General features: G+C 62.6%; 52 protein-coding genes (2 of these 52 running past the window's edge). 26 read left to right on the top strand and 26 right to left on the bottom strand.

Annotated elements, in window-relative coordinates; translation table 11 throughout:
- The 10 genes from NKJ11_RS22340 to NKJ11_RS22295 form a co-directional block, all read left to right on the top strand.
- Positions 1-233, top strand: partial view of an ABC transporter ATP-binding protein gene (locus tag NKJ11_RS22340; RefSeq protein WP_023811617.1) — the final stretch only. It extends 880 nt beyond the left edge of the window; 233 of the gene's 1,113 nt are visible here — the last part of the coding sequence; the start codon falls outside the window, past its left edge; the stop codon is at positions 231-233.
- Positions 226-1,239: an ABC transporter ATP-binding protein gene (locus NKJ11_RS22335; protein WP_023811616.1), complete on the top strand. Its 1,014-nt coding sequence runs from the start codon at positions 226-228 to the stop codon at positions 1,237-1,239. Before NKJ11_RS22340 ends, NKJ11_RS22335 begins: the two co-directional genes overlap by 8 nt.
- A gap of 55 nt (positions 1,240-1,294) precedes the next feature.
- Positions 1,295-2,938 carry a dihydroxyacetone kinase subunit DhaK gene (locus tag NKJ11_RS22330; RefSeq protein ID WP_023811615.1) on the top strand — a complete coding sequence of 548 codons (1,644 nt, stop codon included), beginning with the start codon at positions 1,295-1,297 and terminating at the stop codon, positions 2,936-2,938.
- A gap of 72 nt (positions 2,939-3,010) precedes the next feature.
- On the top strand, positions 3,011-3,613 hold the full coding sequence (dhaL, locus tag NKJ11_RS22325; RefSeq protein WP_023811614.1) for a dihydroxyacetone kinase subunit DhaL: 603 nt from the start codon (positions 3,011-3,013) through the stop codon (positions 3,611-3,613).
- Positions 3,610-3,999, top strand: coding sequence for a dihydroxyacetone kinase phosphoryl donor subunit DhaM (gene dhaM / locus NKJ11_RS22320; protein WP_013528085.1), 390 nt, complete (start codon positions 3,610-3,612; stop codon positions 3,997-3,999). Before dhaL ends, dhaM begins: the two co-directional genes overlap by 4 nt.
- A gap of 21 nt (positions 4,000-4,020) precedes the next feature.
- On the top strand, positions 4,021-4,323 hold the full coding sequence (locus NKJ11_RS22315; RefSeq protein WP_023811613.1) for an HPr family phosphocarrier protein: 303 nt from the start codon (positions 4,021-4,023) through the stop codon (positions 4,321-4,323).
- Positions 4,307-5,893 (top strand): phosphoenolpyruvate--protein phosphotransferase, encoded by a 1,587-nt coding sequence (gene ptsP / locus NKJ11_RS22310; RefSeq protein WP_023811612.1) that lies wholly within the window; start codon positions 4,307-4,309, stop codon positions 5,891-5,893. Before NKJ11_RS22315 ends, ptsP begins: the two co-directional genes overlap by 17 nt.
- An 11-nt stretch (positions 5,894-5,904) precedes the next feature.
- On the top strand, positions 5,905-6,327 hold the full coding sequence (locus NKJ11_RS22305; protein WP_128302874.1) for a hypothetical protein: 423 nt from the start codon (positions 5,905-5,907) through the stop codon (positions 6,325-6,327).
- Between the two features lie 89 nt (positions 6,328-6,416).
- Positions 6,417-7,403: a dihydroxyacetone kinase subunit DhaK gene (gene dhaK, locus NKJ11_RS22300; RefSeq protein WP_023811610.1), complete on the top strand. Its 987-nt coding sequence runs from the start codon at positions 6,417-6,419 to the stop codon at positions 7,401-7,403.
- A gap of 63 nt (positions 7,404-7,466) precedes the next feature.
- On the top strand, positions 7,467-8,486 hold the full coding sequence (locus NKJ11_RS22295; RefSeq protein ID WP_023811609.1) for a nucleotidyltransferase family protein: 1,020 nt from the start codon (positions 7,467-7,469) through the stop codon (positions 8,484-8,486).
- 7 nt (positions 8,487-8,493) lie between these two features.
- On the opposite strand, the gene NKJ11_RS22290 is transcribed toward NKJ11_RS22295, so the two are convergent.
- The 4 genes from NKJ11_RS22290 to NKJ11_RS22275 all read right to left on the bottom strand — a co-directional run bounded on the left by NKJ11_RS22290 (position 8,494) and on the right by NKJ11_RS22275 (position 11,414).
- Positions 8,494-9,471, bottom strand: coding sequence for a phosphoenolpyruvate carboxykinase (ATP) (locus NKJ11_RS22290; RefSeq protein ID WP_023811608.1), 978 nt, complete (start codon positions 9,469-9,471; stop codon positions 8,494-8,496).
- Positions 9,468-9,902, bottom strand: coding sequence for a lasso peptide biosynthesis B2 protein (locus tag NKJ11_RS22285; protein WP_023811607.1), 435 nt, complete (start codon positions 9,900-9,902; stop codon positions 9,468-9,470). The genes NKJ11_RS22290 and NKJ11_RS22285 overlap by 4 nt, the downstream gene beginning before the upstream one ends.
- Complete coding sequence (locus tag NKJ11_RS22280) at positions 9,902-10,387, bottom strand: PqqD family protein (protein WP_245273226.1); 486 nt, start codon at positions 10,385-10,387, stop codon at positions 9,902-9,904. The genes NKJ11_RS22285 and NKJ11_RS22280 overlap by 1 nt, the downstream gene beginning before the upstream one ends.
- A 244-nt stretch (positions 10,388-10,631) precedes the next feature.
- The gene (locus NKJ11_RS22275; protein WP_352794282.1) at positions 10,632-11,414 is read right to left on the bottom strand and encodes a DUF2259 domain-containing protein; all 783 of its coding nucleotides are present in this window, start codon (positions 11,412-11,414) and stop codon (positions 10,632-10,634) included.
- 210 nt (positions 11,415-11,624) lie between these two features.
- On the opposite strand from NKJ11_RS22275, the gene NKJ11_RS22270 reads away from it, so the two are divergent.
- The 3 genes from NKJ11_RS22270 (at position 11,625) to NKJ11_RS22260 (ending at position 15,725) form a co-directional block, all read left to right on the top strand.
- Complete coding sequence (locus NKJ11_RS22270; RefSeq protein WP_352794281.1) at positions 11,625-13,532, top strand: propionyl-CoA synthetase; 1,908 nt, start codon at positions 11,625-11,627, stop codon at positions 13,530-13,532.
- A gap of 115 nt (positions 13,533-13,647) precedes the next feature.
- On the top strand, positions 13,648-14,730 hold the full coding sequence (locus NKJ11_RS22265; RefSeq protein WP_352794280.1) for an acyltransferase family protein: 1,083 nt from the start codon (positions 13,648-13,650) through the stop codon (positions 14,728-14,730).
- Between the two features lie 236 nt (positions 14,731-14,966).
- Entirely contained in the window at positions 14,967-15,725 is a 759-nt protein-coding gene (locus NKJ11_RS22260) for a metallophosphoesterase family protein (RefSeq protein WP_023811603.1), read from the top strand.
- A gap of 74 nt (positions 15,726-15,799) precedes the next feature.
- Here NKJ11_RS22260 and NKJ11_RS22255 read toward each other — a convergent pair whose 3' ends face one another.
- The 6 genes from NKJ11_RS22255 to NKJ11_RS22230 form a co-directional block, all read right to left on the bottom strand.
- The gene (locus tag NKJ11_RS22255; protein ID WP_352794279.1) at positions 15,800-18,187 is read right to left on the bottom strand and encodes a polysaccharide biosynthesis tyrosine autokinase; all 2,388 of its coding nucleotides are present in this window, start codon (positions 18,185-18,187) and stop codon (positions 15,800-15,802) included.
- Positions 18,188-18,412: 225 nt separating this feature from the next.
- On the bottom strand, positions 18,413-19,309 hold the full coding sequence (locus NKJ11_RS22250) for a UTP--glucose-1-phosphate uridylyltransferase (RefSeq protein WP_013528099.1): 897 nt from the start codon (positions 19,307-19,309) through the stop codon (positions 18,413-18,415).
- Between the two features lie 74 nt (positions 19,310-19,383).
- Entirely contained in the window at positions 19,384-20,352 is a 969-nt protein-coding gene (locus NKJ11_RS22245) for a glycosyltransferase family 2 protein (RefSeq protein WP_352794278.1), read from the bottom strand.
- A complete protein-coding gene (locus NKJ11_RS22240) occupies positions 20,342-21,292 on the bottom strand; it encodes a glycosyltransferase family 2 protein (protein ID WP_128302868.1) in 951 nt (316 codons plus the stop codon). The genes NKJ11_RS22245 and NKJ11_RS22240 overlap by 11 nt, the downstream gene beginning before the upstream one ends.
- Positions 21,292-22,287, bottom strand: a complete 996-nt coding sequence (locus NKJ11_RS22235) for a glycosyltransferase family 2 protein (RefSeq protein WP_352794277.1) — start codon at positions 22,285-22,287, stop codon at positions 21,292-21,294. Before NKJ11_RS22235 ends, NKJ11_RS22240 begins: the two co-directional genes overlap by 1 nt.
- A gap of 40 nt (positions 22,288-22,327) precedes the next feature.
- Positions 22,328-23,500: a glycosyltransferase gene (locus NKJ11_RS22230; protein WP_352551141.1), complete on the bottom strand. Its 1,173-nt coding sequence runs from the start codon at positions 23,498-23,500 to the stop codon at positions 22,328-22,330.
- A 184-nt stretch (positions 23,501-23,684) separates the two neighbouring features.
- Between NKJ11_RS22230 and NKJ11_RS22225 the strand changes: the two genes are divergently transcribed.
- Positions 23,685-25,181 carry a lipopolysaccharide biosynthesis protein gene (locus NKJ11_RS22225; protein WP_023811597.1) on the top strand — a complete coding sequence of 499 codons (1,497 nt, stop codon included), beginning with the start codon at positions 23,685-23,687 and terminating at the stop codon, positions 25,179-25,181.
- 52 nt (positions 25,182-25,233) lie between these two features.
- Positions 25,234-26,256 carry a phosphoribosyltransferase family protein gene (locus tag NKJ11_RS22220; protein WP_023811596.1) on the top strand — a complete coding sequence of 341 codons (1,023 nt, stop codon included), beginning with the start codon at positions 25,234-25,236 and terminating at the stop codon, positions 26,254-26,256.
- A 143-nt stretch (positions 26,257-26,399) separates the two neighbouring features.
- Here NKJ11_RS22220 and NKJ11_RS22215 read toward each other — a convergent pair whose 3' ends face one another.
- The 8 genes from NKJ11_RS22215 to NKJ11_RS22180 form a co-directional block, all read right to left on the bottom strand.
- Positions 26,400-27,479: a glycosyltransferase gene (locus tag NKJ11_RS22215; protein ID WP_023811595.1), complete on the bottom strand. Its 1,080-nt coding sequence runs from the start codon at positions 27,477-27,479 to the stop codon at positions 26,400-26,402.
- A 75-nt stretch (positions 27,480-27,554) separates the two neighbouring features.
- Complete coding sequence (locus NKJ11_RS22210; RefSeq protein ID WP_023811594.1) at positions 27,555-28,004, bottom strand: hypothetical protein; 450 nt, start codon at positions 28,002-28,004, stop codon at positions 27,555-27,557.
- 13 nt (positions 28,005-28,017) lie between these two features.
- A complete protein-coding gene (locus tag NKJ11_RS22205; protein ID WP_352612494.1) occupies positions 28,018-29,460 on the bottom strand; it encodes a GMC oxidoreductase in 1,443 nt (480 codons plus the stop codon).
- Between the two features lie 92 nt (positions 29,461-29,552).
- Complete coding sequence (locus NKJ11_RS22200) at positions 29,553-30,884, bottom strand: UDP-glucose dehydrogenase family protein (protein WP_127267657.1); 1,332 nt, start codon at positions 30,882-30,884, stop codon at positions 29,553-29,555.
- A 67-nt stretch (positions 30,885-30,951) separates the two neighbouring features.
- Positions 30,952-31,809 (bottom strand): endo-1,3-1,4-beta-glycanase ExoK, encoded by an 858-nt coding sequence (gene exoK, locus NKJ11_RS22195; RefSeq protein WP_127289886.1) that lies wholly within the window; start codon positions 31,807-31,809, stop codon positions 30,952-30,954.
- Positions 31,810-31,957: 148 nt separating this feature from the next.
- Positions 31,958-32,353, bottom strand: a complete 396-nt coding sequence (locus NKJ11_RS22190) for a single stranded DNA-binding domain-containing protein (protein ID WP_023811590.1) — start codon at positions 32,351-32,353, stop codon at positions 31,958-31,960.
- Between the two features lie 282 nt (positions 32,354-32,635).
- Positions 32,636-33,658 (bottom strand): glycosyltransferase family 2 protein, encoded by a 1,023-nt coding sequence (locus tag NKJ11_RS22185; protein ID WP_023811589.1) that lies wholly within the window; start codon positions 33,656-33,658, stop codon positions 32,636-32,638.
- A 95-nt stretch (positions 33,659-33,753) separates the two neighbouring features.
- Positions 33,754-34,884, bottom strand: coding sequence for a nucleotidyltransferase family protein (locus tag NKJ11_RS22180; protein WP_352612492.1), 1,131 nt, complete (start codon positions 34,882-34,884; stop codon positions 33,754-33,756).
- Positions 34,885-35,396: 512 nt separating this feature from the next.
- On the opposite strand from NKJ11_RS22180, the gene NKJ11_RS22175 reads away from it, so the two are divergent.
- The 6 genes from NKJ11_RS22175 to NKJ11_RS22150 all read left to right on the top strand — a co-directional run bounded on the left by NKJ11_RS22175 (position 35,397) and on the right by NKJ11_RS22150 (position 41,329).
- Positions 35,397-35,549 (top strand): lasso peptide, encoded by a 153-nt coding sequence (locus NKJ11_RS22175; protein WP_013891488.1) that lies wholly within the window; start codon positions 35,397-35,399, stop codon positions 35,547-35,549.
- Positions 35,550-35,685: 136 nt separating this feature from the next.
- Positions 35,686-36,000 (top strand): PqqD family protein, encoded by a 315-nt coding sequence (locus NKJ11_RS22170; protein WP_023811587.1) that lies wholly within the window; start codon positions 35,686-35,688, stop codon positions 35,998-36,000.
- Entirely contained in the window at positions 35,984-36,577 is a 594-nt protein-coding gene (locus tag NKJ11_RS22165) for a lasso peptide biosynthesis B2 protein (protein WP_352612490.1), read from the top strand. The genes NKJ11_RS22170 and NKJ11_RS22165 overlap by 17 nt, the downstream gene beginning before the upstream one ends.
- A complete protein-coding gene (locus NKJ11_RS22160) occupies positions 36,574-38,496 on the top strand; it encodes a lasso peptide isopeptide bond-forming cyclase (protein ID WP_352612488.1) in 1,923 nt (640 codons plus the stop codon). Before NKJ11_RS22165 ends, NKJ11_RS22160 begins: the two co-directional genes overlap by 4 nt.
- Entirely contained in the window at positions 38,493-39,479 is a 987-nt protein-coding gene (locus NKJ11_RS22155; RefSeq protein WP_023811584.1) for a phosphoenolpyruvate carboxykinase (ATP), read from the top strand. Before NKJ11_RS22160 ends, NKJ11_RS22155 begins: the two co-directional genes overlap by 4 nt.
- 8 nt (positions 39,480-39,487) lie before the next feature.
- Entirely contained in the window at positions 39,488-41,329 is a 1,842-nt protein-coding gene (locus tag NKJ11_RS22150; protein ID WP_352612486.1) for an ABC transporter ATP-binding protein, read from the top strand.
- Between the two features lie 97 nt (positions 41,330-41,426).
- On the opposite strand, the gene NKJ11_RS22145 is transcribed toward NKJ11_RS22150, so the two are convergent.
- Positions 41,427-41,702 (bottom strand): exopolysaccharide production repressor protein, encoded by a 276-nt coding sequence (locus NKJ11_RS22145; RefSeq protein ID WP_023811582.1) that lies wholly within the window; start codon positions 41,700-41,702, stop codon positions 41,427-41,429.
- Positions 41,703-42,303: 601 nt separating this feature from the next.
- Between NKJ11_RS22145 and NKJ11_RS22140 the strand changes: the two genes are divergently transcribed.
- Positions 42,304-42,981 carry a sugar transferase gene (locus NKJ11_RS22140; protein WP_023811581.1) on the top strand — a complete coding sequence of 226 codons (678 nt, stop codon included), beginning with the start codon at positions 42,304-42,306 and terminating at the stop codon, positions 42,979-42,981.
- Positions 42,982-43,081: 100 nt separating this feature from the next.
- Positions 43,082-44,347: a polysaccharide biosynthesis/export family protein gene (locus NKJ11_RS22135; protein WP_164892842.1), complete on the top strand. Its 1,266-nt coding sequence runs from the start codon at positions 43,082-43,084 to the stop codon at positions 44,345-44,347.
- Between the two features lie 356 nt (positions 44,348-44,703).
- Here the strand turns inward: NKJ11_RS22135 and NKJ11_RS22130 are convergent, their stop codons facing one another.
- From NKJ11_RS22130 to NKJ11_RS22110, 5 genes are all read right to left on the bottom strand, one after another.
- The gene (locus NKJ11_RS22130; protein WP_023811579.1) at positions 44,704-46,017 is read right to left on the bottom strand and encodes an O-antigen ligase family protein; all 1,314 of its coding nucleotides are present in this window, start codon (positions 46,015-46,017) and stop codon (positions 44,704-44,706) included.
- 201 nt (positions 46,018-46,218) lie between these two features.
- Positions 46,219-47,046, bottom strand: coding sequence for an SDR family NAD(P)-dependent oxidoreductase (locus NKJ11_RS22125; RefSeq protein WP_352612483.1), 828 nt, complete (start codon positions 47,044-47,046; stop codon positions 46,219-46,221).
- A 57-nt stretch (positions 47,047-47,103) separates the two neighbouring features.
- Positions 47,104-47,598, bottom strand: coding sequence for an acetone carboxylase subunit gamma (locus tag NKJ11_RS22120; protein ID WP_352551160.1), 495 nt, complete (start codon positions 47,596-47,598; stop codon positions 47,104-47,106).
- A complete protein-coding gene (locus NKJ11_RS22115; protein WP_352612481.1) occupies positions 47,595-49,799 on the bottom strand; it encodes a hydantoinase B/oxoprolinase family protein in 2,205 nt (734 codons plus the stop codon). The genes NKJ11_RS22120 and NKJ11_RS22115 overlap by 4 nt, the downstream gene beginning before the upstream one ends.
- 13 nt (positions 49,800-49,812) lie before the next feature.
- Complete coding sequence (locus tag NKJ11_RS22110) at positions 49,813-51,972, bottom strand: hydantoinase/oxoprolinase family protein (protein WP_352612479.1); 2,160 nt, start codon at positions 51,970-51,972, stop codon at positions 49,813-49,815.
- A 112-nt stretch (positions 51,973-52,084) separates the two neighbouring features.
- On the opposite strand from NKJ11_RS22110, the gene NKJ11_RS22105 reads away from it, so the two are divergent.
- Positions 52,085-52,861, top strand: coding sequence for a helix-turn-helix transcriptional regulator (locus tag NKJ11_RS22105; protein ID WP_352612477.1), 777 nt, complete (start codon positions 52,085-52,087; stop codon positions 52,859-52,861).
- A 49-nt stretch (positions 52,862-52,910) separates the two neighbouring features.
- Here NKJ11_RS22105 and NKJ11_RS22100 read toward each other — a convergent pair whose 3' ends face one another.
- Together NKJ11_RS22100 and NKJ11_RS22095 are read right to left on the bottom strand one after the other, a co-directional pair.
- Positions 52,911-53,210 carry a type II toxin-antitoxin system RelE/ParE family toxin gene (locus NKJ11_RS22100; RefSeq protein WP_352794276.1) on the bottom strand — a complete coding sequence of 100 codons (300 nt, stop codon included), beginning with the start codon at positions 53,208-53,210 and terminating at the stop codon, positions 52,911-52,913.
- Positions 53,207-53,488 (bottom strand): type II toxin-antitoxin system ParD family antitoxin, encoded by a 282-nt coding sequence (locus NKJ11_RS22095; protein ID WP_023811572.1) that lies wholly within the window; start codon positions 53,486-53,488, stop codon positions 53,207-53,209. Before NKJ11_RS22095 ends, NKJ11_RS22100 begins: the two co-directional genes overlap by 4 nt.
- A gap of 279 nt (positions 53,489-53,767) precedes the next feature.
- Between NKJ11_RS22095 and NKJ11_RS22090 the strand changes: the two genes are divergently transcribed.
- Both NKJ11_RS22090 and NKJ11_RS22085 read left to right on the top strand, forming a co-directional pair.
- Entirely contained in the window at positions 53,768-55,942 is a 2,175-nt protein-coding gene (locus NKJ11_RS22090) for an alpha-ketoacid dehydrogenase subunit alpha/beta (protein ID WP_352612475.1), read from the top strand.
- A gap of 84 nt (positions 55,943-56,026) precedes the next feature.
- Positions 56,027-57,549, top strand: partial view of an ABC transporter substrate-binding protein gene (locus tag NKJ11_RS22085; RefSeq protein ID WP_164892841.1) — the 5' portion only. Its footprint extends 40 nt past the window's final position; 1,523 of the gene's 1,563 nt are visible here — the first part of the coding sequence; its start codon is at positions 56,027-56,029; the stop codon falls past the right edge of the window.

Below are 57,549 nucleotides of genomic sequence, written 5' to 3'. Positions count from 1 at the left end.
GTGGCGCCATCTATGGCACCGAATATCTCGGCACCACGCAGATCGTCGCGGTGGAGACGGCGGACGGCATCATCAAGGCGCGCGTGCCGGCTGAAATCCGGCTCTCGACCGGCGATCATGTCGGCCTGACGCTGAGCAGCGCGCGGCTGTCGCTGTTCGAGAAGGGGTCCGGCCGCGCGGTGAGAACCGCGATCCACGATGTCGCCTCGGAGCGGAGGGCCCAGCATGGCTGAGGTGCACATCAAGAACGTGACCAAGAGTTTCGGCGACCATGTCGCCGTCGACGGCCTCGACCTGCACATAGCAGATGGTGAATTCGTCGTGCTGCTCGGGCCGACCGGGGCCGGCAAGACAACGACGCTGCGGCTCATCGCCGGGTTGGAACGGCCGGATACCGGCACGATCGAGATCGGCGGACACAATGCCACGACACTGTCGCCGGCGGAGCGCGACACGGCTTTTGTGTTCCAACAATATTCGCTCTATCCGCATCTGTCGGTGTTCGACAATCTCGCCTTCCCGCTGCGCTCACCGGCCCGAAAGATGCCGGAAGAGCAGATCCGCCGCCGGGTCGAGGAGGTGGCCAGGATGGTGCGCATCCATCACAAGCTCGCCAATCGCTCGACCAAGCTTTCGGGCGGCGAAATGCAGCGCGTTGCCATCGGCCGGGCGCTGGTGCGCAAGCCCTCGATCTACCTGATGGACGAGCCGCTGTCGTCGCTCGATGCCAAGCTGCGCGGCGATCTCAGGCTCGAGCTGAAGCGCATCCAGACCGAACTCGGCGCCACCATGCTTTATGTCACGCATGATCAGATCGAGGCGATGACCATGGCCGACCGTATCGGCATCCTTGCCGATGGCGTGCTGGTGCAGATCGGTTCGCCGCGCACCATCTATTCCGAGCCGGCAAACCTGCATGTCGCGGCAAGGCTCGGCCAGCCGGCGATCAATCTTCTGCCAACCGGACTGCTGCCTGACGGCGGCGCACCGGCCGGGACCAAGACGATCGGCGCGCGCACCGAACATCTTTCGATCGCGAAGGCCGCGAATGGTCACGCCGACGGCGTTGTCGACTGGGTGGAGCATCTCGGTGATCAGAACCATTTGCATGTGACGGTAGGGACCAAGAAACTGGTGACGCTGACCGATCCCGACACGGATCTGGCGCAGGGCGACAGAGTGGTGATCCGCTACCGGGCGCCGCTGTATTTCGACGCCGATGGACAGCGATTGATGTGAGCGGTTTTCGGTGATTCAGCACCGGTTTTGACTTTGCCAGTACGGGACGAATTCGATGAAGCACTTTTTCAATCGCAGGGAAACGATCGTCACCGAGGCGCTCGACGGCCTGTTACGGACCATTGGCTCCGGCGATCTCGCGCGCCTCGACGGCTATCCCGAGATCAAGGTCATCCTGCGCACCGACTGGGACAGGACGAAAGTCAGCGTCGTCTCCGGCGGCGGGGCCGGGCACGAACCGTCCCATGCCGGCTTCGTCGGCAAGGGCATGCTGACGGCGGCGGTTTCGGGCGAGATCTTTGCCTCGCCAAGCGTCGAGGCGGTGCTGGCAGCGATTCGCGCGGTCACCGGTTCGGCCGGCTGCCTGCTGATCGTCAAGAACTACACCGGCGACCGTCTCAATTTCGGCCTCGCGGCAGAGAAGGCGCGCGCCGAGGGTTTTGCCGTCGAGATGGTGATCGTCGCCGACGACATCGCGCTGCCCGACATTGCCCAGCCGCGCGGCGTTGCCGGCACCTTGTTCGTCCACAAGATATCAGGCCACCTGTCGGAGACCGGGCACGATCTTGCCGATATAGCGGCTGTCGCGCGAGCGGCAGCGAAGGACGTTGTTTCGCTCGGCATGTCGCTGTCGTCCTGCTCGATTCCCGGCCAGCCGCACGAAGACAGGTTCGGCGAGAACGATGGCGAGCTCGGCCTCGGCATCCATGGCGAGCCGGGCGTCGAGCGGATTGCGGTGCAGAGCGCCGACAGGCTGGTGGCGATCATGGCGGCGCGCCTAGCGGCACGGCTTGATCCCAAGGCCGGCCACGCCTTGCTGATCAATAATCTCGGTTCGGTGCCGCCGCTCGAAATGTCCGTTATCGCCAACGCAGTGCTTGCCTCGCCGCTGGCCAAAACCATCAAGCTGGCGATCGGCCCGGGCCCGCTGATGACGGCGCTCAACATGAACGGCTTCTCGCTGTCGCTGATCCGGCTCGACCCCGCGCGCGAGACGGCCTTGCAGGCGCCGGTCGGTCCGCACGCCTGGATGCCGGCAAAGCCGGTTGTGCCGCCTGCCGTGGTGCCGATGGCGAAAGCGGCCGGACAGAGCGCGGCACGCAAGCCCAGCCAGGATGCACGGACCCGCTCTCTTCTCGTCACCATCTGCGAACGACTGATCGCGCTGGAAACCACGTTGAACGGGCTCGACGCCAAGGCGGGCGACGGCGACACGGGCTCGACGGTGGCGACCGGCGCGCGCAGCATCCTCGAGCGGCTTGATGCGCTGCCGCTTGCCGAGCCGGCGGCGACCCTTGGCGCGATGGGCGACATTCTGAGCGCCTCGATGGGCGGCTCCAGCGGCGTGCTGCTGTCGATCTTCTTCACGGCGGCGGCGCAGGCTCTGGATAGCGGCGCGAGCTTGGCCAAGGCGCTGCTTGCCGGCCTTGAGCGGATGACCTTTTATGGCGGCGCAAGGATGGGGGATCGTACAATGGTCGATGCCCTGGAGCCTGCCCTCAGAGCGCTCGATGCCAAGAGCCTGGACGAAGCGGCTATCGCGGCTCGCCATGGTGCCGAGGCCACCGCTGCCATGGACAGGGCAAAATCCGGGCGGTCCGCCTATGTCGGCAGCAAGCTGCAAGGCGTGGCCGACCCCGGCGCCTATGCAGTGGCCGAGGTTTTCGCGGCGGCGGCCGCGCTCCACGAAGCGGCCTGATTCATGCTCCAGTTGTCGAATGAGCGTTCTTTCGATACTGCGGGCGGCATGGAAACCGGGAATGCGGGTGACATGGCGGCATTGAACCTTGCCCGGCTGATCGCGGCCGCTGCGGATACCATTGCCGCTCACGCCGAGGAGTTGACGGCGCTCGACCAGGCGATCGGCGACGGCGACCACGGGCTGAACATGAAGCGCGGCTTCGAGGCCGTGCGCGCCGAAGCCGAAGCATTTTCGGCCAAACCGCTGCCCGATGCCCTGAAGGCGATCGGCACCAAGCTGGTGATGACGGTCGGCGGCGCCTCCGGCCCGCTATTCGGCACCCTGTTCCTGGCGCTCGGCAAGGAGATTTCAGCGGCGCCTAATCGCGCCAATCTGACGGCAGCGTTCGGCAAGGCGATCGAAGCGGTGGCCGCGCGGGGCAAATCGCAGATCGGACAAAAAACCCTGCTCGACGTGCTGCAGCCGGTGCATGACGCGCTGCTGCAGGGAAAGACAGCTCTTGAAATCGCCGATATCGCCGACGCGGCGGCCGAGGCGACCGTGCCTATGAAAGCCTTGCGTGGCCGCGCCTCGTTCCTTGGCGACCGCTCGATCGGCCACATGGATGCCGGTGCACGTTCGACCGCGCTTCTGGTGCGCACGATCGTCGAAACGTTGGAAGGTCAGCCATGAGCAATGTCGGCATCGTCATCGTTTCGCATTCGCCGCTGGTTGCCGAGGGCACGGCCGACATGGTGCGCCAGATGGTGGGCGACGAAGTGCCGCTTGCATGGTGCGGCGGAAACGGCCATGGCGGGCTCGGCACCAATGTCGAGGCGATCATGGGCGCCATCGACAAGGCCTGGTCGGAAGCCGGTGTCGCCATTCTGGTCGATCTCGGCGGTGCCGAGACCAACTCGGAAATGGCGGTGGAGATGATCGGCGAGCCACGCTCGCACAAGATCATCGTCTGCAACGCCCCGATCGTCGAAGGCGCGGTGATGGCGGCGACCGAGGCCTCAGGCGGCGCCTCGCTCAGGGAAGTGGTGGCGACGGCGCACGAATTGTCGCCGTCGTGAGTGAACGGGAAGCTTGAAGACATGTCCGCATCCGCCGAAGCGACCGTTGTCGTCACCCACGAGGTGGGCCTGCACGCGCGTCCTTCGGTGAAGTTCACCAAGCTGGCCAAGACTTTCGCCGCCGAGGTGGAAATAGCGCTGGCCGCCAACGGGCCATGGTTCGACGCCAAGAGCATCGTCAAGGTGATGGCGGCCAAGGCGCCGAAAGGCACGCTGCTGCATATCAGGGCCAGCGGCGACGGCGCCGATGATGCCGTCGATGCGCTGGTCGAGCTGGTGCGCCGCGATTTCGACGAAGGCACGGACCATGTCCGAACCGCTTAGGCTGCAAGGCATTTCGGCCTCGGCCGGCTATGCCGAAGGGCCGCTGTTCGATCTCGACCAGACTGTCGGCTCCTATGTCGGCAAAGAAACGGCCGACGACGAGAAGGCGGCGCTCGAAACCGCAATCGCCATCGCGGCGGGCCGCCTCACCGCATTGATAGACGCGGCTGAAGGCGACGCCGCCGACATCCTCGAGTTCCAGATCGCCATGCTGGAAGATGATGCGCTGAGCAGCCTGGCCTTTGCCGCTATCCACGCCGGCCAGCCGGCCGATCAGGCATGGCGGCAGGCGCTCGACGCCGAAATCGCCGGCTACGATGCTTCCGACCAGGATTACTTTCGCGCACGTGCCGCCGACATACGCGACATCAGGGATCAGGTGCTGCGGGCACTGACCGAGGCTGGTGACGTCCAGGTTCCAGCCGGCGCCATTCTCTACGGCGAGGACATCGCGCCGACGCGCTTTCTCGAAACCGACTGGAGCAGCGGCGGCGGCATCGCGCTGAAGGCGGGCAGCACAGCCAGCCACGTCGCCATGCTGGCGCGCTCGCGCGGCGTGCCCATGATAGTCGGGCTTGGTGCTTTGCCGGCTCACTTTGCCGGCATTGTACTGCTCGATGCCGAACATGGCGGCATCGTGCTGTTGCCGTCCAAGGCTGAAATCGACGCCTTCCGCCAATTGTCTTCGTCGTTCACGGTGCGCCGCGACCAAGCCGGGACTTTCCTGGCGCGGCCGGCGGCGACCAGGACCGGCACGCCGGTACGCGTGCAGGTCAACATCGCCGACCCGTCCGAAGTCGACGGCATCGACATCGCCACCTGCGACGGTGTCGGCCTGATGCGCACCGAATTCCTGTTCGGCAAGTCGCTGCCGGATGAGGAGACGCAGTATCGCGCCTACCGCAAGGTGCTGGAGTGGGCCGGCGACAAGCCGGTGACGATCCGCACCGTCGATGCCGGCGGCGACAAGCCGGTGCCAGGCTTCACGGTCGACGAGAGCAATCCGTTCCTCGGCCAACGCGGAATCAGGCTGTCGCTGGCAAGACCGGAGGTGTTTCGTGTACAGATCCGTGCGCTGCTGCGCGCCGCCGTGCATGGCAGTCTGAAAGTGATGTTCCCGATGATCGCCATTGTGGAGGAATACCGACAGGCTGCGGCGATGTTCGCCGAGGAACAGGCAGCACTTGCCGCGCGCGGTATCGCGAACAAGATGCCGCCGCTCGGCATCATGGTCGAGGTGCCTTCGGTGGCGATCGTGCCGGAAGCCTTTACAGAGGCCGCCTTCTTCTCGATCGGTTCCAACGACCTCACCCAATATGTCATGGCGGCCGCCCGCGACAACGCTGCCGTGGCCCATCTCAATTCGGTCCGTCATCCAGCCGTGCTGCGGCTGATCGCTGCCGTGACCGCGTTTGGCGAACGAGAAAAAATACCGGTCAGCCTGTGCGGCGATGCCGGCGGCGATCCCGCCTCGATACCGTCACTGCTCGAGGCCGGCCTGCGCGATCTTTCCGTCGCTCCGGCGCAACTCGCCATGGCCAAGGCAGCCATCGCGGACGTTTCTGTCTAGGCGCGGCTGGCATGGTCGACATCAAACCCGAACCTGGCTCCGAGGAGGCGATCCGCGCCTACAAGACGATCCTGTCGCACGTCATCGACCAGCGCCCATCCGGCATGCGCCAGCGCCTTGCCGATGCGCTTGGCAAGCACCGCAGCTTCGTCACGCAGATTTCCAGCCCGGCCTATTCGATCCCGATTCCGTCAAAACATTTGCCGGCTATCTTTTCGGTGTGCCATTTCAGCCCGGCCGAGCGTGACCAGTTTCTCGCCGCCTACCATCAGGCGCATCCGGGAAAAATGTCGATCGCATCAGGCATGCGCAAGACGCGGCATGTCTCGCTGATCGTGCCGGATTTCGGCGACGACAAGCAGAACGCCGCGCTCGACAAAGCGGTAAACGACTTCATCCAGAAGATCACCAGCATCACTGGCAAGGGTAGCTGATCGAACGCTTTGTTTTACGCAATTCCGGAAAAAACGCGACACACTTTTCCTGGAATTGTTTGGAAGGCCTATTTCCGGAGGAGACGATCGTGAAGAAGTTCATGAACTCGGTGGACACGGTGCTGACCGAGAGCCTCGACGGATTCGTGGCCGCCCATGCCGACATCCTGGTGCTTGGCGACGCGCACAAATTCATCCGGCGCAAGACCTTGCGGCCGGGCAAGGTGGCGCTGATCTCGGGCGGCGGCTCCGGCCACGAGCCGCTGCATGGCGGCTTTGTCGGTCACGGCATGCTGGACGCCGCCTGCCCCGGCCAGGTGTTCACCTCGCCGACACCGGACCAGATGCTGGCGGCGGCGCAAGCCGTCGACACCGGCGCCGGCTGCCTGTTCATCGTCAAGAACTATGAGGGCGACGTGATGAACTTCGACATGGCGGCCGAGATGTCGGACGGCGTCCAGCAGATCGTGACCAATGACGATGTCGCCGTCGAGAATTCTTCTTATACGACGGGCCGGCGTGGCGTCGCCGGCACGCTGGTGGTGGAAAAGATCGTCGGCGCGGCGGCCGAACATGGCCTGGCGCTGGCGCCGTTGAAGGCGCTGGGCGACCGCGTCAACACGGCAACCCGCTCGATGGGCGTGGCGCTGACCAGTTGCACGGTGCCGGCGGCGGGCAAGCCGACTTTCGGCATCGGCGACGGCGAGATGGAATTCGGCGTCGGCATCCATGGCGAGCCCGGCCGCCGGCGCGACACGTTGAAAAGCGCCGATGCGATCGCGCAGGAGATTTGTGCCGCGATCCTGGGCGATCTCGGCGACAAGGCGAAAGGCCCGGCGCTGCTGTTCGTCAACGGCTTCGGCGGCACGCCGCTGATGGAACTCTATCTGATGTACAACAGCGCACGGCTGATCTTCGAGAAGCGTGGCGTGACGGTGGCCCGTTCGCTGGTCGGCTGCTACGTCACTTCGCTCGACATGGCCGGCTGCTCGATCACGCTGACCATGCTCGACGACGAGACGACCGGATTTTGGGATGCGCCGGTACACACGGCAGCGCTGCGCTGGGGTATGTAAAGCTGGCTTCCACCCTGCTTTTCTGCAACATCTTTCCCTTCAATCGCAACATTGTCCGGGTTGATGCTGCCACCGCTTACCCCTGCCGAAGAAAAGCTGCTGCTGCGCTACGCAGATCCGGAAGCGCCGACTGTCGACGTCGATAATTTGTCGGCAAAGACGCTGATGTCGCTGCTCGACAACGCCGAATTCCATGGCGTCCTGCCGATCATGCTGCGCAAGCTCAGCGGCGACGCGCAACTGCCATCGGATCAGGAGTTGGGAGACAAACTGGAGGACCTGCGCCAGAAAGCGACGATCGCCACCGGCCAGTCGATGCTGTTGAAGTATCATGGCGACCGCATCATGAAGGGACTGGCGGCGGACAATATTCCGGCGCGGATCGTCAAGGGGCCGGCCTTCGCGCGAAAGCTCTACCGCAACGTCGCCGACAGGCCGTTCACCGATATCGACATCCTCGTCGAACCCGCCAATCTGGCCAGGGCAAACCGGGTGATCGCGGCATGCGGCTTCGAGCTTGGCAGCAACGAGGCCGAATCCTACGAATTGCAGGAATTCAAATGGCTCGAAAAGGAGAATTCCAGCCTGCTGGTCGAACTGCATGGCGACCTCGTGCATGACACCGGCATGCGGCGGCGCCTGTCGCTGGGTTTCCCAGAATTGCGCGCCATTGACGGCGACGCGACCGACACGCCGGCGGCTCTTCTGACGATCGCCATCGTTCACGCCGCCGGCGGCCACAAATTCCACCGGCTGCAGCTTTGCGTCGACGTGCTGCAAGGGGTGCGGGCGCTGCAGTCGCCGGAAGCGGAAACATGCCTGTTCGATGCTGCCCGCATGACCGGCATCGAACTCGAACTGGCTGTTGTGCTCGATGTGACGGGCCAATTGTTCAAGGAGAGCCGAGCGCTTGAACTCGCCGCCCGGATCAAGCCCGATCTCTCGATACGGCTGGCCAAGCGGTTGATCACCACGAATACGCTGCTCGGCGTCAATTCCAGGGACAGACTGGGCTCGCGCCTGCGCCGCGACGCCTTCCGGTGGATCCAGAGATTGGCCAAGGCCAGGCCGCAAGTAGCCTGACTTGACGTCAATCCAGGGTGGCGCTGATCAGCGCCGCAGCGTCAGCCGGGCGCGCGCCCACCTCCAGCCGGAAGGTCGGCACCGCATTGACCAGCCCGCCGATGGTCGCCAGCCGGCGCTTCTGCATGGGCAGCAGCCCGGTCATGCCCGTGCGGACATTGTCCACTGCCAGCGCCACCATTGCGTCGGTCCCGGCCATGGCGACGAGCCGGGTCTGGCTGTCGGCGGAACGCGCCAGGTGCAGGAGGGCCGCCACCGGCCGGGCGGTCGCGTTTTCGACCCGAACGATCCCACTCAGCCTTTCAAGCGGGACGGGCTGTTCGCTGTTGCGATCCCACGTCTGGCCAAGGCATCGCGCCACCTGCGGGATCATTTCGGCAGTCTTCTGGTGGATTTTTACGGCGCGCGGCAAGCCCCAGGCGACGACCTTGCCAGAAGCGACATTCAGGATCATGGCGTCGTCGGAGCAGAGGCCAAAGCCCTGTGTTGCCAGCGCGAGCGACGTCGTGGTCTTGCCGGTGCCGCTCGGAGCATGGATCAGCACCACCGCATCGCTGTCCGGCAACGTCAAGCCGGCAGTGTGCAGCATATGCTGGCCACCGGCGTCGAGCGCGGCGTCGAGCACCAGCATTGCCGGTGTCCACGCGGCTTTCGCGCCAGGGCGGATCCGGAGTTCGGCCCAGCCCGCCACGCCATTGATGGCAACGGTCTGACGCTCGGGAAAGACCAGATGGATGATACCACCATCCTCGATCATCCGGCAGTGACCATCCTCCGGCACCTCGCCATCGAAGACGAGGGATCCGTTGGGTGCCTCGTCCAAGGTGACTGTCTCGGCGATCTCGAGACGAAAGTCCGGCTCGACGGGTTCCGCGATACGCAGGCTGCCCAGCATCCGGTCGAAATCCTGCCACAGCTCGGGGCGCTCGGCCGATATGCCAAGGATCAGGCCGTTGAGGCCATAGCAGGCTGAAGGTCTGGTCAAGCGGGGCGCGCCTTTACGGCATCGGCATGATGACGATAGATTTCGACCATGCCGGGAAGCTTGTCGCTGACCACCGGCCTGCCATCGAGGCAGACCCAGCAATGCGCTGCCAGGCGCTGCGCTTGCATCGACTGCGGATCGACGCCGAAGCGCAGGTCCGGATCGAAACCGGCTAGGCGCAGGAAACGATGACCTAGCAGACCCTCCCTCAGGCACCTGCGGTCACGCATCAGCCAGGGATGGCGGACGGCGCGGTTGACACTCGCGACGATGTAGGCGGACGGCAGACCGCGATAGGGCGTCGACGAGGCGAGCGGCGCCCATTTGAGCACCTCCTCGAAGCTCCGGTTGGTGACAAGGACCGGCATCAGCCGCGCGCTTGCCCAGAGATGGCAGCGAAACAGAGCGCGCAGGAGCGGGCCGTCAGCCATCAAGCACCTGGCGCGGCGAGGATACCTTCAGAGATCAGATCCGTGGCCAGTGCCGCCATGTCCTGATCGAGCGTCCCCTTGTCAACCTCGAACTCCTCGCAAAGCAGGTCGACGATCTGGTCGAGGTTGCGCGCGCCGTCCACCTTGTCGAGAAAGGCTTCGGTCGTGCCGTTGCATGTATAAAGCTGGCCGCTGCGCGCCAAAAGCACGACTGCGCCATCGCCCACATGCTGCACGGAGGCATCCTCGGCTAGCCGCAGAACGGTTCCAGAGACTATTTCCACCACGCCCCTCCAAGCCACGCTCATCCCGGAAATCAGATAGCGCGGAGGTGGAGCGCTGTCTATCAGCCGATCATGGGAGCCCAGTGCACCGGACCAACGGCTTTGCTGACAGATTCTCCGCCCCAGTCGCGTTAGAACCTGCTCGGTTGCGTCTTCCCGGCCGCATTCGTCCCAGAAATAGTCATCGGTGAAATGTGACAAGCAGCGGGCCGGCCGGCAGCGGACGTTGCATTTCTTCCCCTAAGTAAGATAAAACCTGTCCGGGTATTGGGGAGATAGCGTATGCGTTACAATTGGGAGCGAGCTCCGACGAGCTTCGAACGTCACAGAAAAGCGCTGGCTACAGCCATTTTGATCGCTGGCGGCATTGGCTTCATGCTTGTGGCCCTGCCGATCTAGAAACAACCTTCAGACACAGCGGCTGCCGGCGCCTGGGCGCAACCTCTCAGCGTGGCTGCCCGGTCACCGCGAGGAAGCGACGATCGCGCCCCTCGAAACCCTGGCTGAAACGCTGGACCAGCACGACGATCACCGCCGGCTTGCCGGCCGGGGTGAATTGGTAGGATTCCGACAGGCTGTAGGAGGTCGGGCAGTTTCTTGAGCCCGGCACGGTCTTGTCCTCGTGCAGGATCTTGATCGGCTTGCCATCCTGGCCTTGGAGCGTCAGCCGGAAGCCGAGCGCCTTGCCTGCCTTCTCACCTTGAAGTGGCTTTTCCCCTTGAAGTGCCTGGTCGCCTTGCTGCGTCGCATCGAAACTCGCCGAACAATCGGTCGCGCTGGCCGCCAGGATTTCGTCGAGCTGGATGGTCGAAATGCCTGTTTCGCCATGGAGCGGCGCCAGCCATTTCCGCGACACCTGTTCGAGGCGGGAGATGTCGTTGTAGGCAACCATTTCGCCCGGGAAGGTAAACTTGTCGGAAGCGGCCTGCTCGGCCACAGATGTGATCGCATATTGGGCGAGAACGGGCGCTGCCTGAGCGGCGGCCTGCGCCCTCGCCTGCTCCAGGGTCAGTGTCGCTTCCTCCGTCTCGTCGACGACGAGGATCGGCCTGCCGCCAACCACCTGATCCGTACGGGTATCGATGATATCGATCTGCGACCAGCCGGAGTCCGAGACGCCGGCGTCGAGCGTTCCAAATTGCTCGAAGGCGAAATAAGCGCCATCCGGCGAAAAGCCGATGATGTGCCGTGCCGCGGCATCGCCGGCTTCAGCGGTTCCGGTGGACATAGCAAGTAGGGCGCCCGTGACCGATGATTGCGCAAAGCGCCCGATGAACCGCACAGCAGCAAACATCACCAACCCCAATCCTGTCTCGCAATTCATAGCTGCTTGCCCCCAAGCGCCAGGTCGATGCCGTCGCCACAATGGCGTGGATTTGCGGCCAAGGTTAGAGCGCGCTATCTGGAAGGAAGAAAAACATTTCCCGGGGAGGTACGGATGGCTTCACGCTATCACGAGGTCTATGAAGGCTGGAAGCGCGACCCGGAGCGCTTCTGGGCGGACGCGGCCAGCGGCATCGACTGGTATTCGCCCTGGGACAAGGTGTTCGACGCTGCGGCCGGCGTCTGTGGCCGCTGGTTCACCGGCGCCACCTGCAACACCTGCTACAACGCCATCGACCGCCATGTCGCAGGCGGGCGCGCCGATCAGATCGCGCTGATCCATGACAGCGCCATCACAGGAACGGTCAGGAAGTTCACCTATGCCGAGCTGAAGCGCGAGGTGGTTGCACTCACCTCTGTGCTGAAGAACCGCGGCATCGGCAAGGGCGACCGCGTCATCATCTACATGCCGATGGTGGCCGAGGCGGCCATCGCCATGCTCGCCTGCGCCCGCATCGGCGCGGTGCATTCGGTGGTCTTCGGCGGCTTTGCCTCGCATGAGCTTGCCACCCGCATCGACGATGCCAGACCGAAGCTGATCATTTCGGCATCCTGCGGCCTGGAGCCGGGCCGCGTCGTTGCCTACAAGCCGTTGCTCGACAAGGCGATAGAGATCTCCCGCCATAAGCCGGACGCCTGCCTGATCCTGCAGCGCGACCAGTTGCGCTGCGAGATGAAGGAGCATTTCGACATCGACTATGCCGATGCGGTCGCCCGCGAACGGGCAGCGGGCGCCAATGTCGATTGCGTGCCGGTGCTGGCCACCGATCCGCTCTACATCATCTACACATCGGGCACGACCGGCCAGCCCAAGGGCATCGTGCGCGACAATGGCGGCCACATGGTCGCGCTGAAATGGACGATGGAAAACGAGTTCGGCGTCAAGCCGGGCGAGGTGTTCTGGGCGGCGTCCGATGTCGGCTGGGTGGTCGGCCATTCCTACATCGTCTACGGACCGCTGCTGCATGGCTGCACCAGCATCCTGTTCGAGGGCAAGCCTGTCGGCACGCCCGATGCCGGCACCTACTGGCGGGTGATAGCGGAGCATGGCGTGGTCGCGCTGTTCACCGCGCCGACCGCATTCCGCGCCATCAAGGGGCAGGACCCGAAGGGCGAGTTCATTGCCAAACACGACCTATCGAAATTCCGCACGCTGTTTCTTGCCGGCGAGCGCGCCGACCCGGAAACCATCAAATGGGCGGAGCAGAAGCTAGGTGTGCCTGTGGTCGACCATTGGTGGCAAACCGAGACCGGCTCGCCGATGACGATCAATCCCGCCGGCCTTGGCCTGTTGCCGGTGAAATACGGCTCGCCCGGCGTGCCGATGCCCGGCTACGACATCCGCGTGCTCGACGATGGTGGCAATGAGGTGACGCGCGGCACGCTGGGCAATGTGGTGATCAAACTGCCGCTGCCGGCAGGCTGCCTGCCAACGCTGTGGAATGCCGATCAACGGTTCCGCCAAGCCTATCTCGACGAGTTCCCCGGCTTCTACAAGACGGCGGATGCCGGCATGGTCGACGAGGACGGCTATCTCTACGTCATGGCTCGCACCGATGACATCATCAATGTCGCCGGCCACCGGCTCTCCACCGGCGCCATGGAAGAGGTGCTTTCGGCCCATCCCGATGTCGCCGAATGCGCGGTCATCGGCATTGCCGACGCCATGAAGGGCCAGGTTCCGCTGGGCTTCGTGGTGTTGAATGCGGGTGTGACGCGGGACGTCGGCCTGATCGAGAATGAAGTGGTCGGCCTTGTGCGCGAACGCATCGGCCCGGTTGCCGCTTTCAAGACAGTGATGACGATCAAGCGCCTGCCCAAGACGCGTTCGGGCAAGATCCTGCGCGGCACCATGCAGAAGATCGCCGACAAGGAAGAATGGACCATGCCGGCGACGATCGACGATCCGATCATCCTCGAGGAGATCACCAAGGCCCTGAAGGACCGTGGGATCGGCCTTTGAGCGGCTGAAGGCTTTGGCTTGTCGAGGCCGCTTTTCGGATCGACGAGCAATCTTTTATTGTGCAACGCAGCAATGCGCCCTACAGTGCTTGCGGGGGGCCATCGACACAGGTCGCATGGCTCAAAAGAAGATTACATTTGGCGGCGTCGACATCCTGCGCTTTCTCGCCGCCCTCATGGTCATGGTTTACCACTATGGCTTCTGGGTGTGGGCGTATCCGGACGGTGTTTCGGCGCGCGCGACGGGCGGCGTTCCCCCGCAGCCGGCAATAGGCGCCTGGGTCGAATCCGGCTGGGTCGGCGTCCAGATCTTCTTCGTCATCAGCGGTTTCGTCATCGCCTTCAGCGCCGAAAGGTCGACACCCCTACAGTTTTTCGAAGCAAGGGTGAAACGGCTGGCGCCGGCGGTTTGGATCTGCGCACCGGTCACGGCGGTGGTGCTGCTGCTTGTCGGCCTCAGTTGGCCGACCGATGCCGTTATCAGGCTCCTACGCACCGGCCTGTTCGTTCCGTACGCGCCTTGGGTGGACAGCGTCTACTGGACGCTGGGCATCGAGATCGCCTTCTATGCTATCGTCTGGATCTTACTCAGCCTTGGCCGCTTCCATCTGATGGAGATTGTGGCCGTCGCCATCGGCTTGGTCAGCACGCTGTTCTGGTGCCTCTACTACCCGCTCGGCTGGGCCGATCTTGCCGAAACACGCACACTCGACCTGCTGCTGGTGCATCACGGCGTTTTCTTCGCCACCGGCGTCATGCTGTGGCTGATGCGCTTCAAGGCGGTGACAGGCGCCCGACTTGCCTTCTGCGCCCTGTTCCTGGCCGGTAGTGTGCTGCAGATCACCAGTTCGGTCGACGTTCATATCCTGAAGGTCGGGCGGGATATGCCGTTCGCGCCGCCGATCCTCATCTTCCTCATCGGCATCGCGCTGATGGCATGGTCGCTGCGGCTCGACCTTTCCTGGAGCGGCTGGCGCCGGATCGGGCTGATGACCTATCCGCTCTACCTGCTGCACGATGTCGTCGGCGCGGCCCTGCTCGGCATCCTGGTCCGCGCCGGTCTGCCACATCTGTTCTCGATGGCGGTCGTCGGCGCGACGATGATCGCGGCAAGCTGGCTGGTGGCGATCGAGGCCGAACCACGCATCCGGCTGCTGCTCGACCACACCGTTTTCCGTTATCGGCTCAAGGCAGCCTGACGACGATCCGGCATTACCGGCCCAACGGCCGACGTAAAGCATGTCGCGCCTGAGCGGATTCAGGCTTTGTTTCCACACAGGCCGTTCTTCCAAAACCGAGCTCATTTTTGGGCGACATGCATTGGCGGTCCCAACCCGGCGTGGTTGCATTTTCCACGATTGCGGAATTCTCCGTTTCGGGCAAGATATCAGGCGCTTATGCCTTCCGCATGAGAGTTCGCCTCGAGACGCCGCACGTGACCCTGTTCCAGCGAAAACCCCGCATCGCGGCGCGTCCGCGCCTGGATATCGACATGCAGGATGCGGTTGTCTACGCGATCGGCGACGTGCATGGCTGCTACAAGGAACTCCGCGCCCTGGAGCAGAACATCCTGCTCGATTCGCTGCGCTTCCAGAGCCGCAAGATCATCGTCATGCTTGGCGACTACATCGACCGGGGGCTCCAGTCGGCGCGGGTGCTCGATCACCTCCTGGCGCCGGCGCCGAAAGGGTTTCAGCGCATTTGTCTTGCGGGCAACCACGAAGTGGCCATGCTGAACTATCTCGACGGACATTTGTCGCGCGAGCCCTGGCTGGCGACGGGCGGCCTGCAAACCCTGTTTTCCTACGGCATCGATCCGGCGCGCCTCACCAGCCTCTACGGGAGCAGCGCGCAGATCGACAGGCGCATAAGGGAGATCATTCCAGAGGATCACGTCAGCTTCCTGCGCGGGCTGCCGATCATGGTCCGTTCGCGGAAGTTCGTGTTTGTCCACGCCGGCATCAGGCCCGGCGTCGACCTTGCGGCGCAAACCGACCACGACCTAATTACCATCCGTTCGGACTTCTTCGAGGCAACACACCTGCTCGACCGCTGGGTGGTGCACGGGCATACGCCGGTGGATGTCCCGAAGCTCGAAGGGCGCCGGCTCGGCATCGACACAGCCGCCTTCCAGAGCGGACGCCTGACCGCCGTCAGGATCGCCGACAAGCAAGGCAGGCTGATCTTCTCCTGACGCATCGATGTTCAGGTGTGCTGACCTGAAGATCGATACACCTCAAAGTGGCCCCACGCGCGCAATGACCGATGTCAGACCGGCGCCTTGCCGCGCACTTCCGACTTTTCCAGATAGTAGCTCGAATATTTATCGAAGAACTTTTCCGAGCCACCGAACGATCCGTATTTGGCCAGTTTCTTCAAATCGACCTTGTTCAGCACCGCGCCGACGATCTTGTTGGCGACATAGGGTTCGGATTCCAGCATCGACCTGACCATCGCGCGAGGCGTGCGCCCCCACTCGGTGACCAGGACAAACCCGTCGACCAAGGGGGCGAAGGCCTTGGCGTCGACCACCGGTCCGAGCGGCGGCAGATCGACGACGATGTATTCGAACGTCTCCTTGGCGTTCTCGATGAAGCGCCGCATGCCGGCCGAGGAGAGAAGTTCGCTGGTATGCGAGAAGTGACCGCGCAGCACCGCCGGGATGATCGCCAGCTTCGTCTGCCTGTCGATCTTGCCGACAGACTGCCAAGTCTGGCCACTGACAACCGCTTCCATCAAACCCTGCTCGGCTTCCATGCCAAGGCCCCGGCTGAGGCCGGGATTGCGCAAGTCGCCGTCGATCAGCAGCGTCTTGGCGCCATTGGCGGCAAGCAAGCCCGCGAGATTTGCCGCGACCGTCGACTTGCCCTCGCCGGGAAGCACCGAGATGATGCCGATGACGCGGCTGCCTTGCCCTTCCATCACGACGTCGAAGGCGATCTTGGCGCTGCGCAGCGTTTCGGAGAACATCGAGGCTGGAGAATCGATGCTGACCCGCATGCGCGCCCGCCTTTCGGCCGCCGACAGCGATTGAGTGGTCTTGGCGTCCACCTGGGTATCGCCCGGCTTTTCTTCCTTGCCGAGCTTGCCGCCGATCGTCGGCAGATAGCCGAGGAATTTCAGGTTGACGCGGTCGCGCACGTCCTCGCCGGTCCTGAAGAAGCGTTCGTTGAACTCGTTCAGCCCACCAAAGCCGGCGCCCATCAGCAGGCCAAGCACCAGCGAAAGTCCGAGCACGACGATGGTGCGCGGGCTTGACGCGGCAAACGGCATCGAGGCGTCCGAGATGATGCGGATTTTGCCGACCGGGAAGGATTGCTGCTGCGCGGCTTCCTCGTAACGACCCAGGAATGTCTGATAGAGCGTGGTGAGCGCCGTCGCCTGCTGATCGAGTTCACGCAGCTTGACTTGCGTCTGGTTGTCGACGGAACTCTTGCCTTGCGCGGCCGCGACGTTGGCCCTGAGCGCGGTCTCGCGTGCCTGCGCCACCTCATATTCGTTGCGATAGCTTTCGGTCAGCTGCTTCAGCTCGCCGAAAATCTGCGTCGATATGTCGGCCTTCTCCTTGGAGAGAGCCACCGCCTGCGGGTGCTCGGGGCCGAAATTCGCCTCAACGTCCTGCAGCCGCTTGGCCACTGTGAGGTAGCGGGTCTTGAGCGCCGATATGACCGAACTGCTTGGCTGGTCGCTCGATATGGCGGCATCCTTGAAGGCGTTTTCGGAGCCGCTGTCGACAATGGCCTTGTACTGCTGGTAGCGGGCGCTGGCGCGTGCGGTGTCGGCCTGCGCCACGATAAGCTGGGCGTTGAGGTCGGAAAGCTGCTTGTCGCTCATCAGCTGGCCATCGCTGTTGGCGGCCAGCCCATGTTCGGCCCTGAATTTCTCAACCGCGAGCGAAGCTGCCTGCGAACTCTGGCGCAGCTCCGTCAACCGGCCCTGCAGCCACACCGCAGCCCGCTCGGTGGCATCGAAGCTCGCATCGAGCTGATCGGCGAGATAGGCATCGGCATAGGCCTTGGTGATGGCGTTTGCCAAGGCCGGATCCGTCGCCTGATAGCCGAGCGCGATGACGTAGCTTCGGCCGACGCGTTCCGCCCGGATCTCGTTCTGCAGCTTGAGGATAGCGTAGTCGCGGCGCGACGCGGCGATCAGCGCATCGCGGGCGGCGGGGTCGAGCTTGCTGAAGTCGGCGCCACCCGGAAGGGAAGGGCTGGGGCGGACATACTGGATCACGCTGCGGATGAGGCCTATGCCTTGGGCAAGCGCCGACTGGGGCGGATTCATGAACGTGTCGTTCTGGTCGAGCTTCAGCTTGTCGACGACCACGGCGGCAAGCCGCGTCGAGGTCAGGATCTCGATCTGGCTCAGGATGGCGGAATCGGTCTGCATGGTTGTCGACGCCGCCGAGATATCGTCGACAATCTTGTTCAAGCCTTCGTCGATCAGCACGCTCGCGACCGACTGATATTTGGGCGGCGTTGTCTGCAAATAGAACAGGCCCAGGAAGAGACCGATGACGGCACACACGGCAACCACCTTGGCTTGCCGTGCGGCCATGCCAAGCAGCCGCTCGATATCGATGAAGTCTTCGCCGTCTCCTGCGTCCGAATTCGGCAATGGCATCCTCTTGTCGAGAGGAAAATTGGCATAATTCATCTTCGGTCCAATTCTAGAGCCGGTCCGTCGCAATGGGCTCTATCTCACTGTTTCAACATGATCTTTTCCGGAAACCGGGACCCACTTTCCGGGATCATGCCTTGGCTTGCAGGCACCTCGAAGATCGGGAGCATCGCCAGAAGCGAAGCAAGCGTCGTGCCAGAGGGCGAGAACCTGCCGGCCCCTCTTCGCCGGCCATCTGACCATGCTCCCGAAAGATGGGCATTATGCGGCTTCTTCCTGGCGTTCATGCGACCGGACGAACTCCTGAAGCATCTCGAAAACCGGACCCTTCATGTCGTCGCGCGCCAGCGCGAAGGCGATGTTGGCCTGGATGAACCCTTCCTTGGAGCCGCAGTCGAACATGCGGCCGAGGAAAGGCTGGGCGAAGAACGGCTGATCCTTCGACAGACGAACCATGGCGTCCGTCAATTGAATCTCGTTGCCGGCGCCGCGCTGCTGATTGCCCAGAAGCGCGAAAATCTCGGGCTGCAGGATGTAGCGGCCGTTGATGTAGAAGTTCGACGGCGCATTGGCCGGCGCCGGCTTCTCGACCATGGCCGTCACCTCGAAACCGCCACCGATCTCGGCGCCACGGCCAACGATGCCGTATTTGTTGGTCTCGCTCGGTTCGCAACGCTCGACGGCGATCACGTTGCCGCCCGTGCGCTCATAAAGCTCGACGGTTTCGGCTAGGCATCCGCGCCCGCCGAAGGACACCATGTCCGGCAGCAGCAAGGCAAAGGGCTCGTTGCCGATAACCTCGCGCGCGCACCAGACGGCATGGCCGAGGCCTTGCGGCGATTGCTGGCGGATGAAGCTGGTGGCACCGGCCACAGGCAGCATGCTTTCGAGCGCCTCCAACTGGGTCTTCTTGCCGGTCTGCTCCAGGGTGCCGATCAATTCCGGATGCAGGTCGAAATAGTCCTCGATCACCGCCTTGTTGCGACCGGTCACGAAGACGATGTGCTCGATGCCCGCTTCGAAGGCCTCGTCCACCGCATATTGCACGACAGGCCTGTCGACCACGGGAAGCATTTCCTTCGGCATCGACTTGGTCGCCGGCAGGAACCGTGTTCCAAGCCCCGCCACCGGTATCACGGCCTTCCTGATTTTCTTCATCGCAAATTCCTTCTGAGGAGATCGACTTCAGTCCATTCACAGGCCACGAAAAATCCCTCCATGTGCCTGCATCTTCACCTCCCCGCCCCAACGGCAAATTGTGCCGCCATTCTTCGCAACCGCACGGCGATCGGCATGCCCATATGCCTGACCGCCGCCGGGTCGCTGAGCGCTGTCCGGATCGCCTTGAGCGGGGACCGCGCCTTGATGTGCTGTACCAGTGACAGAAACGATGCCGCCTTGCGCAGGCTGCGGCCGCGCCGGGCGAACGCGGCCTGCGCGGCCTCATCCATCCGATGGGTTTGAGCGAACTCGGCATCTGCCTGGCTCATCGCTTCGACGTGGTGAAGCTCGAGCACGCGCGAGATGGAGCCGCTGCGGATATGATAGGCATAGCCGATATCAGGCTCGACCACGCATTTGCCACCCCTGGCCAGGGCTTCGGCAAATAGGACGTAGTCTTCGCCGATCCTCAGCTTTTCGTCGTAGCGAAGCCGGTTTTCGTTCAGGAACTCGCGCTGGAAGATCGGCTTGAGATAGCCGAGGTTGAACTTGGATTCGAAGACAACGTTGCCGGCGATGTAGGTGGCCAGCGAAATCTCGCGCAAGCCTTCCAGATACTGCCGCGGAAACATCGCGTCCTCGATGACGCCATCTTCGCGAACGACCTGCAGATTGTCGACGGCGATCTGGGCATCCGCGCTTTCGGCACGAGCGATCATGGCCGCGAGCCGGCCGGGAAAGACCGCGTCGTCGGAATCGAGAACCGCGATCCATCTGCCTCGGGCGGCGTCGAGGCCGGCATTCCTGGCGCCGCCGGGGCCGCGGTTGCTGGCCAGGGCGACGACACGGACGATATCCCCTGGATAGGCCCGCGCCACGTCGAGCGTAGCATCGCGCGACTTGTCGTCGACGACGATGATTTCGACGCTGACACCCTTCTGGGCGATGGCGCTGGCAATCGCCCGATCAAGGGTCGCCTCGGCGTTGTAGGCGGCAATGACGAAGGAAACATCGGGGACAGAGCTGACGTCAGACTGCACGCTTGCCTCCCTCCTGTGGCGACGGCTGGCCATAGAGGCGGATTTCGCGGATGCCGACGAGGCCGCTGACGACACCGACATGCATAATGCCGCGCAGCACGCTGCGGTTCCTGCGGACCGGACTGACGACGACCGGAAGTGCCGAGGCGAAGCAATAGATGGCCTTTGCCGAGGCCAGGCCGACCTGCTTGACCAGGCCGATGCCGCTGGCGCTGCTGCCCAGGAGATGGCCATGCGTCTGGCCGACGCGGAAGCGGCGGCGGCCGAGCCAGTCGAATGCCGCCCTGGAGCGCGGCACCACTTCGTCGACCCAGGCCTCGGGCGAGAACGCGATGCGGCCGCCCGCCTTGTGCATCTGATCGAAGAATTCGGTGTCCTCGCCGCCGGTCTGGCCACGCGCCAGGCTGAAGCGGCGGCCGCGCAGGCTATCCGAGCCCATCCGCAGCAGAACATTGCAGGTGTAGCCGGTGCGGATCTCGCCGCGCACCCAGACGGGCAAGGTCGAATGGAAATCGCCGCGCCGCATCCAGTCCGGCGCATCTGGGCGATAGCGCGCCCTGACCGGGCCGAGCACGACGGCGACACCGCTTTGCTGCGCCATCACGACCAGTTCGGCGAGCCATTGATGCGTGGCCGTCTCGTCGTCATCGATGAAGGCGACGAAATCCGCTGTGCTCGCATCGAGGCAGGCATTGCGGGCGATCGAGATGTTGCGCGCCGGGGCATGCCGATAGTGGATCGGCACCGTCAATTCCCGCGACAGCGCCGCCACCAGGTCACGGGCCGTCGGGGTGTCGTCATTGTCGGCGACGATAATGCGGATATCGAATCCCGCCGGCATCTCCATGGCGTCGAGCGAGCGCAGCGTGTCAGCCAGCTCCGGCCGGCGGAACGTGCAGACGCCGATGTCGATGCTGCGGTTCTTTGTCGACACTGCCATCAGGCCACTCCGCGTCGCGAGCCGAGGCCGAGAAGCTGCAGCCAGAAGCCAACCGACCAGCCAAGATGCATGACCATGGCCGAGACACCGGCCAGCGCAACGTCAGCCTTGCGCTGGCGGATAGCCGTCACCAGTCCGTAGCCCAGGCACACCGACGCCCACAGCAGCAGCGGCACCGCCGCCAGCCAGTGCACGCAGGAGAAGGCCGCCAGCAGCACCACCGGGAACACCAGCAGCGGCACCATCTGCCTTACCTTCGGGATGACGCGATGCTTCAGCACATTCTTGGCACGCCCGCGACCGTAGCCGAGATACTGGAAATAGAGACCTGAGAGCGAGGCGCGCGGATAGTAGACCATCTGCGTCTTGCCGCTCATCCAGATCTTGTAGCCGGCCTTGCGCAGGCGGTAATCGAGCTCGGCGTCCTCGTTATGGCTGAACGCTTCGTCGTAGCCGCCGACGGCGCCGAACGCCGATATCCGCATCAGTGCATGATGGCCGTGATCGATCCACTGTCCCTGCGAAAGATGCCGATGCTTCGAGCCGCCGGTGCCGAGCTTGGAGTTCTGCGCCGCGGCGGCCGCCTTCTGCACGGCACCGCTGCCGCTGGTCAGCATCGAAACGACAACCGAATCCGCCCCCGTAACCAAGGCTTCCTCGACCAGTCGGTCGCAATAATCGTCGGGATAACCGCCATGTGCATCGATGCGGATGAGATAGTCGGCACCATCGCCGAAGGTACCGACGGCGAGATTGATCGCCGCGCTTTGGATGCGCCGCTTGTTGTGGAGCAGGATAACCCGCGGGTCCCTGGCAATGACGTCCTCGACGATGGAAAGCGTGCCGTCGGTGCTGCCGCCGTCGGCGACGATGATCCGGGCGCCAAGCCGGGCGGCCGCGGGCCGCAATTGATCGAGCAACGCACCGATATGGGCGGCTTCATTCAGGCACGGAATAACGATCAGGTTGGATGAGGGTCTTTCGGTTTGCGTCATCAACCTCTGTCCATCTTGCCTCTGTCCATCCTTGGCCATCCTATGCCAATGCCTCGGCGGCAAACGAGCCGGGCACGGCCGTCAGGCTGCGCAGCCGCTCGACAAGCGCCCGGCAATCGCTGCGATCGTAGCTCCAGGTCCTCGGATTGCGCGCCAGAACACGCCCTTTCAGCCTGGCGAAGCGATGCTCTTCCATCTTGCCGAGCACGGCTTCGAGCGCTTCGGGCGACGCCTGCGGCAACAGCACGCCGATATCCTGCTGTTTAAGGAACCGCCCGGTCTCGGTGTTGCCCATCGAGATCGGCACCGCTCCGAAACGGCAGCCTTCGTAGAGCCGGTTGGGCAGAAGCCATTCGGAGTTCTGCCCCGCTTCGAAGAAATCGATCGCCCAGGAAAAATGGACATCGTTGTAGATCGCCGCCATGTCTTCCGGATTGCGGTAGGGCCCGAGAAACGACAGCCACGGCTCGGCTTCGACAAAGCCGTGAAAGTCAGGGAATTCCGACAAAGCCGGACGTCCGCGCAGCACGATTTCAAAGCGGCCCTCCATGCGGCGGGAGAAATCGGCCAGCAGCTCGAGCGAGCGGCGGCAGCGCAGCGCACCGAACCAGCCGATCCGCCATGGCGGACCGGCCGGGCTCTCTTCAGCCTCCGGAGCGCCGGGCAAGATCGTCGCGGCCTCGAAATATTTGTTTTCGACCAGCTCGATGGGTGCCGCGACCTGGCCGAACGGCTTGAAATAATTGGCGATAAAGGCAGGAGAACTGGTCACCAGCAGCTTCACATCCCTGGCCAGAAAGCGTTCGGTGGCGCGCAGCGCCTTGCCCAGGACATCGTTGCGCAGCACAAGCCGATGAATGTCGAGGCACTCGTATACGATCGGGACCGATGCACCGAAGGCTGACCTGGCGCGGCGGGCAAGCGCCAGCATTTCCAGGTTGCGCGCGATGATGAGATCCGGTTTTGGCATGCCGCCAAGCTTCGAGCCTATCGAAACGGCTGCTTTGGCGACGGCCGCGAGGCGTTGGCCGAATCGCCCGTCACGCGTCGCGCCGAGGTCGATCGGCCGCAGTCCCTCGATATCCGCAATCGGATTCGCGGTGCGACGGAAGCCGGCCAAAGTGACCTGGGCCCCACCTGCCCTGAGCATCGTGATCCGCCGGCGCACCGCCGGGTCGGAAACGTCGTGCACAAGGTACAAGACATGCAGCATAAAAACTCGACCGCTGTTGGCCCACCCGAGGGAATGCTAGTACAGCTCTTGCTGCATCGCAACATTTTTGCTGCACGCATCGACGTTTTCTGTTGCACTGCAAAATTATTGCCGTAGTTTGTGGTCGGCGGCGGTCGTGGATTTCGGGCTCGGAAATCCACGTAAAAAATCAGGAATCCTGAATTTGGAAGCCAATGCATTCGATCCGCCAGAAGGCTCCTTGCGCAAATCGGTTGGGCGCGGCGCGGTTGTCACGGCCATGGCGCAATCGGTGCGGGTCGCGACACAGATCCTGTCCGTCATCGTGCTGTCGCGGTTATTGTCGCCACAGGATTTCGGTGTCGTGGCGATGTGCGCGCCGGTGCTTGCCTTTATCGCCCTGTTCCAGGATTTCGGCCTGACCCAGGCGACGATCCAGAAATCAGGCATCCGGCATGAGGAGGTGAACTACCTCTTCTGGATCAATGTCGCCGTCAGCGCTATCCTGGCTTGCGTGCTTGCGGGTGCGGCGCCGCTGGTTGCTGCCTTCTACGGCGAGCCGCGCGTGACGGGCCTGGTGGCTGCGTTCGGGCTGCAGATCATGGCCTATGGGCTGGGCGCCCAGCATCTGGCGCTCTTGACACGCCGCATGCAGTTCGGCCGGCTGGCCGTCATCGACGTCGCCAGCGCCATTGCCGGGCTTGCGGTGTCGATCGCCTGGACCTTTATCGATCGCTCCTATTGGGCCCTGTTTGCCGGTACGCTGACCGGTGCCGTGTTGCCGACGCTCTGCTATTGGGCGAGCTCGCGCTGGCGTCCGGGCCTGCCGCGCAAGGTCGCCGGCATCGGCGAGCTGATCAATTTCGGCGCCGGCATCACCGGCTTCAACTTCGCCAATTTCTTTGCCCGCAACCTCGACAATGTGCTGATCGGCAAATATTGGGGCGAGGCGCAACTCGGCCTCTATGACCGCGCCTACAAGCTGCTTCTGTTTCCGTTGAGCCAGATCACCAACCCGCTGTCGAAGGTGATGGTTCCGGCGCTTTCCAGGCTTAAGGACGAGCCGGATCGCTACCGCAGCGCCTATCTGCGCGTCATGCCGCTGATCCTGCTGGTGGCGCTTCCCGGCGTCGCCTTCGCCACCGCGATGTCGGATGTGCTGATCCCCTTCGTGCTCGGCGAGCAATGGCGCGCAAGCGCCTCGATTTTCCTGGCGCTCGGCTTTGCCGGGCTGCTGCAGCCGCTCAACAATCCGGCCGGGTGGCTTTTCGTCAGCCAGGGCCGCTCCGGCGATTTCATGCGCTGGGGCATCATAACGGCCGTGACGTCGGTGCTGGCTTTCATGCTCGGCCTGCCCTATGGCGCGCTGGGCGTGGCGATCGCCTATGCGATCAGCGAATATCTGCGGACGCCGTTCCTGTGGCTTTATGTCGGCAGGAGCGGGCCGCTGCAGGCGCACCATGTGCTTCGCGCGGCAACGCCGTTCGTGCTTGGCGCCCATCTGGCGCTGGCCGTGATCTGGTTCATCAAGCCCCTGCTGCCCCAGCAGCATGTCGTCGCCCTGGCCAGCGGCGCCGTGCTCTCCTACCTCATCACCATCGTCATCGCACTGGCATTCGCCTCCGGCCGCGAAGCCTTGCGCGAGGCCCTCAAGATGCTGCCGGCAAGGCTGCCTGCGGCGGCGGCGCGCGAAGCGCAATAATTTGGGCGTCTTCGACTGCTACGGACATCTCCTCCAGGACCAGGTCTGAACCATGCACTACCGATCGATCTCCGATATGAACGACGCCATCGTCAGGGGCCTGCACCGGCTGCCGCGCGACATCGACCTGGTGGTCGGTGTGCCGAGAAGCGGCGTTTTGGCAGCGACGCTGGTCAGCCTTGCCGCGAACATCCCGATGACCGATCTCGACAGCTTCCTGGCAGGTCGGATCTATACGTCTGGCGTCACCAAGCGCCGTGCCGCTCTCGACCGCAAGGTTTCCGAGATGCGCAAGGTGCTGGTGATCGACGACAGCGTCGCCGGCGGCAACGCCATGCGCGACGCACGCGCCCGCATCCAGGCTTCGGGCATCGAGGCGGAGTTCACCTTTGCCGCCGTGTTCGGCCTTGAGCCCCAGCACCAGGAAACCGACCTCGTCTTCGAAGTCGTGCCGCATCCGCGCATGTTCCAGTGGAACTTCATGCATCATAAATTCCTGGCGCAATGCTGCGTCGATATTGACGGCGTGCTGTGCCTCGATCCGACAGAGGCGGAAAATGACGACGGCCCGGCCTATGAGAAATTCCTCAGCGAAGCGCGGCCGCTCCATGTCGCGACCCACAGGATCGGCTGGCTGGTCACCAGCCGGCTGGAGAAATACCGCGCGCTCACCGAGGCATGGCTCGCCAAGCATGAGATCAAATACGACCAGTTGATCATGCTCGATCTGCCGAGCAAGGCGGAACGGCAGCGGCTCGGCGCGCATGGCAGTTTCAAGGCCGACTTCTACCGCAAGTCCGATGCCATCCTGTTCATCGAGAGCGAGCACGAACAGGCGCTGAGGATCACCGAGCTGTCAGGCAAGCCGGTGCTGTGCGTCGAAACGCATATGGTCAGCTTTCCCAACACGCTGTCGCTGCCGGCACTTGGTCAGGCGGCCAGGAACCTGCCGGCAAGGCTGCGGCAGATCAAGTCGCAAGAGGGCCGCAAGAGCGCCGCCAAGACCATTGCCCGCGCCCTGCTTGGCGCTCGCGGCTACGAGACGCTGAAAAGCCGGGTCAAACGCCCGGCCTGACCTGCTCAGGCGGCGCCGTTAGGGCAATTCCAGGAAAAGTGTGAACGGTTTTCCCGGGAAAAGCGCGTAGCGCTTTCCCTTGGGAATCGCGTCAAAACAAAGAGTTAGAGGAGTTCGCCGTTTCCGTGACATGGCGAACTCCTCTAGGCCGCCTGCCGCGCGCGCTGCTGCATGGCCCTGTCCAGTATCGAGAAGAAGGTGATGAACTGGCGATCGGGATCGAGTTCCGGGCGCCCGGCGAAGCTGCGGGCGAGGCTTGAAAGCCGGTCATATTCCTGGTTGTCGTTCCACAGCCGCCTGACGGCCGCGACCCAATCGGCCAGCGGAGCATCGTAATCCAGCACCACGCCACCGGAGCCGACAGCCTCGGGCAGACCGCCGCGCCGCGAGCCGACAACCGGGATTCCGCTGCAATGGGCCTCCGAAGCGACGCGGCCCCACGCCTCTTCCCACTTGCTGGGAGCAAGCAGGATCTTCGTGCGGCCATAGACCGTCTTCATGTCGCTGGTGCGGCTCTCCAGGACGACATTGCCCAAGGGAGCGATCGTCTGTTCGATCCGCGCCCGGTGATCGTCGTCGAGCTTCCAGCTTTCGACGAACAGGAATGGGATTTCGCGGCAGGCGCCGGCGATCCGCACCGCAAGTTCAAACCCCTTTTCCTCATAAGGGTTGATCAGCGTGACGAACTGGCCCGTCGTTGGCGTCGAGTAGTGCGCCGGGTTGATGGTGGGCGGGATTACCACCGCCTCGATGCCGAACTCCTGTCTGTAGGTACGTGCGGTGAAGTCCGAATTGGCGATGTAAAGCGCTGAATGCAATTCGCGCAGATCGCCGCCCAATTCATGGAACTCGACATTGCGGAGATAAACGACCAGAGGCACGCCCTCCGCCTGCAGCGCCTTGCCGATCGGAACCGATTTGTGACACTGGACCACGGCGACATCGGGTTTCAGCCTGTCGACGGCATAGCCCGCCGCTTCCCAGGGAAACCAGGCCCGCACCACCGGATAGCCGGGATAGCTGTCGACAACCGCCGGCTGCCGCAACAGCTTCATCTTGGCGCGCGCCTTGAAGCCGAAGACACCATCACCGAACAGGGCGGCGAGCACAGCGGCTTCATGACCGTGCTCGATCAGCTGTTCGGCCAGATGATGCGTGCTCGACTGAACGCCGCCGCTGAACTCAGGCGGGTAGCCGTTGCCGCCTGCAAAGAGAACTTTCATGATCGGGCTCCTTGTCGCATCTCGTATTCCTTGCTCGGAGACAACAGGCAAAGTCCGCCGCCTCTCTTTTCGACGTCAGGCAAGTTTCGGCGGCTCCAGATTGGCGAAGGGATTGGTACAGGATTGCCAGCCGGTAAATCGGATCGGGTCGTTGGGCGAACTGCGCCAGGCGTAGTCCGTCAGCATATGGAATTCGGCGACGACCCAGCGGTCGAAATGCAGCAGATCTTCCCGCTTCCGCTGGGGCAGCAAGCGGCGCGCGGCCCCCAGTTTGAGCTCCTCCACCAAGGTGACGGCGTCACTCAGTTTTTCGCTCGGAAAGTTCCATGGATTCCTGTCGCGGAACGCCAGCACGAACTGCTGCAGATGCTCGATGCGGATGTTCAACTTGCCAAGGTATTTTTCCAGCGTGACGCGCACCAGATCCTCGTCCGAGAACGAGGAAACGGCGGCGTAGGCGACCCCTGTCGAAACCACTCCGCCAGCCATGACGGCCAGGGCCGAGCGTCTGGAAATCTCGATCATGCGATACCTCCTTTCACGCGATCCGGCTCGCCGCCCGCAAGGACAGCGCTGCCGCGGTCAGGCTCGGGTTGGCGCAGGAGCAGCTCGGATAGGTGCTGGTGCCGACGACGACCAGATTTCTGAGCTGGTGGTGGATCATGCCGCTGTCGATGACCGAATCAGCTGGGCCCGTACCCATCCTCAGCGTGCCCTGGACGTGCGATTCGCTCGGCCGGATGCCGCGATCGAAGAGCTTTTCGACCGGCAGCGGCGCCAGAAGGCCCGGCAATTTCTCCAGAGCGCGCGCCATGCCCTTCACCGCATAGTCCGATGGCGCCTTGAAGCTGACGAAGGCATTCTCATCCTCGTCAAGCGTGACGAAGTTCTCGGGATCGAGCAAGTCCTCGGTGACCACGACAAGCGGCAGCGCCTGGCGTAGCCGCCCTTTTTCGGCACGCATCCCATGCTGCCACCGGTTCTCGAAATAGACCAATGCCGCCGCATGCTCCGATCGGTGAGGACCATCATAGAGACCGAAATTCAGGCCTGTTGTGATGGTGCTGCCGTCGAAATTGTCGACGCCGTCTAGATAGACCTCGAAATTCCAGCCGTAGGATTCATGCAGGCCGCTGCCGACGAATTCGCCGCCCAGGCCGGATCGCAGCATGATCGCCGCGCTCTGGATGGCATTGGCGCCGAGAATGAAGAGATCGCCGCTGACCTGGTATTCCTTGCCGTCATGGCTGAACGTGACCGAACGGACAGCGCCGCCGACGTGATCGAGCCGGCGCACTTCCGCACCGAGGCAGACCGAAACGTCGGGATGCTCGAAGACGTGCATCAAGCCGTTGTTGACGGTGAATTTGGCGTCGACCGGACACAGCCAGCAACGCAGATTGGCACAGCATGAGGTGCGTTGCGATGTCGGCAGCCGCGCCCGCGCGGTTGGCATGACGAAGTGCTGGCCGGGCTGCGCCGCCTTCATCATCCTGTCCGGTGTCGACATGCGATGCGGCGGTTGCGGAAACGGCTTCGAGCGGGGCAGCATCGCCGCCATGTCGGGATCGCCGGAGATCGACATGATGTCTTCCGCGTCGCAATAGAACGGCTCGACGTCGTCATAGCTGATCGGCCAGTCATTGCCGATGCCGTAGGTGCTTTTCAGCCGGAAATCATTGGGATGAAATCTTGGCGTCTGCGCGAACCAGCAGTTCGTCCCGCCACCCAGTCCGATCGTGTAGTTCCACGGCTTGTTGGAATTGGTCTTGTAGGTCGTCTCGTCTTCGATGTCGGTGTTGACGTTCTGCTCGAGCTGCCATTCATGGGTGTTGTGGCGTCCCCACTCCAGCACCAGAATGCGCGCCTTTCGGCGCTTGGCGAACTCATGCAGGAAGAAGGCCGAACCGAAGCCGGAGCCGATCGCAACGAGATCGAAATGGTCCTTGGTGATTTGCCCCGGCTTTACGTCCAGCACCATCGGCTACAACTCCACACAGAAATACGCGCTCAGTCCCAGCGCCCGCAGGCCATGTGCGGACCGGTCTTGCATCCGTCTGCCAGGACCTGGTCTCATGCCGCCATTCTGCCGATCGAGTGATATTCGATGCCGTGGCGGGCGATGACCTTGGGGTCATAGAGGTTGCGGCCGTCGAAGATGACCGGCGTAATCAGCGCATCCTTCACCGCATCGAAGGAGGGCGCACGGAAGCTCTTCCATTCCGTGGCGATCAGCAGCGCATCGGCGCCGCGCAGCGCCGCCTCCTTGGTGCCGCACAGAAGCAGGTCGTCGCGCAGTCCGTAGATGGCCTGGCATTCCTGCATCGCCTCGGGATCATAAGCCTGCACATTGGCGCCGGCCTTCCAGAGCGCTTCCATCAGGACGCGCGCCGGCGCCTCACGCATGTCGTCGGTGTTGGGCTTGAAGGCCAAGCCCCAGAGCGCAAAGGTCTTGCCTTTGAGGTTGCCCTTGAAATAGCGGTCCACCTTGTCGAAGAGAACCGATTTCTGTGCGTTGTTGCGCTCCTCGACGGCGCGCAGCAGCTTGGCGTCGAACTTGACGCCTTCGGCGGTCTTGATCAGCGCCCGCACGTCCTTGGGGAAGCACGAGCCGCCATAACCCAGACCCGGATAGATGAAATGGTAGCCGATGCGGGGATCGCTGCCGATGCCCTTGCGGACCTCCTCGATGTCGGCGCCGAGCTGTTCGGCCAAATTGGCCATCTCGTTCATGAAGCTGATCTTGGTCGCCAGCATGCAGTTGGCGGCATATTTGGTGAATTCGGCGCTGCGCACGTCCATCACGATCATCTTCTCGTGGTTGCGGTTGAACGGCGCGTAGAGTTCGCGCATCACAGCCTCGGTGTCCTCGCTGTCGGTGCCGACGATGATGCGGTCCGGCTTCATGCAGTCGGCGACCGCGGACCCCTCCTTGAGGAACTCGGGATTCGAAGCGACATCGAAAGCCAGGTCCTCGCGGCCTCTTTTCTTCAACGTGTCGGCGATCCTAGCTTTCACCTTTTCGCAGGTGCCGACCGGCACCGTAGACTTGCCGACGACGATCTTGGGTTTGTCCATTTCGCGGCCGATGGTCTCGGCGACGGCCAGCACATATTTGAGGTCGGCCGAGCCGTCCTCGCCCGGCGGCGTGCCGACCGCGATCATCTGGATCTCGCCATGCCTGACCGCGGCGGCGGCATCGGTGGTGAACTTGATGCGGCCGGCAGCATGGTTTTCCTTAACGAGGTTTTCCAAACCGGGTTCGAAAATGGGAACCAGGCCCTGGTTGAGCCGCTCGACCTTGGCGGCGTCGATGTCGACGCACACGACCTGGTGCCCGACTTCGGCAAGGACCGCAGCCTGCACGAGGCCGACATAGCCAATTCCAAACACCGTCAAATTCATTCGGTTTCATTCCCATGCAAGGCAGCGGACCGTTTTCGGTCCCGCCGGTTCAAATCGACTTTCCCAACTACTTTACACTGCATGCCAGCGATTCCGGAAATTGACAGGGTTCGCCGAGCGCCGTGAAGGCAACCCGCTCGATCTGCAGGGAAAGCTTGCGGCCCGGATCCGCGAACGCTCCCATCCAACCCTTCATCGTATCGCTGCCCCAAAAACTGAAGAATATCTTCTGTGCATGGCTGGGCAGCTTCGCCGGGTCGGTAATCGTGTTCACCAGCTGGCCGTTGACGTACCATCGCAAGCTGTCCTTCTGCCAGACGAAGGCGTAGTCGTTGAAGGCGTTCTCCGTGCCGCCCGGCACGTCGACGAGCTTCTCGTTCTTGCCCTTGCCCGCGATATAGGCATTGACCTGCACCTTGGAGGTGTCCTTGGTCAGGACCTCGAAGTCGATCTCGTCCCAGGGCTGCTTGTCGCTGGGACCGATATAGGTGAAGAACGCCGCGTTGAGGCCGGAGCCGGTATCGGTCTTCAGCCGTGCCTCATAGGTGCCGTAGCCGAAGCGCTGCTTGGTCTGGATCTCGCCGCAGACGTAGTCGCGATCCTTCAACGTCTGCTTTTCGAAGCCGAGCGACAGCACATTATTCGACAGTCCGACCATGCCTTTCGACCAGGTGCAATTCTGATGGCTGCCGTTGTTCCAGCCGTCGGAAACATACCAGCGCGCACGATCGAAGCTTTTGAAATCATCGACGAAGGACGGCGATGTCGGAATGTCCTGGGCGTAGGAAGGGGTTGCCACGAAAGCGCCAAGAGCAGCCAGCAGCAACGCACCGAGCGACCCCAGCCGCCGCCGGGCGGCTTGCCCGGCCCGATATGAGAGAGACGGTGCGTCAATTGCTGTCGTAGGTTTCGGATTCGAATTCATACCAAACTCACCTTTGCGCTGTGTGTCCCCAACCCAAAGTCGACGTTCGAACCGCTCCTGAACGGGCCAACCTTGACCTCCCTTGTGACCCTCTCGATTGCTTCCCGCCCTGCATCAAATCTGTTGCAACAGTTCCGAGCCTTCACGTTCAACCTCTGCCTGCACCTGCCGGCCAGGCGAATTCCGCCGAGGTGGCCGAATCGGCATTCTCGTCGAAGACCATATCCAGCGAATGACGGAGCTCTTTCATCATGCCGTCCTGGCGCGACAGCGCCGCGATGCGGCGTTCGCAATTCAGGATCGACTGTGTCAGTGCGCTGACTTCCGAAGACCGCTTGTCGGAAGCTGAGCCGTTTTCCATGGCTTCGACCAGGAAGGCGGCGTTGGTCGACGTTGTCCGGTAGCGATTCTCAAGCCCGGTTCTCTCGGCCTCGATCTCGGCCGCAATCTGCTCGAACAGCTTTGCCAGACGATCAAGACGTGAAACATCGGCCTGCCGGTCGCGGGCCGGATCCCTTGATCTGAAACCGAATATCGAGGCCATGGACTCAGGTTCCTGTCATCGCCGGCTTGTGGGCCGGGCTTCTGGCCGATCCCCGCAGCCGGGGCTCAAAAACTCGTGTTGCGTTGTCCTGCTCCGGAGAGACATCAGACCAATCCGATCGGGGGCCAGTTCGGCTGGTCGTCCACTATGCTGCACCGCAACATAGACTGCCATCGTCGGAGCCGCGAGGCAACCACCCAATTCGTAAACTCATAAATCCGGCCGAAATGGTTTTCGTGATGACGTGCCGCGAGGACAAATTGCAAGCACCGGGGTCCGCTCTCAGCGTTCCTTGCCCATGCTGGTTCCGGCCATCAGAAAACGCCGCGGCGGGACATGTTTTTGGCTGGACATAAGGCCGACGCGACGAAACAGCGCCTCGAGCTTGTCGGAAGCCACGCCCTGGACGATGGGGACGAGGTTGGACAGGCTGGCGAAAGCGTAAGCCGCAGCCGATGCCAACCCCCGCTCAGCCTTGACGTCAAGGAAATTGCGCAGCCGATATTTGTCGCGCACGTGCCGTTCATGCCGCCTTAGCACCGCCTTCGAGCCTTCTGGCAGACTGTCTATCGCCAGCAGCGCCAGATCCGCATCGGCCAAACGCTTCAGGTCCTGGGTCTTGTGGCGGCCGCTCAGAGAATCGGCGCGGACGACGGCGCCGTAGCCGCAGGAGCGAATGACCTTGAACCGTGCCCCGCATGCGACCGCGCGGGCGTAGAGTTCATAGTCCTCGCCCAGCCGCAGGCTCTCGTCGTAGCTCAACCCGTGGCGGTCGAGGAAGGCACGGCTGATCACCGGCTTCAAAAAGCCCAGTTCGCCCCTCTGCACGCGGCGCCTGGAGATGTTGCCTTCGACGAAGCGCTCGAAATCGAGGAATTCCGGATCGGCGGCAAATTGCGGCGCGACGATTTTCGTCGCGTCGCCCGTCGCATCATCCCTGATCAGCATGATGTTGTCGGCTGCGAAATCCCAATCGGCGCCGGCAAACAGGTTGCGAAACCGGCCTTCGAGGAAGAAATCGTCGGCATCAAGAATGCTGATGAACGGCGATTTCGAGCCGGCGATGGCTGCGTTGCGGGCAAAGGAGGGGCCGCGATTGACATCGAGGCGCATCACGGAGAGCCGCCCGCTGCCATCATCGGCGGATCGTGCGACATCGGCGGTGTGGTCGGTGGAGGCATCATCGACAACGACGACCTCCGCCACTTCCGGTTCGCGCAACGCGGATGCGATGGCGACGGCGATTGTCGCTGCGGCGTTTTTTGCCGCGATGATCACGCAGACCTCGGATTTCGTCATCGACATGGATTTGCCTCTCGTACAGGTAATATCGATTTGCCCTCGCCCCGTACTCCTTCGATGCCCTACAGAATTGCCATCAGCACCCGATTTGCCTTCATTCAGCGACTCCCCGGCCGCTCGAAGATACGGCGGCTGATATCGGCGGACGCCGCCCAGCCGGCTTCGGCCAGATAGCGGACCGGCGCGCGGCCGCACAGTTCCCACAGCACCGTTCGCCGCTGTGGCCACCGCAGCGACGGCAGCCACGGCGCGATGACCATGCTGAGCAGATCCTCATTGCCGATGCGCGACAGGATCCTGGTCGCGCGCTGCGACAGCAGCGTGCCAGCACCGCCGAGTAGCACATCGGCGGCGCGCAGGCCAAGCAGCAGCGTGTCGTCCAAACCTTGCACGGTTGCGGCATCGAGCAAACGCTGCTGATCCGCCTCGTCGAGTCGGCCGGCGCTGGCGCTGATATCACAGACGTAGCCCGCGCAAGGTTCCCGGTTGAAAAGTGCCTTGGCAACGCTGATGCAGGACAAAAGCAAAGTATCGGCAACCGAGGTGAACGGCACCGTCGCACCGGCGATTTCGACCTGTCGTTTGCGCCGCAGGAACCCGTCCGCGTCGCGCGGGCTTGGCGAGCCGGGCTGCTGGAGGCGGTAGTGGAGATCTACCGTGGACGACCTCGGCCCGTCGTCCCGGGTCATGTGCTGTTCGCCGAGGAAGCGGACCCACCAGACGGAGTTCGACTTGCCTGATACCTCATAACCGATCTTGCGAAGGGCATCACGCGCCCTGACAAATCCGAGCGGCGAAACCAGAATGTCGACATCGCCGGACGGCTTCATGAAGTGGTCGTCGTAGAGAAGCTGCTGCTGGAACGGACCCTTCAGAAAAACAAAATCGATCTCGCTGGCGCGCAGCACATCATGGACCGCCATGGAATCCATGATGCAGGACGCGTTCATCGAAACCGTTCTCCTGCGGTAGGTGTCGAGCCATCGGAAAAGCTCAGGCGGCCTCTCAAGCGCGGGTGCGCGCGAAAGGGCCTTGAGGACAAAGGTGGCGACCTTGTTCAGCCTGGCGATGTCGGCAATTTTGGCACCGTCCAGATCACGCATCGAAATGTCGCCCGCGCCGGCGTGCGGCCCGGCAAAATAGAATCGCAGGCAGGCCTGCACGTAGGCCACCTCGTCGGCACAGCCGGCGGCGCGCAATCGTTCGTATGAGCCGTCAGGCAATGCCATTTAGCGCACAATCTCCAAAGAAAGCGGTTTGCGCGAACACTTATGCTGCATGTGCGAAGCAAACATCACCAAAAACCTCGGTGCCGTAAAGCCTTTCCTTTTGCAGTGCGAATTTTTGCAACCGAGCACCTATCGAGATCGCGTCGGAAAGAAGTGAGAACCGCGGCTGAAATGTCCTTGTCAGGTCTTTTGCCGATCCCCGGCCGAATTTTCCAAACAGAAAATTCTTTCCATTAGCGACGCCTAAAAATAGGCACAAAGCAAACGACTTATGCAAGCAAAATCACATGCTTAAAGAATCAGCGCGGGCGCTGCCATCGTGCCCAAGGAATCGGCTAAAAAGTGACAAGTTTTAGGCATGGCCGCTCATGTCCTGACGCCAGCAACGTAATTGATTAACGGAAGGTAAAACAGTCTTGACTCATAAATGCTGCCGTGCAGCTATTGCATTGCAGCATAAAAGTGCTGACGGCACTCGACAGGCCGTTTCCAGTCCTAAATCGGAGAGTAAAATGGAACAGAATGTTGAAAAGCATGAATACGAGACACCAAGCCTGACGGTTCATGGTTCGATTGAGACCATCACCCAGGGTGGCGGCGGCAACACGGCGATCGACGCATCGTTCCCCGCGCACACGCCGATCGGCGACCTGACGTTCTCCTGAGACTTATAGCCGTTTCCAGAGTGACATTTCGGGACTCTGGATTCAAAAGCAGACGTAAGAGGGTCGGGGGGCCAGCCTCCCGACTTCTCCTGCGCCAACCGGAGATGTCGAAGCGTTTTGTCAGTGAGGTGCGGGGATGAACTGGAAGCAATCCGACCATGATCTGGCCGACCACGATAGCGTGAGTGCGACCAAGGATGCCGTGGCTTGCGAGTTCGGCGATGGCTTGGCTCTGCTCAATCTCAAATCCAATGTCTACTACAGCCTGAATGGCGTCGGCGCCTTCATCTGGGATTTGATCCAGGAGCCCCGGTCGCTCGGGGACATCCGCAGCGCCGTTCTTGCGCGCTATAATGTCGACCCGGTGCGCTGCCAGGCCGATGTCGACGCATTGCTGAAGGGCCTGGCCGAAAATGGGCTTGCGAGACGGCATCATGAGGCACTTGTCTAAGCCGACCCAGCACAAGGCGCTGGTTTGGCAGGCCATAGTTTCGCGGGCCCTGGTTTCGCGGGCCCTGGTTTCGCGGGCCCTGGTTTCGCGGGCAACGGCTTTACGGCAGGAACCCGCGAGGGAAACAGGCCTCAAGCAGTCGAAGCGCGGCGGAAGCCGGCACGGGCTGGTCAGGATTTTCTCCCTGAGCGGCTCGGAAATGATCTTCCTTGGCCATTGCCTGCTGGTGGTGGCGACAGTTCGGCTGGGGCTGACCCTGCTGTCCTACAATCGTGTACGCAGCCTGGTGACGCGGCTCGACGCGCGGCAGTGCGCCTCGATGGGCGAACTGCGGCGTGTCGCCTGGGGTGTTGCCGCCGCGGCCCGTTTCGTCCCTTACGCTACGTGCCTGACCCAAGCGCTCTCCGGCCAGTATATTCTCGCCCGCCAAGGCAATGAATCGACGATACGCATCGGCATCGAACGTGGTACGGGCGAGCAGTTGAAAGCACATGCCTGGCTGGTCAGCGACAACCATATCGTGCTTGGCGGATCGATCGACGGCTTCGCCCATCTCGTCGACCACGGCAGCCGATGAGCGGCGTCGCCGGAATCCTGCTGCGCGGAGCACACGCACCAGCGGTCGCGGCGGCAGACATTCAGCAAATGCTGGCGCGCATGCGCCATCGCGGTCCCGACGGCGGTTCATGGTGGCTGGACACCAGCATCGCCCTTGGCCACGCCTGGCTCAACACATCGGATGAGGTCGGTCCAGGCCCTTTGACGATGGCTGGCGGCCGGCTCGCCATCACCGCCGATTGCCGGCTGGACAACCGTGACGAGTTGCTGGCCAGGCTCGGTATCCGCGACCAGTCGGTGGCCGACGCGATCGTGCTGATGCGGGCCTATCTACGCTGGGGCGAAGCTTGTCCGGAGCATCTGCAAGGCGATTTCGCGTTCGCCATCTGGGATGACGAGCGGCAATCGCTGTTTTGCGCGCGCGATCATTTTGGCGTCAAGCCGTTCTACTACCACGCGGCGGACCAGCGTTTTGCCTTTGCGTCCGAGATCGGGCCGATCCTGGAGGTCGAAGGTATCCGCGCACGTGTCAGCGAGCGCCAGATCTCCGGCTTCCTGGCCGGGCTTCCCGACGACCCGCAGTCGACCCCCTACAGCGATATATTCAGCCTGCCGGCCCGCCACAGCGTAACCGTCACCGCGCAACAGGTGGTGCTGCGCCGATACTGGCAGATCGAGCCGTCGGCGCGGCCCTTGCGGTCGGATGCATCGGAGGAATTCGCCCATCTGTTCTCGCAATCGGTGCGCAACCGCATGCGAGGGACCTCGGCAGTCGGCGCAATGCTGAGCGGCGGCCTCGATTCCTCATCTATCGCCTGTGTCGCCGGCCTGCAGAATGCCGCTGCGCGCAGGCCGAAGCTGCCGACCTTCTCGCTGATTTTCGAGAGGGGCTCGCCGATGGACGAGCGGCCCTTCATCGATGCCGTTCTCGACCAGCAGAAGGTCGACGCGACGCTGATCCCGGTCGGCAACTATGCCCCATTCGCCGAATTCGAACGCGTGCTGGAAGAACAGGAAGGAACGTTCCTGGCGCCGGGCCTGACGCTCACCCGCGGTATCTACCGGACTGCCGGCGCCAAGGGCATCAAGGTGCTGCTGGACGGCCATGGCGGCGACGAGGTCGTTTCCCAAGGCCATGGTCACCTGCACGAGCTTGCGAATGGCGGCCGATGGATGGATCTGTGGCGCGAGGTCCGCAGCGCCTCCAATACCTATGGCGACAGCACGCTTGGCCTTTATCTCCAGTTCCTGACCCTCTACGGGCCGGCCTGGCGCATCGCCAAGCTGAGGCATCTGGCCAACCGTGCCCTGAACAGGATCCGCAAGCCCGCGCACGTGCAGCGCGCACGAAGCTGGCGCGACCTGATCAATCCGGACCTTGCCAAGCGCACCGAGCTTGTCGACCGGTTTCACCGGGCCGGCTATATGCCGCCCGGCGTTCAGGCCAGCGACGCCTTGAGCCATCGCTGGATCCTGTCGAACGGCTATGTCCCGCATGCTTTCGAGGTTCTCGACAAGGCCGCCGCCAATTTCGGCGTCGAGCCGCGATACCCATTCTGGGATAAGCCGCTGGTCGAGTTCTGCCTGGCGTTGCCGGGCGAGGAGAAGCTGAGCCACGGCTTTGGTCGCTATGTGCTGCGTCGCGCCATGCAAGGCGTATTGCCGGAGGCGGTGCAGTGGCGGCGCGACAAGATCGACTTCACCGCCAATCTCGTCAACGGCATGCTGCGCAACCATCGCGACCTCCTGGAACAGCTGCTGGTCTCGGATGCGAACCGCATCGCGCCTTATGTCAATCTGCCGCAAGTGAGTGCTGCCTATGCGCGACTGCTGCGCCAGCCCGATCAGGCAGCCCCCCTGGATGTCCAGTATGTCTGGCGCTCGGCCTCGCTGTCGCTCTGGCTGCGGCAACTCCAGCACGGCGGGAGCCCCACGTGATGCCGCGCAACGAGCCGCTCGCTCTATACAATGATGATGCCTGTTCACATGGCCGGGCCATGCGAAAACGCCGCTTCTACCGCGCCTATGGTCTGACCATCGCGTCGGAGGTGATGTTGCCCGAACTGCAGCCGGCGCCGCCGGGGGCGGCGGATCTCGTGATCGCTGTCGGCGCGATCGACCTGCCAAAGCCGGCGCTCGAAGCCGCGGCCGACTTTCGCTTCGAGCCGGACCGGCAATATCTGGCTTGGCATGCCGTGGGCGCGTTCCTGATCACCGATTTCAGCCGTATCGACATAGAACCGGCGCCCGGCGTCGACGATGCGCTGCTCGCGTTTCCGCTGCTCGGTCCGGTCATGGCGCTGCTCTTGCACCGGCGCGGCCTGCTTGTCCTGCATGCCAGTGCCATCGCCGCCGCCGGCACGAGCGCCATCTTCATGGGTGACAAGGGAGCCGGCAAGTCGACGACGGCAAGCGCGATGATCCGGGCCGGGCATCGACTGCTTACCGATGACGTGGTGGCGCTGGACCTTGCCAATCCGAGTGAGCCAATGACCGTTCCGGGCTTTCCGCAGATCAAGCTGGCGGCCGACGCCGCTGCGGCGATCTCGCTCGGGGAAGCGGAAGTGCGGCCGCAAGTGCATCCGGCGATCGACAAAATGCAGCATCGCCTGAACGGTGACTTTTCAGGCGACAAGGTGCCGGCGACCAGGATCTATGTCCTCGAGCGCGGCGAAAGGGCTGACATCACGCCCTTGCCCGCCATTGCCGCCCTGCCGGCCATCATCAAATTCTCCTATGTGACGCGCTTCGGCCGTGCGGCGCTGCCCGACGACTTCGCGGCGGCGCATCTTCAGCAATGTTCATGGATTGCTAACCATATCGGCGTGTACCGGCTGGAAGTCCCGACGGGCCTGGACAGGATCGGCGAAGCCGTGGAGCTGATCGAAAAGGATCTGTCGGCTGGCAGCCGGCGGCCGTGAGCACAACCATGTCGAAGCCAATCCTTCGCCTGTCGCTGTTTCGAGAAATTGCCGCATTCGGCGCCGCCATTGCCCGGATCGGCGGCCGGCGAACATGGACGGCGCTGTTCTTCCTCATCCTCGGCAGCCTGACCGAGGGCATCTCCATCCTGCTGCTCATCCCGCTGCTGCATCTGGTCGGACGCGCCGACCAGGATTTCGCTGTTCGGCTGCCCAACAATGATTTCGTGCGCTGGCTGGTGCCTGACGGCACGCTGCAGCTGACGACCGTGCTTTGCGCGCTGGTCGGGCTTGTTGCAGCGCAGGCGGCGTTCAATCGCTTCAAGTCGGTCTACATGGCCAAATTGCTGTTCGATTTCGTCAACCGCGTTCGCATGAACCTGTTCGAAAGCATCGGCAAGGCGCGCTGGGGCGTTTTTACCCACATGCGCAGTTCCGATCTCGATCATGCCCTGACCGGCGACATCGACCGCGTCCAGGGCGCGGCGTTCTCACTGCTGATGCTGGTGCAGATCGCCGTTCTTCTGGCTGGCTATCTCCTGGTTTCCATGTTCATCTCGCCGGTCATGACGCTGTTTGCCGTCGTCATCGGCATGCTGATGTTCGTGGCGCTGCGGCCCTTCCGGGCACGGGCCACTGCCTTCGGCCGTGTGCTGACCGCCAATCGCCAGGATCAGTACCGGACGGTCTCGGAATTTCTCGGCGGCATCAAGGTGGCCAAGAGCCTGAATGTCGAGGACAGCTATTTCGCGCAGCTGCGGTCGACGCTTGAAAGGATGAAGGCCGACAACATCGACTATGTGCGCAACAGCACCATCGGCACCGCGGTATTCCAGGTGGCGAGCGTGGTGGGCCTGAGCCTGTTCATCTATGTGGCTTTGGTCCGCTTCAACCTGTCGCTGGCCGAGATCGTCGTCCTGCTCCTGGTCTTCATGCGCATCGCGCCGCGCTTCATGGACATGCAGACGCAAGCCCAGCAAGTGCTGATCAACCTGCCCGCCTTTACGGCAATGCGCAGCCTGCAGGCACGTTTCGACGCCGAACGCGAACCAGGCCATACCGAGTTCGCCGACGCCGGGACACTCTCCCTCAATACGGGATTGAATATTCGCGGTGTCTCCTTCGCCTACGGAGATGCTGGCGCCAAGATGGTGGTGAGCGGCATCACCTTCGGCCTGCCGGCCGGCAAGGTCACCGCCCTGATCGGCCCGTCCGGATCGGGCAAGAGCACGATCGCCGATATGCTGCTTGGCCTGCTGGAGCCTACCACCGGCATGATGCTTGTCGACGGCGTCGAGATCGATGCCAGCAATCGCCGTCGCTGGCGCGACCAGGTGGCCTATGTGCCGCAGGACGTGTTCCTCCTGCACGACACGATCGCGGCGAACCTGCGCCTTGCCGCGCCACGGGCCAGCGATGGCGACCTGTGGGCCGCGCTGCATCAGGCGCACGCCGGCGAGTTTGTCGAACGGCTCGACCTCAGGCTCGAGACGGTGGTCGGCGATCGCGGCGTGCGGCTTTCGGGCGGCGAACGCCAGCGCATCGCGCTCGCACGCGCGCTGCTGCGCAAGCCGTCGCTGCTCATCCTGGACGAGGCGACCAGCGCGCTCGACTGGCAGAACCAGTCGCTGATCGTCAGGTCGATCGACGAATTGCGCGGCACGATGACGATCCTGACCATCGCGCACCGGCCGTCGATGATCGCCTTCGCCGACTGGGTGGTGGCGATGGAAAACGGCCGTATCGTCGAGGTCGGCCAATATCAGCGGCTGAAGGAAAAAACCGGCAGCCGGTTGTCGAGGATGCTGTCGGGGGAACAGTCAGAGAGCGAACCCGCCGATGTCGCGTGAGCCGGCGACCAAGACGCGCCGAAACGGATTCACGCGGCGCCTGGTCTCTTGTTTCGAAGCATGCCTCCAAACCGGGGGCAGGTTTGAGCAATCTGCATCAATGCAGGCCGCGCCTGGCACCGCCCAGCTTCTCGCTTTCGGCGACCTCTGGTGCGTTCAGTTTGCGCTCGGCGTCACGGGCTATGTCGGCAGGCGTCGGAGCGCTCCTGGCGATCATGGTGTAGATGAGCACGAAATAGCCGGCCTGAATGATCACGGCGCAGATGATGACGCGCACCAATATCGTGCCTATCGACGCACCGCCCAGCCAGGACCAGCCGACGACGATCGCCAGAGCGAAAATCATCCCGAGGATGAATTTTGGAAGTGCCATGCCCAACAGCCCATAAACCGGCTCGGGTATTTATCACGATTGCCCCACCCGAGCGCCGTTCCTTGTCATGTGGGCTTGTTAAGGTCGCCCACTCTCGACCGGTTGCTTCCGGCCTTTTCCACCTGTCGTCACCGTGACAGGTATAATTTGCAATTCTATTAAGGCGAGCAATAGGCGGCAAGGGCAACTTCGGATATTTTTGATCGAGCTTTTGCGATCGACTCTGCCATGCTGCAATGCACGCGACGGGAGCTAAGCCGATCTGCTCTCCTCGGCATTTTCAGTAAGATAGACAATATTAAGTAGTATTTTATACGGTTTTCACCATGCATTAGGGCAGGATAAAGCACTAGTTTGCAGCTTGCCTTGACAGATAGGTAGGTCTGCCTAAAAACGGCCCCACAAAGGCCCCTATTTTTTCGGCCGTGCCCATTTATTGTCACAAATGTGCTAAATACGCCGAAATTTGTGCATGACAAGCTTATTATTTAGTCAATTCATGACGTGACTATTTCAATGGGGTGGTAAATTGTGTGTTGCGCTGCAACATTTTTTTGGTATCGTGCGCTGAACCATTCGTTCAACGCATGGAGTTTACGGCATGAGGGACGTTGCCAAGTCGGCCACGGCGAGCTTTTCGCAGGCTGACATCGATTTTCCGCCACCGATCGGCGGCTTGCTCAAACGCAGCTTCGATATCGCCGGTTCACTGATTGGATTGATCGCACTCAGCCCGCTGTTTGTCATGATAGCGCTGCTGGTCAAGTTTTCCGACGGCGGCTCGATTTTCTACGGTCACAGGCGAATTGGACGCGGCGGGCGGATTTTTCCTTGCCTGAAGTTCCGCACCATGGTTCCGGACGGCGACAGGGTATTGGCAACCTATCTCGCCACCAACCCGGACGCCAACGCGGAATGGATCGCCACCCGCAAGCTGAAGAACGATCCGCGCGTTACCCGTGTCGGAGCAGTGCTGAGGAAACTCAGCCTAGACGAGCTGCCGCAGATCATCAACATCCTGCAGGGCGACATGAGCCTTGTCGGCCCTCGTCCGGTCGTGCGCGACGAGCTGGAGATCTATGGCACGTCCGCCGTTTATTATCTGAAATCCCGCCCGGGCCTGACTGGCCTGTGGCAAGTCAGCGGCCGCAACGATGTGTCCTATGACAGCCGCGTCGCCTTCGATCGCCACTATGTCGAGAACTGGTCGCTGTTCGAGGACGTTCGCATCATCATCAAGACCGTCCCGGCCGTCTGGATGTCGCGCGGTTCTTACTGACCGGCCGGTGGCCAGTGCCAAACATTGGCATCGGCCATTCGACGCAAGCTCATCGGGCGATGGGGCTATAGCGGATCGGAACGTTGAGTTGAAAACAGATTTGTTCGAAGCCTTTCGCAGCGGCCCGGATTCCGGCCGGCTGCGGCGGGCGCGTTTGCTGGCCACATGCCTTGCCATGGCGCTCGTCGTCCCGCATATCGCCGCCGCCGGCGACTATCGCCTCGGCTCGCAAGACAAGCTCACCATCCGCGTCGCCGAATGGCAGACCGTCGAAGGCACATTTCGTGACTGGTCGGCGGTGAATGGCGAGTACACGGTCGGTCCATCCGGTACGCTGTCGGTGCCGTTCGCCGGCGAGTTGCCGGCATCCGGCAAGACCACGTCCGAAATCGCGGCGGCGATTGGCGAGGCTTTGCAGAAAAAGCTCGCTTTGTCAGACCGACCGGAAGCCTCGGTCGAGATGGCGCAGTTCAGGCCATTCTACATTTCGGGCGAAGTCCAGAACCCAGGTCAATTTCCTTATGTCCCAGACCTGACGGTGTTGAAGGCGATCAGCGTCGCGGGCGGCATCAGGCGCAACGCCGATTACGGCCCCCAGCTCGGCAAGGACCTTGTCACCGCCAAGGGCATGTTCGACATCTCCGACGACCAGCGCATTCGACTGATCGTCAGGCGCGCCCGCATCGATGCGGACATGGCCGGCAAGGCGAGTTTCGACGTGCCTAAGGAAGTCGAGGGCGATCCAAGGCTGCCAGCCATCGTCGCGGACGAGATGACGATCCTGACGGCCGACCAAAAGGCGCTGAAGCTGAAACTCGAGGCGCTCGACGATCTGAAAGGTGTCTTGGAGTCCGAGATCGAATCGCTGCAGAAGAAGATCGTCAATCAGCAGCAGCAGGTCGACCTGGCGCAGCAGCAACTCGCCAGCATCGGTCCGCTGGCGCAAAAGGGCCTGATCGCCAATGCCCGTCTGCTGGATTCGCGCCAGTCCGTGGCCGACCTGCAGGGCAAGATCCTGGACTACGAAACCGCCATCCTCACCGCCAAGCAGGCGATCAGCAAGGCGAAGCAGGATGCTATCGATGCCCAGAACACCTTGAGTTCAAGTCTCGCCACTGACCGGCAGCAGACCGAAGCCGACCTGAACGAGGCCGCGTTGAAGGTGAACATGCAGAAAGGCCTGATAGCCCAGGCCAGCGATCCCGCGATGGCGGCCGCTATAACAAACGATCAGCAACCTACCCTGCTCTATTCACTGGTGCGCAATCTCGATGGCAAGACCACCGAGATAGCCGCCAAGGAAGAAACCCCGGTGCTGCCTGGCGATGTGATCAAGGTCAAGCTGGCGCCGCTGGCCAGCCAGTAGACTTGCTAAGCGCTGAGCGGTTCATCATTTTACAGAAATGCAGAACCGCTTCATACGCTCGTCGCCTTCTGTGAGCGGATGGTCCGCGGATATTCGCATTTGCACGTTCTGAGATTGGTTTTCGCGGCGCCGTAACTGGAAGTGCCGGCCGGACGCCCTGGCGCTTCTGGAGCACGGCTTTTGGACAGTAACAGCTGCGCGCCGGACGTCCTGGTCGCTCGGAGCACGCGAGTCTGACAATCCAGCGTTTCAGTCTATTTCGCGGAGGCATGGATTTCCCGCCTCGCGCCCGGCCTGCTTGAGCCTTCGATCAGGGGAATTTGTATTGACGCGACTTCAGGTCCCGAGACGATAGCTCACGCCTGATCGGCGACCGCCGGACGGCGGGCATGCCGAGGCCAGTCAGCCTCGCCCCCGGCCGCGTCAGCCGGCTCGGGACGCGGCGACCGCCGCCTGCGGGTAACGGGCAGCCGCGCCAGCTTGAAGAAGCTGAAATACATCAGGAAAGAACCCATGATGTAGGGGTTGAGAATCTCGACCTCGACGAAGGAGCGGATCAGCAGCAGCACCATCACGCCGAAAAGGATCACCGAGTCCGCCTGCCATGCCTTGAAGATCACCGCCGAGACGTGGCCGTAGAGCGTGCGCAGCATGATCAGCGACACCAGCGTCGCTCCGACGAAGCCGAGTTCGACGAGGGCCTCGATGTAGGTGTTGTGGAAGTGAAAGCCGGTGCGGGTGGTGATGTAGAATTCGTTCCACAGCCGCTCGGCTTCAGCGAAGCCCTGCACCCAATAGGCGGCATAGCCGACGCCGAGAATCGGCGATTTCTGCACCGTGTTCCAGCCTTGTTCCCAAAGATAGGTTCGCCCGGTGAGCGTCGAATCCTTGCCGAAGAGGCCGAGGACGAAGTCCATCAGCCCGAGATTCAAGGCGACGAAGGCCGTCACGACCAGCAGGCCGGCGCCGATCAGGAAGATGACCCGGCGATAGCGGCGTGACAGAAGTTTGCTCATCGCAAGAAGCGCCACCAGCGCCAGAACCGCGGGTATCGAGGCCATCGAGGTGGCGGAATGCGAGGCGACCAGTACATAGGCCGACAGCAGCACGACGGGCACCGCCAGTATGAAGCTCAGCCGGCCGCGTCTGTAGAACGCAAGGAAGACAACGCAGAAATAGATGCCAAGCGAGCCGACAAAGCCGATCTGATTCTTGGAGGCGAAGGCGCCGACGAAGTTCACGGTGCCGTCGAGGACATCCTCGGAATAATTCCCGACCTTCACAGAATAGAGAAGGACGACGAATATCCCGACCAGCGCCCCTATGGTCAACGTGCGCACGCTGACGGTGCGCGCAGCTATGTAGGCGCAGGCAATATGGGAAAAATACTGGACCGACGTCCTTGCGGTGACGCCGGGAGCCTGCGACCAGAAAACCGAGAAGCAGACATAGGCCGCAAACAGCAGCGGCAGCCAGGCGCTGGACAGATGTCGCAAAAACCGCCGGTAGTCGACCAGGATGAGCGGAAGCCAGACCGCATAGTAGGCCAGGATCAGCACCTGGCCGAAAATGACCGAATAGGAAAACGCCCAGATCGAGACGACTACGGCAAAGGCGCCATAGACCGAATTCTTCTCGGGATCGATCAGCAGGGACTTTGGAATCTTCATCTCAGAGTCTCGCCGACACGACCCAGGGCCGGCAAGCCATGAGCCGGCCGGAATCTTCGCAAATATGGGCGTGCAATAAACGGCGTCTCCATTGTGCAGTGCAATATAACCTATTGCGCCCGGCGCTCAATGGCAAATCCGGTCACCTTGTCTTACAGCGAGGCATCTGCGGAGAGATCAGCTGGTTGCGCGTCCGAGACGCTACCAAAGCGCTCCGCCGGTGATCTGGATGTTCTCCATGGTGATGCCCTTGGCGAGATCCGAGCACAGGAATACCGCCAGAGCCGCAATCTCCTGCGGCTGCAGCATGCGCTGCTGCGGGTTGCCTTTGGCGATCTCGGCCATCGCTTCCTCAGTGGTGCGCCCCTTGCCTTCGCGCTCGACGACCTGCGCCACATTGCGACGCATCAGTTCGGTCTCGACCCAGGTCGGGCTGATCATGACACAGGTGACGCCATGCGCTGCCCCTTCCAGCGCCACGCAGCGTGTGAGGCCGAGAAGGCCGGCCTTGGACGCGCAGTAGGCTGGGTTGTCCTTCCAGCCGACCGAGGCGGCGGTTGAGCCGATGTTGACGATGCGGCCCCAGCCGCGTTCGATCATGCCCGGCAGTACCGCACGCGTGACGCGGAAGGCGCCCGTCAGGTTGGTATCGACGATCTTGTCCCATAACGCATCGGGATGACCGCAGACCGGCTGCTCCGCGGTCGTCCCAGCGGCATTGACCAGGATGTCGGCGGGGCCGATTGCCGCCTCGGCGTCAGCCGCGAACCGATTGGTGACGTCGCTGTCGCGCACGTCGAGATGAGCGGCGTGAACCCTCGTTCCGTGGGCGGCAAGGGCCGCATGCACGCGCTCGATTTCGTCCGCGCCGGGATAGTAAGCGGCGTCGGACCTGTCGGCGCCGGACGGCGCGATGTAGGAGCCGACGGCGACATTGGCGCCGGCTTCAGCCAAAGCCGTGGCAATGGCAAAGCCCATGCCCGAGAAACCGCCGGTGACGATGGCACTGCGGCCGGAAAGGTTCTTCATGGCGCACGGTCTCCGCTGCGTTCCGGACAGGCAATCAGGCCTGACCGGATTTGGCAATCACACCGGCGCAAGCGGTTTGCCCAGCCATTCGCGATAGAAGCCTTCGAGGTCGGGCTCGAAATCGTGGACTATGGGATAACCAGGTGCCGCCGCTTCCACCTCGTGCAGCGTGCCGCACTCAGGACAGATGAACTCGCGGATTTCCATCCATTCGGGATCGGGGAGATCACTGTTGGGATAGATTTCGCGCAGCGCCTCCTCGGTGTTGCGCACGTTGATCGCAGCCTTGAGCTTCCAGTTCTTGCGATAGTCGCCGAAGGAGTGGCCGCATTCGCAGCGGGTTATGCGCTCATCGCCGCTCTGGCAGATGAACAGATGGTCCGAGACCGGCAGCAGGATCGGGTCCTTCCAGGCAACGCGATCCTGATAGACGGCAACCATCTTGAAGAAACGGTCATCGTCCTTGTAGGCACTCATGATCCGCCTTGTCTGTGGCCAGGGCAGCTTGCCTGCGGCCAGATCGCCCAGGACTTCCTTGCTGTACGAGGTCATGGTTTTGCTCCCGGCATGAAGATCGATCTGGCATCGACGTTCCAGAACTCGCTGAATTCGCTGGTGAAGCGCGGCGACAGCTTGATCGCGCTGGCGTACATTTTCTTCACCTCGGGGGCGAAATCGGCCTTTTTGACGCGGCCGCGCTCCTTGGCGATCCAATCCGCCACCGGTACTGCTTTCGCCAGACGCTGCTTGCGCATGGCGGCGCGGCGCTCGACCGTGGCGTCGATATCGGCGATGGGATAACCGTCCTCATCGTCCTTCAGCACGATGCCGAACACCTGGTCCGCCGCTTGCCGGGTGAGAAAGCCGTTCTCGACATCCCAGGCCGTCTTGATCGGATCGCGCTCCAGAACGTCGCCGTAACCGCCGCCGCCATTGTAAGAATGGCTGAAGATGTCGCCGGACTTGTGCGGCGAGGTGATGTAGGGGCCCTCGACCACGACATGGTCGCCACCGATGTTCCGCTCGTAGTCGGAGACATGCGGATCGATGCCGGGCGCATGCGCCAGCGGTTCGCCTTTTGCGGCGAGTTCGTGAATGTCTGAGTTGCGCACCGCGCGATGCTTCTGGCAGGTCGGCGCCGGATAGCCGCCGCACATGCCGGCGTTGTCGAACACACGCGAGGAGTGCTCGGAGGTGTGGAGCCGCAGATGCGAGGTCTTGTTGATCAGCCAGGTCGAGACGAAGGAACAGCCGCCGCGATATTTGCCGGCACCGCCGGAATTCGGCACGATCGAGCGGCCGATATAGACCATCGGCATCGACTGTTCCCAGACCTCGATGTTGCCCATGTCGGATTCCGGGTTCCAGCCGACATAGGCGGTGTCGAGACCATCCTTGATGGCGAGCGCGCCGGAGCCGGCGGCGGCGCATTCAAAATGGGCCATGCCGAACGGCGTGCCGTACTGGCTCTCGCCACCCATTTCGATCATAGGACTGTTGACCTGGCCGACAAAGGCCTCCTCGACGAAGCCGCGGGCGATGAAGCCGCGCGACAGCAGGCGCTGGAAGACGCCATAGGCTGGCAGCAGCAGCGCCCACGAGGTGGCGGTCGCCACCATCTCGTTGTCGGGGTTGGTCCAGGTGCCGTGCGGCAGTTTCAGTTCGGTTGCCATCCAGGCGCCGTCATTGACCAGCCCTTCGAAATTCATGTGCTGGGTCAGCGTCACGAACATGCCGCCATCCATGCCGGCCGGCGTGCAGTTCATCGAATGGTAGCCCCAGGGCTGCGTGCCCTCGAAGTCCATGGTGATCTTGCCGTCGGTGGTGATCTCCATCTCGATCGGGATATTATAGAGCCAGTCGGGATCGCCGAGCAGCTGGAAGCCGGGCTTTCCCGCCGTGACATGGCCGTAAAAAGTGTGGCCGCGATAGATGCCGGGCACGGTAAGCTGGCGGGTGCGGGCGAGCTGGGCGCGGCGGCCTTCCTCGATGAACTCCTTCGAGACCTTCATCCAGTAGTCTAGGCCGATCTCCGAGATCAGCTGCTTGACGCTTTCGCGCATGTCGATGCAGGAGGCGACCTTGGCCTTTTCGTCCAGCACCCAGTAGATCGGCATGCGCAGATTACGTTCGCAGCGGATGACGTAGTCGCGGCGGATCTCGTCATTCTCGCCGATCTTCTCGGCGCAGACGAACAGACCCTCGGTGAAGCGCTCCTGCGCCAGACACACGTCGCCGCCCGGCGTGATGCCGCCGGCTTCCAGCTCGTGGCAGACAGCGCCGGCCCAGCCGACCAGCGTGCCTTCATGGAAGATCGGCACGACGTCCATGACGTCGGGCACCTGCACGGTGCCTATGAAGGCATCGTTGTTGGCGAAGATGTCGCCTTCGCGGATGCGAGGGTTGTCCTCGTAGCCGTTTTTGATCATCCATTTGATGAAGCGGCTCATCGTATGGACATGCACCATGATGCCGTTGGAGAGCGCAATGGCGTCGCCCTCGGGCGTGTAGATGGCGACCACCATTTCGCCGACCTCTCGCACGCCGGGGGAAGCCGAGATGCGGCGGGCCATTTCGCGTGCCGAGACGCAATAGGCGCGCAGCTTGGTGTGCAGCGTCTCGAATTTCAGCGGATCCTGGTTGCGCAGCGTGAGTTCCGTGATGCCGTCATAGCAGCCGGTTTCCTCCATCAGCCGCTCGGAATCGAGCAGTCTTTCGCGAAGGCGCAGGGCCGAGGCAGGTTTGTCCAACATGGCGGTCGCCCTCTCAAGCGTGGGTATAGTGCAGCAGCGTCCATTCATCGACGTGGATGCGGTCCTGCGGATGAACGACGAGCGTGGTGGCGGGATGTTCGATGATGGCCGGGCCGATGACTTCGTGGCCTGGCTGCAAAAGGTCCATCTCGTAGAGATTGGCCTTGTGCCAGCGCCCGCCAATATAGGCCTCGCGCACACCCTTGTGGGCGGCTGCCGGATCCGACTTGCCGAGCGGTCGCTTGAACAGCACCGGCTTGACCTTGTCGGCGGTGGCGATCAGCCCGAGTTCGGTGATGGTGAAGCCGGCCTCGCCATAGCGCGACACGCGATGGTTGACCTTGGCATAGACCGCCTCGAACTCGTCGATAACCCTACGCATGTCGTCGGCCGAATCGACCTTGGCAAGCGGCGCCATGACCTCGACGTCCTCGAGCTGGCCGGTGTAGCGCATCATCAGGAACGGCACGGTCCTGATCTTCTCCCTGGCATGGCCGTCGGCGATCATCTCGTCGACCGCGGCCCTGGTCAGGTCGTCCCAGACAGTGGTGACCTTGGCGCCGAAGGCGGCCAGCGTAGCCTCGTCGGCACGTGACGGGATGTCGTGCTGGGTGGAGACGGAATGACGCCGCATGAAATCGGCCGTGGTGCAGCCGAAGGCGGAGAAGGCGGCCGCAAACTGGAAGGTGATGATGTCCTTGAAGCCGATGCCCCTGGAGCAGCCGGCCAGATGCAACGGGCCGGAGCCGCCATAGGACAGCAGTGTGAATTCCGAGGGGTGGATGCCTTGCCCGGAAATGACCCGGCGCAGCGCGTTGTTGGCATCGGACTCCAGCATGTCGATCATGCCTTCGGCGGCTTCCTCCAGCCCGACGCCAAGGATGTCGGAGCATTTCTCCTGGAAGGCGCGGCGGGCCTTTTCGACCTGCAGCACGACCTTCCCGCCCAGGAAATAGTGTGGGTTGAGGCGGCCGAGAATGGCGTCGCAGTCGGCGATGGTCGGCTCGGTGCCGCCCCTGGCGAAGCAGATCGGACCCGGATCGGCGCCCGCACTTTCAGGCCCGAGCGAAACTTTCTTGGTCAGCGGGTCGACCTTGAGGATCATGCCGGCGCCGGCGCCGATCGTGTCGAGATGCAACGTCGGCACGTTGAGCTTGAAACGGTCCATCAGCGGCTCGTTCTCGATCCGGGTCTGGCCGCGCGTGATGACGCCCATGTCGAAAGAGGTGCCGCCCATATCCGAGCAGATCAGTGAGTCGTTGCCGATCAGCTTGCCGACATAGGCAGCGCCCAGAATGCCGCCGATCGGGCCGGAGATCATGGTTTCATGCAGGCGCGGATGGTTGATCGAGGTCAGGCCGCCGAAGGAGAGCAGCGTCTGCACGCCATACTTGAAGCCGTATTTCTTCGAGACGTCCTCGATACCCCTAAGTTGCTTGCGGCCACGCGAAGTCGCGTAGGCCTCGATCAGCACCGAGTTCAGCCGTGACTGCTCACGGATGACCGGACGAACCTCGTGGCTGGTGTAGACGATGATGTCAGCGCCGGCCTCCTCCACCTCTTCGCGGCAAATCTCGGCGATGCGCTTCTCGTGCACGGGATTGACGTGCGAGAAGATGGTCATGATGCAGATCGCTTCGACCTTGTCGGCGATCAGTTTTTTGGCGGCGATGGAGACCTCGTGTTCGTAGAGCGGCAGCACGATGTCGCCGAACTGGTCGATGCGCTCGGTGACGCCATGCGTGCGGCGGCGCGGCACCAGCGGATCGGGATGATGATGGGTGACCGCATGCAGCCGGTCGGCATAGGAATAGTCGGCCCAGGCCTGCAGTCCGCGGCCCATCAGGATCATGTCCTCGAGGCCCTTGGTGGTGATCAGGCCGAGCCGGCGGCCGGTGCGCGACAACAGCGTGTTGAGCATGCCGGTGCCGGAATAGAGCACGACATTGACGCCGGAAAACAGTGATTCCAGCGAGATGCCCCAGGCATCCGCCGCGTCCTCAGCAGACGCGAGGAAGCCCTCGGCTTCGTTCTTCGGCGTGGTCGCCGACTTGCCGATCTTGAAGTGGCCGTCCTGATCGACAAGGATCGTGTCGGTCATGGTGCCGCCGGCGTCGATGCCGATGACAATTGGATTGCCGACGATGGGGGCGGTGAGATTGGGTTGGGTCACGGTCGCCTCGGGATCTGGTCTAGGTTGACGCCAGGCTAGATTCGACAGGCGGCTTCGCGCCATATGCCTAAAGACACAATGACGGCTGGGCTGACATCGCCGAGAAAAGGGCATGCGCATGGACAATATCTGGGCGCCGCTCGCCAAAGCGATCGCCGCCACCGGCACCGACAGGCATGTCGACTGCCTGATCGACCTGATCGGCGCCGACATCGAGCACGACCTCGTCACGGTGACGCGCTATTCGGCGACGCAGACGCCGGAATTCGTCAAGCACCGGCGCTTCTCGGATGAAATGGTCCGGCGCTATCTCGACAACTACTACGTCTTCGACCCGTTCTATGCCTCGTGGCGGCGCGAGCGAAGGCTGGGCATCATGCCGCTGAAGCGGCTCGCCGACGACGAGGCCAAGCGCGGCCAGTACATTGCCGGCTTCCTGGCACAGTCGGAGATCTGCGACGAGGTCGGCATCATGCTGGCCGATGGCGGTGACTGGTGCCTCGGCATCTTCCTCGATCGCTCGACCGCTTCTTTCAAGGACAGCGAGATCGCCCTGCTGGACGAGCGGCTGCCGGTGTTCGAGGCGCTGCATGCGCTCGACATCAAGGCGCGCGGAACCGAATTCTCCCGCACATCGGCACCGACCAGCCCCGGCGCCTCGCCCCGGCAGGAGCCGACCATTCCGGCCAGCCTGTGGCCGGAGCTGTCGCTGCGCGAGCGGGAGCTGGTCCAGTTGATCCTCGCCGGCCACCCGACGGCGAACATCGCCGAGCGCCTCGGCATCACCGTCGGCACGGTCAAGAACCACCGCCGGCGTATCTACGAGAAGCGCGACATCACCACCGAGCGGGAATTGTTTTTGCAGTTCTTCCAGCATCTGGTCGACTGACAGCCGGGGTTCGGACAGCTAGGCGGTTTACGCTTTTTCCCGTTGCAGGTTAGAGCTCATCCTCCCAATTGGCGCCGCCACAGAACACACGGAAAATCACCACTTGGTCGGATTCCACTGTAAAGGTCACCGTTACACGGCGCTCAAAACCGACAACCCGAAGCCCCGGCCGCAGATCGTCACGGCGTGTTCCGCGCTCCGAGGCGTAGTCGAGACCCTGGCAGTAGGCTTCGATACGCTCGATATAGCGTATGGCCGTGACGTTGCCGGCGGCGATCTCGATGGTGTCGTATATCCATCTTAAGTCCGCTAGGGCTTCCGGCAACAGAACAATATGCCGGCGCTTCACACATCCCTCTTAAAGCGGGCGGCGTGGTGAGCGCGGATGTCGTCAAAAGCCTGGTTGGCTGGGATAACTCGGGAAGGGTCTGCCTTCCATCTGTCATAGGTCGGCACGACTTCCTCGCGCAGCCAACGCTCTACGGCCGCGTCGCGCTCTTGCAGGGCACGAAGCCCGGCGCGGATCACTTCACTGCTGGTCGCATAGGTTCCTGATTCAACGAGACGGTCGATGAAAGCAGCCTGCTCTGTTGGCAGGCTGAAGGTGCGCTTTTCGGTGGCAGCCATGATTTCTCCTATAATGTCGGTGTGATTATATCATACCAATATCGAATAGCGTTAGAAAATCTGTCGGGCGAAGAACCGACATGGGGCCTGCTAGCAGTCTCAAAATTCCTCTTGCGGAACCGCGCCGTCCCGGCTTAGTCTCTGCCTCTTCACAAAAATGAAATTTAATTCCATTTGTGTGCAAACCTTCTAGCCAGCATCGTGCCCCAGGAAAAATGAACGGCCTAATCGACTGAGACAATATTTGATATATCATCTACCAGAACGGAAATAGCTGACATGGTCCAGCAGACATCGATCCAGCCATCGGCGCCCTGGTTGCGGCTAGAGGTTGACGATTCGGACTGGAACGACGCCGAGGTTTCGGGCCTGGTGCGCTGGTACCACCAGATGCTGCTCATCCGCCGTTTCGAGGAAAAAGTGCTCGATCTCGCCAATGCGGGGCTGGTGCATGGTCCGGCGCATGCCAGCATCGGCCAGGAGGCGACGGCGGTCGGCGCCATGTCCGTGCTCGGCACCGGTGACCGCATCAACGGCACCCACCGCGCCCATCACCAGGTGCTGGCCAAGCTTGTCAACGCGCAGACGCCCGGCGGATTCGACCCGCTGCATGACGCTTTCAACCCGGACATGCAGGGCTCGGTGCGCGGCCTGATGGCCGAGATCATGGGCCTCAAGTCAGGCTATTGCGGCGGCCGTGGCGGCTCGATGCATATGCGCGACGATAGCTCAGGGATTCCTGGCACCAGCGCCATCATCGGTGGCAACCTGCCGCATGCGGCAGGCTACGCGCTGGCCGACAAGCTGCTCGGAACCGGCAACATCTCGGTCGCCTTCTTCGGCGACGGTACGATGATGGCAGGGCCGGCCTACGAGGCAATGAACATTGCCGCGCTCTACCGGCTGCCGGTGATCTTTTTCGCCGAAAACAATCTCTATGCCGTCTCGACGCACATCAATGAGCAGACGCGCGAGACGCGGCTGGCCTCGCGCGGACCTATGCTCGGCTTTCGCGGCATCGAATGCGACGGCATGGATGTGGTGGCGGTCCATCACGCCATGCGCGAGGCGCGCCGGACGATCGAGGAAGACGGCGGCCCGGTGCTGGTCGAGGCGCTCTGCTACCGCTTCCTGCATCAGAGCGGCGCCCGCCCGGGCAGCGAATTCGGCTACCGCACGCGGGCCGAAGAGGACGCCTGGAAAGCGCGCGACCCGCTTGCCACCATGGCGGCTCGCCTGAAGACGATGGGCATCCTGAACGATTCGGACCTCGGCACACTCGACCAGCGCGTCATGGAGGTGGTCAACACCGCTGCCGATTCGCTGACCGAAATGAGCGGCAACGCGCTGCGCATTCCTGATCATCTGTGGCCGGACCCAAGCGACGTCGACAACCAGATCCGCGGCGATCTTTCCGAACTGAAGAGCGAGCGCTTCCTCGAGATCGAGGACGTGCCGCCGGCCGAGACCAAGCCGGTCAAATTCATGGTTGCCGCGTCCGAGGTCATCGCTCGCGCCATGGAGCAGGATCCGCGCATCATCATCATGGGCGAGGACGTGCACCGGCTGCGCGGCGGCGTTTCGGGCGCCACAAAAGGTGCGCTGGAACGCTGGCCGGAGCGCGTGCTGGCGATGCCGATCGCCGAGAACGGTTTTGTCGGGGTGGCGCTGGGTGCGGCGCTTTGCGGCTTGCGGCCGATCGTCGAGATCATGTTTGGCGACTTCTGCCTGGTTGCCGCCGACCAGCTGTTCAACGCGGTCAGCAAGGTGCGTCACATGTTCGGCGGCGGTTTTCCGGTGCCCATCGTGGTCAGGGTGCGCGTCTCGCCGCACACCGGCTACGGCTCGCAGCATTCGGGTGATCCGTCCGGCCTGTTCGCCCTGTTTCCCGGCTGGCGCATCGTCGCGCCGACGACGCCCTTCGACTATATCGGCCTGATGAATTCAGCGTTGAAATGCGACGATCCGGTCGTCGTCATCGAGCATGTCGAACTGTTCCCGAGCGAAGGCCCTGTGCCTGCGGACGACCGCGACTATTGCGTGCGGCTCGGCAAGGCGAAGATAGTCAGGCCGGGCAGCGCCTGCACACTGCTCACCAGCGCCAGCATGGTTGCCGTCGCCAGACAGGTGGTCGAGGAGACCGGCGCCGATGCCGAGATCATCGACCTGCGCAGCCTCGACCCGACCGGGCTCGACTGGCCGCTGGTGGAAGCCTCGATCCGCAAGACCAACCGAGTGGCCGTCATCGAGCAGGTGCAGCGTGGGCTATCGCTTGGCGGACGACTGACACAGGAGATTCAGGATCGCGTGTTCGATTATCTCGATCACGAGATCCTGCATGTGACGGGAAGCCTTTCTGCTCCCGTCGTATCGGCCCCGCTCAACCGCGCCGCACTGGGCGGCGCTGAAAAGCTCAAGGCCGCGCTTCAATCCCTCACTGGCGTGGGCGGATAGAGCGAACGCATTGCCACAAAGATCCGACAAGAAAATGGGAGAACTGACATGACCATCCTACCGAGAAGCAAGACCAGAGCGACGATGCTGGCAGCCGTGCTGCTGGCCACCAGCGCCTTCTGGGCACCGGCCACGTTCGCGCAGGACAGCAAGCCGCTGGTCATCGCACGCAACATCGACCTCAACTCGCTCGACCCGCACCGCGCCTTCTGCGACACCTGCCAGATCTACAATTCCAGCGTCTATGAATCCCTGCTGACGCTCGACAAGGACAACAAGCTGATCCCACTGCTCGCCTCGAAGTGGGAAGGCAATGCCGACCAGAGCAGCTTCACCTTCACACTCGACCCGGCCGCCAAATTCTCGGACGGTTCGCCGGTTGAAGCCAAGGACGTCAAATGGTCCTGGGAGCGGCTGAAGAACCTCAAGGGCAGCGCCTCGTTCCTGATGGACAATGTCGCCTCGATCGAGACCCCGGACGCGCATACGGTGGTCGTCAAGATGGTCGCGCCGAGCTCCGAATTCCTCAACATCGCGGCGGCGCCCTACGCAGCGGTCGTCAACAGCAAGGTTGCTTCCGAAGCCGGCGCCAAGGCCGATGCGGAAGCCTCGACGACAGACAATGCCGAGGCCTGGTTCCTGGCGCATTCGGCCGGCAGCGCGCCGTTCGTGCTGAAATCCTATGAGCCCAATTCGGAGCTGCGGCTGGCACGCAACGACAAATACTGGCGCACGGCGCCGGCGCTGAGCGAAGTCGTCATCCGCCAGACCAAGGATGCGGTGGCGCAGGCGCAGATGCTGCAGAGCGGCACCGCCGACATCGCCATGCAGATCGACCCGGATACGGCCAAGACGATGACGGGCAGCGACGTGAAGATCGAGACCGTGCCGTCCTACAACTTCATCTATGTAGCGCTGTCGCCGGGCGCCAAGGCCAACAAGGTTCCGCTGACGCCCGAAGTGCGCGAGGCGATCTCGCTCGGCCTCGACCGTCCGAGCATCCTCGACTTCACCATCGGCTCCGAGGGCCAGTTGATCAGTGCGCCGATCCCGCTCGGCTTCCCCGGCGGTTCGGGCTTCGAGGCGCAGCCCTATGACGTCGCCAAGGCAAAGGAACTTCTGGCCAAGGCCGGACACGCCGACGGCTTCGAGATGGAAGCGGCGTTTCCCGGCATGAACGTCTACGGCGTCGACCTGTCGCTTCTGATGCAGAAGGTTCAGCAGGATCTGGCCAAGATCAACATCAAGCTCGATCTGCAGCCGATCCCCTTCGCCAACTGGCGCGAACGCGTCAATGGCGACGGCATCCCGATGACCGCGGTGTTCTACGCGCCGGACTATTACGGCACCTCGCAATACATCGATTATTTCGCCATGACCAAGGGCAGCCCGTGGGCACGCCGCGCCGGCGCGGAGCGCGACCCGTCGGTGCTCAACCCAAAGGAAGCGGATATCTACAAGGCAGCCCTCGCGGCGAGCGGCGACGAGGCTGCCAAGCTGTGGCACCAGGCCGGCGAGGAGATGATCAAGGACAGGATCATCCTGCCGCTGATCAGCCCGAACCTGATCCTGGCCTACAAGTCGGACGTCAAGGGCGTGCGCTACAG

Origin of the sequence: Mesorhizobium sp. M0243 (assembly GCF_040321775.1) — a bacterium.
Taxonomy (GTDB): domain Bacteria; phylum Pseudomonadota; class Alphaproteobacteria; order Rhizobiales; family Rhizobiaceae; genus Mesorhizobium.
Note: the sequence above shows the minus strand (reverse complement) of the source record. Positions and strands in the feature narration are given on the sequence as shown.

Bases quoted from the DNA above. Each gene is read 5' to 3' on its own strand.
- NKJ11_RS22190 (WP_023811590.1), bottom strand. From the start codon at position 32,353: ATGGCCTCGATATTCGGTTTCAGATCAAGGGATCCGGCCCGCGACCGG.
- NKJ11_RS22205 (WP_352612494.1), bottom strand. From the start codon at position 29,460: ATGGTGCTGGACGTAAAGCCGGGGCAAATCACCAAGGACCATTTCGAT.
- NKJ11_RS22250 (WP_013528099.1), bottom strand. From the start codon at position 19,309: ATGAAGAAAATCAGGAAGGCCGTGATACCGGTGGCGGGGCTTGGAACA.
- NKJ11_RS22165 (WP_352612490.1), top strand. From the start codon at position 35,984: ATGAGGCACTTGTCTAAGCCGACCCAGCACAAGGCGCTGGTTTGGCAG.
- NKJ11_RS22125 (WP_352612483.1), bottom strand. From the start codon at position 47,046: ATGAAGAACCTTTCCGGCCGCAGTGCCATCGTCACCGGCGGTTTCTCG.
- NKJ11_RS22105 (WP_352612477.1), top strand. From the start codon at position 52,085: ATGCGCATGGACAATATCTGGGCGCCGCTCGCCAAAGCGATCGCCGCC.
- NKJ11_RS22305 (WP_128302874.1), top strand. From the start codon at position 5,905: ATGGTCGACATCAAACCCGAACCTGGCTCCGAGGAGGCGATCCGCGCC.
- NKJ11_RS22180 (WP_352612492.1), bottom strand. From the start codon at position 34,884: ATGGCATTGCCTGACGGCTCATACGAACGATTGCGCGCCGCCGGCTGT.
- NKJ11_RS22170 (WP_023811587.1), top strand. From the start codon at position 35,686: ATGAACTGGAAGCAATCCGACCATGATCTGGCCGACCACGATAGCGTG.
- NKJ11_RS22145 (WP_023811582.1), bottom strand. From the start codon at position 41,702: ATGGCACTTCCAAAATTCATCCTCGGGATGATTTTCGCTCTGGCGATC.
- NKJ11_RS22095 (WP_023811572.1), bottom strand. From the start codon at position 53,488: ATGGCTGCCACCGAAAAGCGCACCTTCAGCCTGCCAACAGAGCAGGCT.
- NKJ11_RS22160 (WP_352612488.1), top strand. From the start codon at position 36,574: ATGAGCGGCGTCGCCGGAATCCTGCTGCGCGGAGCACACGCACCAGCG.
- NKJ11_RS22235 (WP_352794277.1), bottom strand. From the start codon at position 22,287: ATGACGCAAACCGAAAGACCCTCATCCAACCTGATCGTTATTCCGTGC.
- NKJ11_RS22215 (WP_023811595.1), bottom strand. From the start codon at position 27,479: ATGAAAGTTCTCTTTGCAGGCGGCAACGGCTACCCGCCTGAGTTCAGC.
- NKJ11_RS22150 (WP_352612486.1), top strand. From the start codon at position 39,488: ATGTCGAAGCCAATCCTTCGCCTGTCGCTGTTTCGAGAAATTGCCGCA.
- NKJ11_RS22335 (WP_023811616.1), top strand. From the start codon at position 226: ATGGCTGAGGTGCACATCAAGAACGTGACCAAGAGTTTCGGCGACCAT.
- NKJ11_RS22130 (WP_023811579.1), bottom strand. From the start codon at position 46,017: ATGAAGATTCCAAAGTCCCTGCTGATCGATCCCGAGAAGAATTCGGTC.
- NKJ11_RS22220 (WP_023811596.1), top strand. From the start codon at position 25,234: ATGCACTACCGATCGATCTCCGATATGAACGACGCCATCGTCAGGGGC.
- NKJ11_RS22185 (WP_023811589.1), bottom strand. From the start codon at position 33,658: ATGTCGATGACGAAATCCGAGGTCTGCGTGATCATCGCGGCAAAAAAC.
- dhaM (WP_013528085.1), top strand. From the start codon at position 3,610: ATGAGCAATGTCGGCATCGTCATCGTTTCGCATTCGCCGCTGGTTGCC.
- NKJ11_RS22275 (WP_352794282.1), bottom strand. From the start codon at position 11,414: ATGTCCACCGGAACCGCTGAAGCCGGCGATGCCGCGGCACGGCACATC.
- dhaL (WP_023811614.1), top strand. From the start codon at position 3,011: ATGGCGGCATTGAACCTTGCCCGGCTGATCGCGGCCGCTGCGGATACC.
- NKJ11_RS22330 (WP_023811615.1), top strand. From the start codon at position 1,295: ATGAAGCACTTTTTCAATCGCAGGGAAACGATCGTCACCGAGGCGCTC.
- NKJ11_RS22120 (WP_352551160.1), bottom strand. From the start codon at position 47,598: ATGACCTCGTACAGCAAGGAAGTCCTGGGCGATCTGGCCGCAGGCAAG.
- NKJ11_RS22265 (WP_352794280.1), top strand. From the start codon at position 13,648: ATGGCTCAAAAGAAGATTACATTTGGCGGCGTCGACATCCTGCGCTTT.
- exoK (WP_127289886.1), bottom strand. From the start codon at position 31,809: ATGAATTCGAATCCGAAACCTACGACAGCAATTGACGCACCGTCTCTC.
- NKJ11_RS22240 (WP_128302868.1), bottom strand. From the start codon at position 21,292: ATGGCAGTGTCGACAAAGAACCGCAGCATCGACATCGGCGTCTGCACG.
- NKJ11_RS22255 (WP_352794279.1), bottom strand. From the start codon at position 18,187: ATGAATTATGCCAATTTTCCTCTCGACAAGAGGATGCCATTGCCGAAT.
- NKJ11_RS22295 (WP_023811609.1), top strand. From the start codon at position 7,467: ATGCTGCCACCGCTTACCCCTGCCGAAGAAAAGCTGCTGCTGCGCTAC.
- NKJ11_RS22175 (WP_013891488.1), top strand. From the start codon at position 35,397: ATGGAACAGAATGTTGAAAAGCATGAATACGAGACACCAAGCCTGACG.
- NKJ11_RS22090 (WP_352612475.1), top strand. From the start codon at position 53,768: ATGGTCCAGCAGACATCGATCCAGCCATCGGCGCCCTGGTTGCGGCTA.
- NKJ11_RS22140 (WP_023811581.1), top strand. From the start codon at position 42,304: ATGAGGGACGTTGCCAAGTCGGCCACGGCGAGCTTTTCGCAGGCTGAC.
- NKJ11_RS22115 (WP_352612481.1), bottom strand. From the start codon at position 49,799: ATGTTGGACAAACCTGCCTCGGCCCTGCGCCTTCGCGAAAGACTGCTC.
- NKJ11_RS22315 (WP_023811613.1), top strand. From the start codon at position 4,021: ATGTCCGCATCCGCCGAAGCGACCGTTGTCGTCACCCACGAGGTGGGC.
- NKJ11_RS22230 (WP_352551141.1), bottom strand. From the start codon at position 23,500: ATGCTGCATGTCTTGTACCTTGTGCACGACGTTTCCGACCCGGCGGTG.
- ptsP (WP_023811612.1), top strand. From the start codon at position 4,307: ATGTCCGAACCGCTTAGGCTGCAAGGCATTTCGGCCTCGGCCGGCTAT.
- NKJ11_RS22210 (WP_023811594.1), bottom strand. From the start codon at position 28,004: ATGATCGAGATTTCCAGACGCTCGGCCCTGGCCGTCATGGCTGGCGGA.
- NKJ11_RS22200 (WP_127267657.1), bottom strand. From the start codon at position 30,884: ATGAATTTGACGGTGTTTGGAATTGGCTATGTCGGCCTCGTGCAGGCT.
- NKJ11_RS22270 (WP_352794281.1), top strand. From the start codon at position 11,625: ATGGCTTCACGCTATCACGAGGTCTATGAAGGCTGGAAGCGCGACCCG.
- NKJ11_RS22285 (WP_023811607.1), bottom strand. From the start codon at position 9,902: ATGGCTGACGGCCCGCTCCTGCGCGCTCTGTTTCGCTGCCATCTCTGG.